We start from the raw sequence: 54,211 nt of genomic DNA on the forward strand, positions 1-54,211 counted from the left end.
ATCTTCTGCGGCGCGGTGTTCTACGTCGGCGCGGTCGCCACGATCCTCTACCTGTTCAAGGACGCCTACGAGAACAAGCTGGCGACCGGCGGCAAGCCCGGCGCGTTCGCCAACTCGGTCCTCGACCGGCTGCCCGCCGCCGCGTCCCTGGACAAGTTCGCCTACCGCGTCAACGCGGCCGTCTTCCCGCTGTGGACCTTCACGATCATCGCCGGCGCGATCTGGGCGGGCGACGCCTGGGGCCGCTACTGGGGCTGGGACCCCAAGGAGACCTGGTCCTTCATCACCTGGGTCGCCTACGCCTGCTACCTGCACGCCCGTGCCACGGCCGGCTGGAAGGGCCGCAAGGCCGCCTACCTGGCCATGATCGCCTTCGGCTGCTGGCTCTTCAACTACTACGGCGTCAACATCTTCGTGACCGGCAAGCACTCGTACGCCGGGGTCTGACGCCGTACCGAAGAGGCGTACCGAGAAGACGTACCGAGAAGGCCGGTTCCTGTGACGTGAGTCACGGGAACCGGCCTTCGTCGTGCGGACAGGAAGAGGGGCGTGGATACGAATCTGCGAAGACGCATCCGCGCGGGGGACCACGACGCCTTCGGTGAGCTCTTCGACGCCTGCGCCCGCTCCGTCTACCACCACGCCTACCGGCTCACGGGGGAGTGGACGGTCGCCGAGGAGGTCGTCTCACTGACCTTCCTGGACGCCTGGCGGCTGCGCGGGAAGCTCGACGAGGACGGCGGCTCCCTGCGCCCCTGGCTGCTGGGCATCGCCACCAACGTCACGCGCAACACCCGCCGCGCGAGCCGGAGACACGCGGCCGCCCTGGCCCGGCTCCCGCGCGACGAGGCCGTACGGGACTTCGCCGACGAGGTCGCGGGGCGCGTGGACGACGCGGCCCGGCTGGACCTCGTACGCACCGCCCTGACGCGACTGCGCCGGGCCGAGCGGGAGGTGCTGGCGCTGTGCGTGTGGTCGGGGCTGGACTACGGGGCCGCCGCGGAGGCGCTGGGGGTGCCGGTCGGGACGGTGCGGTCACGGCTCTCGCGGGCTCGCACCAAGCTCGCGGCCTTCACGAACGGCATGGAACTCCCGCACGCGAGCGGACAGAAGACAGGTGACCGCGGCGGCGCGGTCCGGCCCCTGAGGGAGGGACACCGATGAGCCACCTGCCCGAACAGGACCTTCCACCGGGCCGTCACCGACTCCTCAAGGAGCATCTGCTGACCGAGATCCGGCGTACCGAGCAGGCCCCGCGCCCCCGCCGGGCCTGGCTGCGGCCCGCTCTGGCCGCGGTCGCGGTCGCGACGGTCGCGGCCCTCACGATCGTCGTGCTGCCGCCGGGGGAGGGGGCACGGCACCCCGGTGCGGCGGTCGTGCTCGAGGACGACGGGCTCGGCGACGCGCGCGACGACCAGTACACGTACGTCGACTGGATGGTGTCGTGGGAGTCGACGGAGATCAAGGAGGACGGGACGTCCACGACGACGCTGCGGCCGTTGCACCGGCTGGAGGAGTGGGTGTCCGTGGACGGCACCCGCAAGGGGCTGATCGACGAGGCGGGGGGCGAGGGGAGACGGACCACCCAGCCGGACCGGGTCCCGGGCAAGAAGGACAAGACCCTGCCCGTCAACTACCGGTACCTGTCCACGCTGCCGACCGACACCGACGGGATGTACGCCTGGATGCGCAAGAAGGCGGTGGCGATGAACGGCGGTGGTTTTGAGGACGACCCCGACGAGCTGCTGTGGCTGGTGGCCGGCGATGTGTTCAAGACCGGACTGCTGCCGCCGAAGCAGAGCGCGGCGCTCTACCGGGCCCTGCTCAGGGTCCCCGGGGTGGTCGCCCTCCCGCGCTCTGTCGACGCCGTCGGGCGGGTCGGCAGGGCGCTCGGCCGCCTGGTCCCGAACTCGTCTCTGCGCCAGGAGGTGGTCTTCGACAGGAAGACGTATCAGTTCCTCGGTGAGCGCGACCTCTACACCGAGGACGAGGACACCTTCAAGAAGGGCACGGTCACCAGCCGCACGGCCGCACTGAAGGCCGCCGTCGTGGACAAGCGGGGCGAGCGGCCGTGACCATGCGAAACCGGCTCCCAAGGGTCACGCTGGAGTCATGCACCTGCTGGTACGGCTGCCCGTTCCCATGGAGACGGTCTGGCCCGCGGTGAGCACGCCGGACGGGCTCGCGGCGTGGTGGGTGGAGGCGGATCTGCTGGAACCCCGGCTCGGCGGCGCGGTCGTGCTGCGCGGGCTGGGGGAGGGCCGGGTCACCGCCTGGGACGTGGACCGGGTCGCCGAGTACACCTTCCCGGCGATCGGCCGCGTCCGCTTCCATCTGGAGCGGGACGGGGCCACGGCCTCGGTCCTGCGCTTCACGCACGAGTCCGAGGGCGGGGAGCCGCCGGACTCCGGGGCGGAGCCGGCCTGGCGGGGGCGATTCGAATACCTGAGCGAGTTGCTGGCCCTTTCGGAGCACGGGCACGGCCAGGACGGCCAGGACGGCTAGGACGGCGGGAGACACTCCTTCCCCGGCGGTTTCCCCTCCGGCCAGGCGATACGGACGAAGACCGAACCGCCGTCGGGGTGCAGTTCCACGATCGGCACGGCCTTGTCGTACGGGTTGCCGTGGACGTCCAGACAGATCCAGCCGCTCGCCCCGCTCACCCGCAGCGAGCCCTTGACCTGCGGCCACTGGAGGCCGACATCGGCGAGGGCCGGGACGCTCGCGCCGTCGGGGGTGGCCTCGCGGATGCCGTGGACGGCGAGGGTCATCGCGTCGTAGGCGATGATCAGCTGGCCGTCGGCGAGATCGACCGTCCCGATCGGGCCCACCGGGGCGTTGCCGGTGCGCGCGAGCAGATCGGTCAGCACCTTCAGGTCCGCCGCCGAACCGCCCGTCCCTGACTTGTCCAGCGCCCAGGCGTCACCATGGGCCAGGGCGGTGTAGCGCACCGAGAGACGATGGCGCAGGGCGCCGCGGTCCAGCTTCTTGTCGCCGGTCAGATACGAGCCCTCGTCCCCGGTCAGCACCGTGAAGCTCCGCTCCTGGCAGCCCCGGGTGCCGAGCGCGTTGATGAACTGCCGCAGCTGGGTGTGCCGGCCGGCGAACAGGATCGTGTCGGTGCGCGGCGAGGTGTCGCACATCAGGTGGGTGATCTGCCGGAACGTGTTCGCGGTCGTCCCCTCCCGGGTGCGGTCGGCGGGCGGGGTGAAGGGCTGCGGCTCGTAGGGCGAGCCCTTGATCAGCGCGGCGAACGACGTCTGGAGCGTCCGCGTGTACGGATCGCCCGGCTTGTCGTACACCAGCAGCGCCCGCTCCGCGTCCACCTTCGCGAACGCGGCCAGCGCACGGGCCTCGTCGGTGTTGGTGGGGGAGACCCGGGCCAGCCCGGGGAAGGGGTCCTTGCCGTGCTGCCCGTTGGCGAGGTCGTCGGCCGTGATGGAGGCGCCGACCACCGGGATGCCCCGCCGGGTCAGCTCCGCGACGGCCTTCTTGTTGTTGTCGGTGCTCTGGCCCACCCCGGCGACCGCGCGCAGCCGGTCGGGCCCCTTCGTCATCCGCTCCACCTGGTCGACCATCGTCTCCCAGTGCGCGCTGGTGGCCCCGGGGTTGGCCAGCACCAGCCGGATCGCCGGCGCCTGCCCGTTGGAGCTGTGGTTGGCCCGGTACTGGGCGAGGTAGGCGCCCTGCATCTCGTGCTGGATGTCGCTGAGCGTCGACGAGGTGGAGGCGGTGTACGGCAGCATCAGCGCGACCGTGACATAGGTGCCCTTCTTCAGCCGGTCGTTCTCGGCGTAGATCGCCCGGACGACGTCCCGCAGCCGGCGGTGCCCGAAGTCGTACGCCCCGGTCGCCACCCCCACGCATTCGTCGGCGCCGGGCGGCCGGGCCACCCCGGGCGCGCAGGAGCGGTCCTCGTGGGTCAGCGCCCGTACGCCGAAGACCAGGCCGGTGACCAGGGCGGCCGTGAGCAGCAGGGCCGTGTAGCGGTAGAGCCGGATCTCCCAGACGTCCCGCAGCCACCGCATGAGCGCGCTTCTGTCTCCCTCGGCCATCAGCCCTCCCCGTCGGTCCGCAGCGGCCGGCCCGCGAGGGCGTCCCGGGGCCAGGCCCGGGAGGCCGCGAACAGCAGTGCGCCCCCGGCGGGCCGCAGGTCGGACAGTTGCAGCAGTTCGAACTCCAGCCGCCCGCAGACCCGTGCGTCGGGCAGCACGAGTGGGTCGGTCACCTGCCACACCGCGTGCAGCAGCCGCCGTGTCCGCAGATGGAGGGAGGCGTCGACGCCCTCCGGGGGCTGCCCGTCCGCGTCGGTGCGGCCGAGCGCGATCGCCGTACGCAGGTCGCCGCGGCCGGCCGCGTCCCGGCCCTCGGCGTCGTGGGCGTGGAAGTAGGGCGCGGAGGCGAGGAAGCACAGGGTGTCCAGCCAGGCGCGGGTGTCCAGCACGGGGAACGTGTCGCGCAGATGGGCGACCGCGCCTGCGGTGTCGCCGAGGGCGAGTTCGTGGTGGAGCCGGTAGCGGGCGTGGGCCGGGGGCCCGTCCTCGCGGGTGTAGTGCCGGATCAGCGTCTCGTGGACCTCGCGCCACTTCGCGTGGTCGGCGCGGCGGTGGTGCAGCCGGAGCAGCAGCAGGGTGCGCACGAACGGGTCGCCGACGAACTGGCCCGACTCCGCCGCGAGCCCCTCCTCGGCCAGCCGCACCCGCAGGGACCGTACGCCCGAGGAGCCGAAGTCGTCGGGCAGCCGGGCCCGGGCGAGGGCCACGGCGGAGTCGTGGTCGTGCGCGGCCGCGAGGACCGTCAGCTCGTCGAGACGGTCCGCGGGGACCAGCCGCCGCAGCAGCTCGGCGTAGACCGGCCGGCCGTCGTCGGTCTGCTCCTCGGTGAGCTTCACCTTGGCGGTCAGCAGCCGCCCCAGGGACGCGGCCTCCCGCGGGTGCTGGCGCGCGGCGGTGGCGAGCAGCACGATCCCGAGCGGGTTGCCGCCGGTCAGCCGGTGCGTGGCGTGCGGGAACTGGGGCGGGAACCCGATGTCGTCGCAGATCGCGCCCACCATGTGCAGGGTGTCGTCCGGGGACAGCGGCGGCAGCGGCACCAGCAGGGCCCGCGAGGAGGGCGAGGACCCCGGCTCCCACTCCGTCGCGCGGGCCACCTCGGGCAGCTCGCGCCGTACGGCGTCCCGCAGCGCCGGATGGGCCGTGCCGCGTACGGTCGTCACGCACACCACCGGGTCCACCACCCCGTCCGCCCGGTCGCGCAGGACGGCGTCCAGCAGCCCGGGGCCGGGACCGCCGCGCGCGTTGTCGAGCAGGACGAGCGGGCGGCCGAGCCGCCGCAGATGCGAGCCGAGCCCCGCGTACGCCTCGGTGAGGTCGGCGAGCAGGGCCCGCACCAGCCAGCGCTCGGCGTGCTCGCGGGAGGTGCCGCCGGCCCGGAAGTTCCCGGCGAGCAGCAGCAGTCCGCGTTTCGCGTTGCCGCCCGCGTTGGGATAGGCGCGGTACCAGGTGGCCGGCTTGTGCTCCTTGTGCGAGGTGAAGCCCTCGGAGAGCGCCTCCAGGGTGGCCTCGACGGTCGCCGCGACGAACGGCCCGCCGCCGCCGGCCGCCGCGATCACCTTCGAGGCGACCTTCCCCGCCCAGCGCCCGGCGAGCGTGAAGTGCGACCGGCGCTCGTTCAGCAGCAGGATCCGGGTCAGCTCCCGGCGGATCCGGTCCGAGTCGCTGCGCCCGCTCCAGTCGCTCGCCCGCACCGCGACCAGGCCCGCCGTCAGCCGGGGGAAGGAGAGCTGTCCGGCCGCCTTCACCGGCTCGGTGAGCTGCTCGGCCACCACCAGCAGGGCCTGCCACACCGGCGACCAGGACTCGGGGCTCTCCTCGTGCGGCGGGCGCGCGAACTGTTCGTCCTCGCAGTCGATCAGCGCGAGCGGGGTGCGCTTGCGGGACTCGCCGCCCCGCAGCCGCTCGGTGTAGGCGTCCACCAGCTCGGCCAGCACCGCGCTCTTGCCGAGACCCCGCCCGCCGGCCAGGACCAGCAGCGGTGGCCCGGTGGGGTGTTCGGCCTTCTCGCCCTCATGGGCGTACGGACGGAGTCCGACGAGCCGGGGCACCAGCCCGGGCGGCTCCACGTCGAACAGCGCACCACGCCCGTACAACCGTCCGCGCACCGCACCTCTCCCCCCAAGGGCCCTGGCAGGCTTACGCGTTGTAACAACTTGCCCCCTAGCACGGGGTTGTAGTTAATGGTGCCCAGAGAGTGACGGGAATCACCGACAACTCGCTCAACTCATGGGGGACTTGATGACCACACCGGAACCGTCGGGACATTTCGACGTGCCACCCCCGCCCCCAGCGCCCCCGACACGCTTACCGGGCCTGGAACTGCGGGTCAGCAAGCGGCTGTTGTGGGTCGGCGGGGCCTGCTACCCGCTGGCGAACATCGCCCGGGTCTACACCCTGACGATCCATCCGCGGCGCAAGGAGGCCGTGCTGCGGTTCCTGCGGACCTTCCTGATCACCGGGGCCGTGGCCCTCACCCTCACCGTGCTCAGCGGCATCACCATGGTCGCCGACCAGGAAACCGGCAGCGGACTCATGACGTTCGTCTGGCTGGGCTCCGTCGGCGTGGTGGTGTACGCGCTGGTCGAGATGCTCCAGGTGCTCGGCGCGCAGTCGCACTACGTGATGGCGGTGGAGACCTCCGGCCCCTCCCAGGCCGTGGTCACCAGCCGGGACCCGCACTTCCTGAACCAGGTGGTCGGCCAGATCGCGCACGCGATCGAGCACCCCGACACCGAGTTCCAGGTGCGGGTGGAGAGCGTCACGATCAGCCCTCGGCACTACTACTTCGGCGACAACGTCAACATGTACGGCGGCAGCGGCAACGTGGGGATGGCAGGCGCATGAGCACGCACCACCATTACGGCGACAACGTGAACATGTACGGCGGCACCGGCAACACCGGCATGATCAAGAACCAGGGTGCCGCCGCCCCCGCCTCCCCCGAGCTGGAGGCGGCCGTACGGGAACTGCTGGCGCTGCTGCGGGAGGTGCGTCCGAGGATCCCGGCGGCCAGCGCCCAGGCCCTCGACGAGTCGCTGCCCGCCCTCACCGCCGACTCCGCCGCGCCCGCGCGGGAGCGCCACCGGGCCCTCCTCGCCGTCGCGGGCATCGCGGCCACGATCGGGGCGGTGGGGCAGCCGGTGCTCGAAGCGGTGAACCGGGTCCTGGCGCTGGTCGGCCCCTGAACGCCGGGCAGGGGGGCGCCGGCCGCCCCCCTGCCGTGTCCCCCGGCTCACCGCAGCCGGGACGACGACAGGATCGACAGCAGATGGGCCGGGACCATCAGCCAGGTGATGACGGCGATGGCGGCCAGCGCCCAGCGGGTCGGCCCGATGCCCCCGGTCGCCACGTCGGCGAACGCCACGACCAGAAGGACCAGCGAGGCCTCGATGCCGTTGGTCACCCGGTGGATCTTGAAGGCGGCGGCGAGCCGGCGGACCGAGGCGACGCCCTGCGAGCGGGGCGCGGACGCCTCGTCGTCGGCCACGGAGAGTCCCCGCCGGGCCCGGGCCACGTCCACCAGATCGGTGGAGGCCTTCAGCAGGACGACCCCGAGGGCGGTCGCGAGGCCCAGGGACACCCAGCCGTCGAAACCGTGCCAGTCGCCGGTCCCCGACCCGGCCGCGCGGAAACCGAAGCCGATCATCAGCGCCGCGTCGGCGAGGTACGCGCCGAGCCGGTCGACGTAGATGCCGGTCGCGCTGTTCTGCCCCTTCCAGCGGGCGACCTCGCCGTCCACACAGTCGAAGAGCAGGAACAGCTGCATGAGGAGGGCGGCGAGCACCGCCCCCGCCAGGCCCGGCACCAGCAGCGCGGCCCCCGAGAGGACCCCGCACACCACCATCGTCCAGGTCAGCTGGTCCGGGGTGACCCGGGTGCGCACCAGCTGACGGGTGAAGCGCAGCGATATGCGCCGCATGTAGAGGCGGCCTGCCCAGTGCTCGCCGTTACGGCTCGCCAACTTGGCCTGCGGCTGGCAGACCTCCCGCAGCTCCTCAAGCACCGGAGCAGCAACCATGACCCGTTCCTCCCACGCACCCAACTGGACGATTCCCGGCGCATTTTGACACGGTGAAGCACACCCGCCCACGTCAGGGAGGCCTGCCTTGTCCCTCGACTTCTACGTCACCCAGAGCGCGTTCTCCGACCCCGGCGACCTCGCCGACCGGTACGCGGAACTCCCCCGCGATCCCGCCCGGCTCGCCCGCATCGCCCGCGACCTGATGATCCACCGGCTGGAGGGCGACCTCTTCGGGCACACCCACCCGGTGGACCGTCTGCACCACGACGCCGAGTCCCGCTACATCGACGACGTCCTGCGGATCCTCGTGGAGCGCGACGCCGCCCCGCTGACCGAGCGGCGCGAGCCCGCCGACCGGTTCGTCGGCGTCTGCCGCGACTTCTCCCTGCTGCACTGTTCCTTCCTGCGCCATGCCGGCGTCCCGGCGCGCGTCCGCTCCGGCTTCGCCGACTACTTCGGGTCCGACGGCTTCCACGGCGACCATGTCGTCACCGAGTACTGGGACGAGGAACGGGGGGCCTGGCGGCTCGCCGACGCCCAGCTCGCGGGCGGCCCCTGGACGGTGGACTTCGACCCCATGGACGTGCCCCGCGACCGCTTCCTGGTCGCCGGCCGCGCCTGGCGGGCGATCCGCGCGGGCACGGCCGACCCCCGCTCCTTCGGGCTGCACCCGCCCGAGGAGGGGCCGCTGTGGGGCGAGCGGTTCGTGGCGGGCAACGTACGGCTGGACCTCGCGGCGCTCAACAAGGTGGAGACGCTGCTGTGGGACGTCTGGGGAGCGGACGAGGGCGACTTCGACCAGCCGCTGCCGGAAGCCGTCCACGCGCTCTACGACCGTGCCGCGCGCGTCACCGCCGACGAGGTGCCCTTCGACGCGGCACGCGCGCTGTTCGCCGAGGAGGACGGCCTGCGCACCCCCGCGTCGGTCCTGTGCCTGGCCCCCTACAACGGTCCGAGCCGCGTCACGCTGCGCTGAGCCCCGCCGCCCCCGGGGCCGCCGCCCGGGCCGTCCCCCGGACCACCCGGTGCGCACAGGCCGCCGTCAGCAGTTCCCCCAGCAGGTCCGGGTCGTCGATCTCCAGGCCGAGGAGTGACTCGATGCGCTCCAGGCGCTGGTAGAGGGACTGGCGGCCGATGTGCAGGAGGGCGGCCGTGCGGGTCGGCGAGCAGCCGTTGCGCAGATGCACCTCCAGGGTGCGGACCAGATCGCTCGGGTGCGCCGCCTCCCACTCCAGGAGCGGCCCGAGGGCGTGCCGGACCATCCCCGCGAGCCGCTCCCGGTTGGCGGGGACACCGCCCCGGGTCAGCTCCCGCTCCAGGGCGAAGGCCCGCGAGGACGTCACCAGCGGGCCCCCGGGCGCGGCGGGCTCGGCGGGCGGCACGGTCAGCGCCAGCTCCAGCGTCGTACGGGCCGCGCGCAGCGTCTCGCTCCAGTGCAGCCATCCGCCCCCGGCCGGCACCGCGTGCCCCACGGCGACCGTGAGCCCCGGCTCGGCCACCGCGCGGAACGCCTCCTGCACGGCCCGCACCGGATCCCCGGCCCGCTCGCCGGACAGCGCCAGCAGGGTGAGCACGTCCCCGGGGAACGCCGCCCGCAGCGCCCCCGCGCCCCCCAGCAGCCGTACGGCCCGGTCGACCGCCCCCGCCTCCCGGGCGCCGTGCACGGACACCCCGATCAGCCGCGCCCCCGGCCCCGGACGGAACCCGGCGAGCGCCGCCCGTGCCTCCACCTCCGGCTGGTTCAGCGCGGCCCGGTCGGCGAGGTCGGCCAGCAGGGCGGCCGGGTGGTCGTCACCCCGGGGCCGTACGACCGAGCGCCCCGACAGCCCCCGGGCCACGATCGCCCGGTTGGCGGCCTCGGTGATCCGTACGAACGGCACGACCCGGTGCAGCGCCAGCAGGGGCAGCTCCAGCCGGCGGGCCTCGTCGACCACCTCACCGGGCATGCACGGCAGGGACCGCCCCACCTCCACCGCGAGCCCGACGGCGCCCCGCGCGGCCAGCTCCCGCACATACCGGCGCCGTACCTCGTCCGCCGCGTCCGTCAGCCCGAACCCGTTGGTGAGCAGCAGCTCCCCGCCGTCGAGGAAGTTCGCCCCTTCGTACACCTCGCTCGAATGCACCCAGCGGACGGGCCGGTCGAGGCCCGCCGCGCCCGCGAGCAGTTCGGGCGCGCTGGCCCGCACCGGGTCGAGGGTCAGGACTTCACGGAGGGTGAGTGCGGGCACGGGAACCTCCAGGGTGCTGACAGAACGTCCGGCCACCGGCTGCCCGGAGAGTACTTTCCGCACGTTGCCCCGGTGTTTCGAGCACACCAGAGTGGAGCCATGAACCCTGTGGATCAGGTCCCCCTGGACCAGTCGACGGCCCGGGCCTGGCTGGCCACCGCCGTCGCCGAGGCCCGCACCGGGCTCACCGAGGGCGGCATCCCGATCGGCGCCGCGCTCTACGGCCCCGACGGCACCCTGCTCGGCCGCGGCCGCAACCGGCGCGTCCAGGACGACGACCCCTCGACGCACGCGGAGACGGCCGCCTTCCGCGCGGCGGGCCGGCAGCGGTCGTACCGCGGCACGACGATGGTCACGACCCTCTCGCCCTGCTGGTACTGCTCGGGCCTGGTCCGGCAGTTCGGCATCTCACGGGTCGTGGTCGGCGAGGCGGCGACCTTCCACGGCGGCCACGACTGGCTCGCCGAGCACGATGTGGAGATCGTGCTCCTCGACGACGCCGAGTGCGTCGCGATGATGCGCGACTTCATCGAGAAGAACCCGGCACTCTGGAACGAGGACATCGGTGTCTGATCCGCGTATTCCCACGGTCGACCTCACGCCCTGGCTCGAAGGGGACGCGGAGGCCCGCAGAGCCATCGCGCGCACCGTCGACGAGGCCCTCCGGACGGCCGGCTTCCTGCTGGTCACCGGGCACGGCGTGGACCCCGCCCTCCGCTCCCGCATCCGGCGGTCGGCCCGGGACTTCTTCACGCTCCCCGTGGACGTCAAGCAGGCGTACGCCGTGAAGGTCGGCGGCCGGGGCTGGCTGGGCCCGGGCGCGGAGGCGAACGCCTACTCGGAGGGGACCGAGACCCCGCCGGACCTCAAGGAGTCCCTGACCTTCGCCACGCACGAGCCGTTCGACGACCCGGTGATCAACGCGGAGTGGTACGCGCCGAACGTCTGGCCGGCGGAGGTGCCGGAGCTTCAGCCGCTCTGCGAGGAGTACCTGGCGCAGATGGCCGACCTGGAGAAGCAGCTGCTGTCCCTGCTGGGTGAGGCCCTCGGCCTCGAACCCGACTTCTTCTCCCGTCACATGGACCACCCCACCTACGGCTTCAACATCAACTGGTACCCGGGCACGGAGGTCATGGGCGAACCGGAGCCCGGCCAGTTCCGGATCGGCCCGCACACCGACTTCGGCACGGTGACGATCCTCGACCGGCAGGCCGGCAAGGGCGGACTCCAGGTCTGGACGGAGGAGGGCGGCTGGGAGGACGCGCCCTTCGACCCGGACGCCTTCACCATCAACATCGGCGACCTGATGGCCCGTTGGACGGGCGACCGCTGGCGCTCGGGCCGGCACCGCGTGCTCCCGCCCCCGGCCGACGCACCCGCCGAGGAGCTGATGTCCCTCGTCTACTTCGGCGAGTGCACGCCCGGCACGATCGTGGAGTCCGTACCGGCGCCGGTGGGGCGGGTGGCGTACGAGGCGGTCGACTCGCATGTGTATCTGCGGGGGAAGCTGGACTCGATCACGGTGGAGTGAACACCGCGTAGTCGACGACCGGTGCGGGGTCCACGCCTCTGCTATCGGCTCACGAGATGCACCCTCACCCCGTCCGGCCCGCGCGGGCGTACCGGGCCGCGAGGGTCGTGAACGCCGCGGTCAGTTCCGGCGGGCCGATGATGTCGATGTCGGTGTCGAAGTGGCCGAGGGCGGCCGCGAGGCCGGGCCAGGACCAGGAGCCGAGGGTGAGGCGGCAGCGGTCGGGGCCGAGTTCCTCGATGATGCCGTCCTGGGTGTGCGGCGCGACCTCGGCGGCGGGGAGGTGGAGGATGACCTCGCCCTGGCAGGGCCAGTCCGTGGTGGTGCCGTCGTTGCCGCGGAACCGGCTGGTGACGAAGGCGGCGACATCGCCGCCGGGGAGTTCGCGGGGGGTGAAGCGGGGGCCGGTGGGGGTGCGGGGGCGGATGCGGTCGACGCGGAAGGTGCGCCAGTCCTCGCGGATGAGGTCCCAGGCCACGAGGTACCAGTGGTGGCGCCGGGTGACCAGGTGGTGGGGGTGCACGCGGCGGGGGTCGGCGGGGGTCGGCGGGTAGTCGAAGCGGAGTTCCTCGCGGGCCCGGACGACGCGGCTCAGTTCCAGGAGGACCTCACGGTCGACCCCTGGGACGTCGCGGGGCGCGGGCGGCGGGACCGCCGTGATGTCCAGCAGGTCGATGCGGTGGCGCAGCCGGGGTGGCATCACCTGGCGGAGGGTGGCCAGGGCGCGCGTGGCGTCCTCGGCGACGGAGGTGAGGGTGGTGTCCGCGGCCGTGGTCCGGAGCGCGACGGCCAGGGCGATCGCCTGGCCGTCGTCGAACAGCAGGGGCGGCAACTGGGCGCCGGCCTCCAGACGGTAGCCGCCGGCCGGTCCTTTGACGGTCGTGATCCGGTAGCCCAGCTCGCGCAGCCGGTCGATGTCACGGCGCACGGTCCGCGCGGTGATGTCGAGGCGGTCGGCGAGATCCCCTCCCGACCAGTCGCGGTGCGTCTGGAGCAGCGAGAGCAGGGCGAGCAGCCGGGCGGAGGTCTTCTGCATGCGGTCGATTCTCCCGGCAGTAGCGGACACAGCCTGTCCGCTACCTCCGCCAGGGTGGGCTGCACCACCGAGGCGAGGAGCAGACCATGTCCGTCACGACCACCACCCACCTGAACTTCCGGGGCACCGCGCGCGAGGCGCTGGACTTCTACCGGTCCGTCTTCGGCGGACGTACGGTCGCCGTCACCTACAAGGACGCGGGCGCCGTGCGCGACGAGAGCGAGGCGGACTGGGTGATGTGGGGCGAGGTGGCCGGCGACAACGGCTTCCATGTGATGGCGTACGACGTGCCCTCGCAGCTGCCCTGGAACCAGGGCGAGAACCCGTTCTTCGTGTCCGTGCGTGGCGACGACGCCGAGGAGATCGGCGCCCTGTGGGGCAGGCTCGCCGAGGGCTCGACCGTCGTGCGCGCGCTGGAGCCCGCGCCGTGGGCGCCGCTGTACGGCATGCTCACCGACCGCTTCGGCGTCACCTGGGTCCTGGACGTCACCGCCCCGTACACCGGCTGAGCCCGCCGGACCCGGGAAGGCACGCCATGACCGCCGTCCTCGACCGCCGCGCCCTCAACCGGGCCACGCTCGCCCGCCAGCATCTGCTCGTCCGCGGCGACGGGTCGGTGCCCGAGGCGGTGGCCCGGCTGTGCGGCCTCCAGGCGCAGGAGCCGCAGGAACCGTTCATCGGACTGTGGTCCCGCCTCGCCGGCTTCGAGCCGGCCCGGCTGGACGACGCGCTGACCGGCCGTACGGTGGTGCGCACCCATCTGATGCGCCGTACCGTCCACCTGGTCACCGCCGACGACGCGCTCGCCTGGCGGGCCCGCCACGACGCCATGCTGCGGCAGCGGGTGCTGGGCACCTACCGGCGCGAACTGTCCGGCATCGATCCGGACGAGGTCGCCGAGGCCGGCCGCGCGGTCATGGCCGACGGGCGGCCGCGCACGATGAGCGAGCTGGTGCGGGCGGTCGAGGACCGCTGGCCCGGCCCGCCGCGCCGGGTCCTGGGCGAGCTGCTCGTCGCGGCCCTCGTCCCGATGGTCCAGCTTCCGCCCCGCGGGCTCTGGCAGCGGACGGCCGGTGTACGCAACCTGCCGCTGGCCACCTGGCTGGAACGGGACGTCGACCCCCTGCCCGCCGGGGACGGCGATCCCGTCGGCAGGCAGTTGCTGCTCCGCTATCTCGCCGCCCACGGGCCCGCCGCCGGCGCGGACCTGCGCGCCTGGTGCGGCCTCGCCGGGCTGCCCGCCGCCGTCAGGGCCGTCCGGGAGGAACTCGTCGTCTTCCGCGACGAACGCGGCCGCGAACTGCTCGATCTGCCCGACGCGCCCCGCCCCGACCCCGGCACCCCGGCTCCCGTCCGGTTCCTGCCCGCCTTCGACAACGCCGTCCTCGGCTACCACGACCGCAGCCGCATCATCGACGACGCCCACCTCGGTCTGTCCGTCGCGGGCCACCGCATGGTCCTGGTCGACGGACGCGTCACCGCCACCTGGACCGTGAAGGGTCATCAACTCCGGATCAGTCCGCTCCGCCCCCTGACCGCCCGGGAGGAGGAAGCCGTCCGCGCCGAGGCCGAGGACCTGGCCGTCTTCCTGGACCAGGACATCGAGCACGTCCGGCTCGGCACCGAGGACTGACGGTCACGCGCGCGTGTCCCGGACCCGCAGCAGCAGCTTCCCCGTGCTGGTGCGGGTGCCCATCAGGCGGTGGGCCTCCGCCGCCCGGTCCAGGGGGAACTCGGCGGTGACCGGGACGGTGACGGTGCCGTCGGTGACCTTGGCGAAGGCCCGCTCGGTGAGCGCGCGCAGGGTCGAGGGGGCCGTCTGGGACAGGGTGAGGATGGAGAAGCCGGCGACCGACAGGCCCGTCGGGTACAGCTCCGGCTGGCCCACGCTCCACGGTTCGGCCGAGCTCGCGTTGCCGAAGGAGACCAGTCGGCCGAAGACGGCCAGGGAGGCCAGGGAGGCCTTCAGGGTCTCACCGCCGACCGGGTCCAGGGCGAGGTCGACCCCGCGGTCACCGGTCGCCGCGCGCACCGCCTTCTCGAAGTCGCCGACGAACACGTCGTCGTAGCCGTGGCCGAGCGCGTACGCGGCCTTCTCCGACGACGACACCACGCCGTACACCGCGCCCGCGCCCGCCGCCTTCGCCAACTGGCCGATCACCGTGCCGACTCCGCCCGCCGCGCTCTGCACGAGGACGCTCTCGCCGGGCTGGAGCCGGCCCACCGCGTGGACCAGGGCGTACGCCGTCGGCACCACCGTCGGGATCGCCGCCGCCGTACGGAGGTCGACGCCCGAGGGCAGGGGGAAGACCAGTGCCGCCTCCGCCACGGCGACCTCGGCGTAGGCCCCGCCGCCGGTCAGGGCGGCCACCTCCTGGCCGACGGACAGACCGGTCACGCCCGCGCCGACCGCCCGGACCCGGCCGGAGACCTCCAGGCCGGGGCGGAAGGGCAGGGCCGGGACCCGGTAGCCCTCGGCGCGTGCCTTCAGGTCCGCGAAGTTCAGCCCGGCGTAGGCCACGTCGACGGTCACCTGACCGGGGCCGGGCTCCGGGGCGTCCACCTCCACGGCCCGCAGGACCTCCGGACCGCCGTACTCCTGGATCTCGACCGCGCGCATGGCACACCTCACCCCTGGGCTCGACAACTGTTCGACGGGAAGCGAACACTCGGGAGTGTATGGTTTTCATCGAACAGTCGGCAAGCCGCACCCCCGGGGAGAACCGCGTAGTGAGCGCCAGTCATCGGGTCGCCCCCGAGCACACCCACCCCGACGACGTCCCGGTCCCCACCGCCCTCGCCGCCCTCGCCGACCCCGTACGGATCACCCTGGTCCGGGAGCTGGCGGGCTCGCCCGAGTGGACGCGGTCCTGCGGGAGCTTCGACGTGCCGGTGGGCAAGGCCGCGCTCAGCCACCACTTCTCCGTCCTGCGCGGCGCGGGCCTCGTCGAACAGCGCGACGAGGGGCCCCGCCGGGTCAACCGGCTGCGGCGGGAGGAGTTCGACGCCCGCTTCCCGGGGCTGCTGGACCTCGTCCTCGGCGGGGACTAGGCGGGGGACTCGGGGAAGTATCCGTCCTGGCCCGGGCCCGACCCCACGAATCGGGGGCCGGGCCCGGGGCATCGGCTCAGTAGTCCCAGCCGGAGCAGATGTCGTCGTTGTCCTTGACCCACTCGCAGGTGCGGAGCTTGAAGATCGCGCTGCCGCTCCCGCTGGTGGCGGTCGTGTTGATGCCACTCTTGTTCCACAGGTGACGCTGGGTGGACTGGCTGGCCGCGCGGTAGTAGTCGACGTGGGAGTAGTTGTCCGAGTACTCCCTGATCGAGACGGTGCTGTTGTCGCCCTTGCTCCAGGCGTACGCCTCGGAGTTGGGTGACCACTTCGCCAGGGTCTGCGCACCGGCGGGAGAGGCTCCCAGGAGTGCGGCGGCGGCGATCGCCACGGCGGCGAGCTTGGCGGATGCGGGCATGTGTGTTCCCCTCTCGGCCCCGGGCGGGGCCATCTCGTGACATATGAGGCGGCCGGGGCTGGTGCGCCCTGGCGGCCGCGGGCCCCGGCTACTCGCCGTACGGCCGCCAGCGGGCGGCCTCGGCGGTGGCGGCGCGGGCGCCCCAGCCGTAGCTGACGACGGACAGCAGGGCCAGGCCCGCCGAGGTGCCGGTGAGCATCGCGCTGGACAGCGTGATTCCGCTCAGTGCGTCCTCCTGGGGGGCGGCCAGCCAGACGGCGGCCACACAGCCGATGGCGGTTGCGGCCAGCATGGGCGCCAGCAGGCCCCAGAAGGCGGTGGACCAGAAGACGGTACGGCGGCCCGTCAGCACGGTCAGCGGCGCGAGGACACGGCTGAAGCGGATGAACTCGCCCAGGTTCGCCAGGGCGACCGCGAGGGCCAGCAACAGGATGCCGGGCACGCCCAGGAAGATCACCCAACGTCCGTGCGCCGCCGAGAGGTTGGCGCCGAGCAGCCAGGTCTCGCCGAAGGTCCCGGCCGTGGCGGCGCCCAGCGGCAGGCGGGCGTTCAGGATCTCCTTGATGCGCTGCTCCGGCAGATCCCGGCCGTCGGCCGACACCAGCATCAGGGAGGCCGGTGCCGTGTCCTCGGTGAGCTTGGCGGGCAGCACATCGCCCCGGCGGACGTCGACGTGGGTGAGGACGGGGCCGATGCCGACCCACTGCAACACCGTACGGAGCCTCGTCCCGGCCCGGGCTACCGGCACCCGCCGGGTGGCGCCCGCGGCAGGGCAGGTCAGGTCCAGGGCCTTCAGCGCGGCGCAGTCGCCCTGGAGACGGGTGCCGGGCGGCCGGCTGCCGGTGAGGCTGCCGGTCTGGTAGACGGCGACCGGCTCGGCGGCCGAGGGCAGCGCGTCCAGGGTTTCCTCCGCCTCGGCCCGGGTGAGAGTGCCGGTCTCCAGTTCGAGGCTGAGCACGCTGGTGCCGATGAGCCGCTGGGTCGTGGCGGCGGCCGCCGCGGTCGACCCGTACTGAACGCTCTTGAGCTGTACCTGGCTCACCAGCACCATGGCGATGCCGATACCCGCCACCAGGCGTGCGGTGACGCCGGGGTGCGCGGCGATGTGCCGCCCCGCGACCAGCGCGCCGCCACTGCCCGTGCGGCGCGCCGAGCGGGCCAGGCCGCCTCCCACCGAGGCGGCGAGGACCGCCACCGCGCAGGGGAGGGTGGCCATGACGGTGGCCACACCGGTGGTGTAGAGGGTGGCACGCAGACTGGAGTACTCGGCGATGTCGAGCGTTCCCGGTATCCACACGGTGGCGAGGAGCAGCAGCGGGCAGGCGAACGCCGCCCAGCGGATCAGCGTGCCCTTGTGCGCCGCCAGCCGGGTGGAACGGGCCGAGGCCCGGCTTGCGGTGCGGTGCAGCAGACACACCAGGGTCAGGACGCCCACCGCCGAGGCCGCGCCGGCCAGGGCGAGCGCGAGCGCACGGGCCCGCAGGTCGGCCGCGGAGAGTTCGTAGCCGATCCAGGGCAGCCGGATGTCGCCGCCCGTCGCGACGGCGAACGCCGGAAGCACGCCCAGGACGGCACCGGTCAGCACCGGCAGCGCGGATTCGCCGAGGTTCAGCCAGACGCGGGTGCGCAGCCCGCCGCCGAGCGCGCTCACCAGCGCGGTACGGCGGTCGCGGCCCTGGGAGCCCATGCGGGCGGCCACGAACGCCAGCACCAGAGCGGGGACGAGGACCAGATAGAGCCCGGTCCGCAGGCGCTCGCGCGGCGCCACGAAGATCCAGTCGCCGGAGGCTCCGGGCGCGCTGGTCCCGAACCCGACCGCCTTCCTCGCTTGAGAGCTCGCGGTGAGCCGGTCGCCTTTGGGGTTGACGTAGGCGTAGCGCTCGCCCGGACTGGCCAGCCCCTCGTCGCCGATCGTGCCGACCGCGTCGCCGTATCGGTCCGGGTCCCCCGCCGTCCGCAGCGCTGTGCGCAGCGCGGGGGACAGGACGGCCTGGCCGGGATCGGGCCAGCGGTCGAGGCCGGGCGGCAGTGGGGCGTTCGCGGTCAGCGGGCGGATCCAGACCACGCTGTACTGGAGGCCGTCGAGGTCGTCGAAGCCGTCGACGGCCTCGGCCACGGCCGGCCGGTCCGGATGGGCGGCCTGGTACACGAGGCTGCGCTGGGCCGAACGGTGGTACATGCCGCTGTAGGCGGCGTCGACGGCGACCTCGGCCGTGAGTCCGACGGCCACGGCCAGGGTCGCGAGCAGCAGGGCCGCCGCCCGCACCCGGCCGCCGCCCGCGCGGCGCGCGGACGCCCAGCCCATACGCAGCAGCTGCCGCCGCAGCGACCTGCCCGCGCTCATCGGCTCACCGGTTTGGCCCCGACGAGCCGGGCGTCCTTCAACTCCAGGCAGCGGTCGGCCTGCTGGGCGACCGCGAGGTCGTGGGTGACCACCACCAGCGCGCAGCCACGCTGCCGCGGCACCGAGAACAGCAGCTCGGCCACCCCGTCGCGGGTGCGGTTGTCCAGGGCCCCGGTGGGCTCGTCGGCCAGCAGCAGCGCCGGCTCGTTGACCAGCGCGCGGGCGACCGCGGTGCGCTGACGTTCGCCGCCCGACAGCTGCCCGGTCGGCACCCCCTCGCGGGGCACGCCGAGTTCGTCGAGGACCGACTCCGCCCGCCGGTACGCCTCCCGGGTGCCGGTGCCGCCCAGAAGTGCCGCCAGCGCCACGTTCTCGACGGGCGTCAGTTCCGGGAGCAGCTCGCCGAACTGGAAGACCACACCGATGTTCCGGCTCCGGTGTTTTTCCAGGGCGCGGCGTCGCATGGGCACGATGTCGGCTCCCGCCACCTCCACCGCGCCCGTGGCAGGCCGGAGCAGCCCGAGCGCGCAGCCCAGCAGCGTGCTCTTGCCGCTGCCGCTGGGGCCGAGGATCGCCACGGACTGTCCGGCGTCCACCTCCAGATCGAGCCCGTCGAGGAGGACGCGGTCGCTGACGGCGTACCGCAGACCCCGTATCGAGAGGACCGGACGGCGGCCCTCCTGGGCACTCCGACTCATCATGCTGTTCCTCGTGTGGTGTTCCCGGCCGGTGTGTGCACGACGGCGCGACAGCGGCGGGTGTGCGGAAACGCCGAGTTTCCGCACACCCGCCGTGAAGTGACGCTCTGTCAGGTGTCCCAGCCGGAGCAGATGTCGTCGTCGTCCTCGACCCACTCGCAGACCCGGAGCTTGAAGATGTCGTGAATCCCCCAGTCATGCCCCTGGATTCAGCCATCGACAGGGGCGCGATCGGGCCTTTCGGCCCTGCCTGGCAAGCATGACATTGTCATGTTCATCCGGGCAACAGATCTTGACCAGTTGTGGAATATTGTGTGCGATCTTGGGTTTTTCTGTGAAGGCGGGGGAGGGGGGCTCAGGCCTTCGGGGCGGCGGTGAGCCGCCCCCGCAGCCCCGCGTACACCCCCGCCGCCACCACGAACCCCACCAGCGGCGTGATGTCCCCGAACGATGGCCAGTGCGCGGGGACGTATCCGACGTACTTCTCCTGGTTGGAGAAGAGCGGGACCGACACCGCCACGCCGATCAACAGGGCCGCGATTCCGGGGAGGTTGGTGAAGGAGCGGTCGGACAGGCGGGCCGAGAGTTCCTCGTCGGACGCCGTACGGCCGCGGAGCAGACGGTCCGTCAGGACGACCCCCAGCCACGGCGCCACCCAGTACGCGATGACCAGCAGGAACGCCTCGTACGCCGACCCCGCGTCCGACAGCGACGCCCACGCCGCCGCCGTACCGGCCACACCCGAGACCAGGACGAGCGTGCTGCGGCTCAGCCAGGCCGGGAGGTTCAGACCGAGGGCCGTGAGGGAGATCGCGCCGGAGTAGATGTTCAGGGCGTTCGCCGAGATCGCGCCCAGGATGATCGCCAGCAGGACCAGGTCGCCCAGCCAGCCCGGGAGATGGCCGGTGAAGGCCGCGGTCGGGGTGGCGTCCTGCGGGGCGGCGATGGTCGCCGAGGCCGCGCCGATGACCGAGACCACGGCCACCGAGAGGAACAGGCCGAGCGCCGGGTAGAGGGCGGTGCGGAGGCGGTCGGCCGTGCGGGGGAGGTAGCGGGAGTAGTCGGCGGCGTACGGGTTCCAGCCCGCCGCGTAGCCCCAGGCCGTGGCCGTCGCCAGCAGGAAGCCGCCGATGCCGCCGCCCGAGCCGCCCCCGCCGAGGTCCGCGTGACCGAACGTCCACACCCCGGCCAGCAGGAAGACCAGCGCCAGCAGCGGGAAGGCGTACTTCTCGAAGACGTGCACGAAGTTGTGGCCGAGGAAACCGATCAGGATCTCGGCCGCGACCACGAGCAGGAGGGAGGGCAGCGGGCGCAGGCCGGTGAGGGTGTTGAGGGCGAAGGCCGCGCTCACGCTGTTCACCGCGAACCAGCCGACGCCCGCGACCAGTCCGTTCGCGGCGGCCGGGAGGATGTTGCCCCGGAAGCCGAAGGACAGCCGGCCCATCACCATCTGCGGAACGCCGAAGCGGGGGCCGTCGAGGGACAGGACGCCCTGGGTGAGGGCGCCGAGCGCGGTGCCGAGGAGCAGGGCCGCGGTCGCCTCCCAGAAGCCCAGGCCGAAGAAGAGGACCGCGATCACGCCGATGTAGACCGTCGCGAACTCGATGTTCGGGGAGGCCCAGGTCCACAGCAGCTGGAGCGGGGAGCCGTGGCGCTCGGCGTCGGGGACGGGGTCCGAGCCCGCCGTCTCGACGGCGATGACCTTGTCACCGTAGGCGGGGGCGAGGGTGCCGGCGGAGTCGGCGGGAGCAGTCGTCATGCGAGGTAAGTGTCCGGTTCCCGCCCCTTGCGGCCCAGAGGCGCATTGTCCGCTTCGGGAGCCTCACCGGCGTACAACCTGTAGGGCTCCCGGCCCGGTACGGCCGCTCAGCCCTCCTTGGGCTCCTCGCCCGACTCGCGGCGCTTGAGCTCCTCCTCGCGCCGGCGCAGGTCGTCCTCCCAGTCCTTCAGGAGCTGCTCGTCGTTCCTGGCCTTCTCGTCCTTCAGGGACTTGAGGAACTCGGGGTTGTCGTCCGGCGCCACCCACTTCCCGCCCCCGGCGGCACCGCCGCCGGCCGGCCCGCCGCGCACCTTGCCCGCCACCAGCCAGGCCACCGGACCGACCAGCACCTCGCCGAAGAGCAGGATGATCAGCACCCACACCACCTTCGGCAGACCCCGGACCTCTTCCTCCGGGGTGTTCAGGCAGTCGATGAACGCATAGATCCACAGCGCCAGGACCAGCAGAAACGGCAGATACCTGAGCATGGTGGCGGGTTCTCCCAGAGGACGGCGACAGGGCGTGGGCCGCCCCGGTGACGGGGTCAGGGTAGCGGGTGGCCGATACTGGGACACATGGCTTACGACGATCTTCGTTCCCTGCTCAGGGCACTGGAGCGGGAGGGCGACCTCAAGCGCGTGAAGGCCGAGGTCGATCCGTATCTGGAGGTCGGGGAGATCGTCGACCGCGTCCAGAAGTCCGGCGGTCCCGCGCTTCTCTTCGAGAACGTGAAGGGCTCCTCGATGCCCCTCGCGATGAACGTCTTCGGCACCGACCGGCGGCTGCTGAAGGCGCTCGGGCTGAAGTCGTACGGCGAGATCAGCGAGAAGATCGGCGGACTGCTGCGGCCCGAGCTGCCGCACGGATTCGTCGGGGTGCGCGAGGCGTTCGGCAAGCTCGGCGCGATGACCCACGTACCGCCGAAGAAGGTGAAGTCCCAGGACGCCCCGGTGCAGGAGGTCGTCCTGCACGGCGACGACGTGGACCTGGAGCAGCTCCCGGCGCTCTTCACCTGGCCGCAGGACGGCGGCTCGTTCTTCAACCTCGGCCTCACCCACACCAAGGACCCCGAGTCGGGGATCCGCAACCTCGGGCTGTACCGGCTCCAGCGCCACGACAAGCGCACCATCGGCATGCACTGGCAGATCCACAAGGACAGCCGCAACCACTACCAGGTCGCCGCCCGGCGCGGGGAGCGGCTGCCGGTCGCGATCGCCTTCGGCTGCCCGCCCGCCGTGACGTACGCCTCCACCGCGCCGCTCCCCGGCGACATCGACGAGTACCTGTTCGCCGGGTTCCTCGCGGGCAAGCGGATCGAGATGGTCGACTGCAAGACGGTGCCGTTGCAGGTGCCGGCGCAGGCGGAGGTGGTGCTGGAGGGCTGGCTGGAGCCCGGCGAGATGCTCCCCGAGGGCCCCTTCGGCGACCACACCGGCTTCTACACCCCGCAGGAACCGTTCCCCGCGCTCACGATCGACTGCGTCACGATGCGCCGGCGCCCCCTGCTCCAGTCGATCGTGGTCGGCCGCCCGCCGACGGAGGACGGCCCGCTGGGCAAGGCGACCGAGCGGTTCTTCCTGCCGCTGCTGAAGATCATCGTCCCGGACATCGTGGACTACCACCTCCCCGAGGCGGGCGGCTTCCACAACTGCGCGATCGTGTCGATCGACAAGAAGTACCCCAAGCACGCGCAGAAGGTCATGCACGCGATCTGGGGCGCCCACATGATGTCCCTGACCAAGCTGATCGTGGTCGTCGACTCCGACTGCGACGTCCACGATCTGCACGAGGTCGCCTGGCGGGCCCTCGGCAACACGGACTACGCCCGTGACCTGAGCATCGTCGAAGGCCCTGTCGACCATCTCGACCACGCCTCCTACCAGCAGTTCTGGGGCGGCAAGGCGGGCATCGACGCGACGAAGAAATGGCCCGAGGAGGGCTACACGCGCGACGGGGGCTGGCCGGACATGGTCCTGCCGGACCCGGACACGGCGGAACGGGTGACGCGGCGTTGGAAGGAGTACGGACTGTGAGGGCCGGCGTGACGATGGTGCGGGGCAGCGCGGCGGCGGGGCTTCTCCGCCGCCGCGGAGGTGATCCGGTCGATAACCGCGGGACGGAGTACGGCCGGTGAGCGCCTCCGCCGCCGCCGCGGTGCCCCAGCCCGGCAGGACCCGCGCCTTCCTGCGGCTGGTGATGATCGAGCACTCGGTCTTCGCGCTGCCCTTCGCCTACATCGCCGCGCTGACGGCGATGTTCCAGCTCGACCGGAACATCCACTGGGGCCGGCTGCTCCTGGTGACGGTCTGCATGGTCGGCCTGCGCACCTTCGCCATGGCCGTCAACCGGATCATCGACCGCGAGATCGACGCCCGGAACCCGCGCACGGCCCACCGTGAGCTGGTCACCGGCGCGATGTCGGTGAAGCACGCCTGGACCGGCGCGCTGATCGCGGTGGCCGTGTTTTTGGGCTCGGCGGCGATGCTGAACCCGCTCTGCCTGGCCCTGGCGCCGGTCGCCGTGATCCCGATGGTGGTCTACCCCTACGGGAAACGCTTCACCAACTTCCCGCAGGCCATCCTGGGGCTCGCCCAGGCGATGGGGCCGGTCGGCGGCTGGCTGGCCGTCACCGGCGAGTGGTCCTGGGACGCGGTCGTCCTCGGTCTCGCCGTCGGCATCTGGATCGGCGGCTTCGACCTGATCTACGCCTGCCAGGACGTCGAGGCCGACCGTGAGATCGGCGTCATGTCGGTCCCGGCCCGCTTCGGCATCCCCGCGGCCATCCGGGGCGCCCGCGCCTGCCACGCCGTCACCACGGCCCTGTTCGTCTGGTACGCGCTCGCCACCGGCGCCGGTGCCTTCTTCTGGCTCGGACTGGTGATCGTCGCCGGCGCCTTCCTCTACGAGCACACCATCGTGCGCCCCCATGACCTGTCCCGTCTGAACAGGGCGTTCTTCTCGACGAACGGTTTCATCGGGATCAGCCTGTTCGTCTGTGCGCTCGCCGACCTCCTGGTGCGGGGGCTCACGGTGTAGTCCCGTCCTGAAGACCCTCCTGCCCACCGGTACGCTCAAGGTGTGAACGCAGGAGAAACGCAGCGCGTGCCTTGGATCGTGGGGGTGTCCGGGGCGTCCGGTACGCCGTATGCCGCCGCGGTGCTGCGGGCGCTGCTCGCCGGGGGCGAGAGCGTGGACCTGGTGGTCAGCCGGGCCTCGCGGCTCACCCTGCTCGACGAGACCCAGATCTCCTTCCGGGACGCGCACTGGCAGGACGACCTGCGGGAATGGCTCGGGCGGGGGGCCGACGGCAAGCCGGGCGCCTTCGACGCCGACGTCAGCGCGGTGCGGTACTGGGCGGCCGGGGACCTGGCCGCCGGGCCGTCCTCGGGGTCGTATCCCGCGAAAGGGATGATCATCGTCCCGGCCTCGACCGCCTGTGTCGCCGGGGTCGCGCTCGGGCTGTCCAAGGATCTGCTCCAGCGGACCGCCTCCGTCACGCTCAAGGAACGCCGGACGCTCGTCGTCGCCGTACGGGAGACCCCGCTGAACGGGCAGACCCTGCGCCATCTGGTGACCCTGGACGACCTGGGCGCCTCCGTGGTGCCGGCCTCGCCCGCCTTCTACGCGGGCGCCACCCACATCCAGGACCTGGTCGACTTCGTCGCCGGACGGGTGCTCGACGCGGCGGGGGTCGCGCACGGGCTCTACCGCCGCTGGGAGGGCGAACTGGGCGGCGGGTCCGGACCCCGGGACGCCTGAGCGTCATCCGAGTACGTCGCAGTACGTCGCAGTACGTCGCAGTACCTCTCATCTCTTCAGGAACTTCCTCTTCGGGAACTTTGATCGGAAGGCTTCGATTCGCATGGACGCGGTGGACAGGCAGCTCATCCAGGCCCTGCGGGAGAACGGCCGGGCCTCCTACGCGGAACTGGGGCGCCTCGTCGGTCTGTCGGGACCCAGCGTCACCGACCGCATCAACCGGCTGGAGGCGGCCGGTGTCATCACCGGCTATCGCGCCACGGTGAACGCCGCCCAGCTCGGCCTCGGCGTCACCGCCCTCATCGGCATCTCCCTCTCCGACGCCGCCGACCACGAGGACGTGGCGACCCGGCTGAAGGAGTTCGGCGAGATCGAGGACTGCTGGTTCATCGCCGGCGACGACTCGTTCATGCTCAAGGTGCGGGCGAACGACGTGGACGGGCTGGAGAAGATCATCCGGCGGCTGTCGGGGACCAAGGGGGTCTCCCGGACCCGTACCACCATCGTGCTCTCCACGAAGTGGGAGAACCGGGTCGGGGAGCTTCCCGAAGAGGTCTAGAGGTTTAGGCCCGTTTCAGGGCCGTTTTGGGGGTACCTCCCGCCCGAAGGGTGGGGGAGTACGGTTGTCGTCGAGTTGTCGTGGAAAGGTGTGTGGGCATGGACGTCGGGCTCAAGCGCGAGCTGGAGGAGAAGGTCAGGGCCGGTGAGCGGCTGACCCGTGAGGACGGTATCGCGCTGTACGAGTCGGACGACCTGGCGTGGCTCGGCGGCCTCGCCCACGAGGTGCGCACCCGCAAGAACGGCGACGTGGTGCACTTCAACGTCAACCGGCACCTCAACATGACCAACGTGTGCACCGCCTCCTGCGCCTACTGCTCCTTCCAGCGCAAGCCGGGCGAGAAGGACGCGTACACGATGCGCATCGAGGAGGCGGTGAAGCTCGCCAAGGCGATGGAGAGCGAGAACCTCACCGAGCTCCACATCGTCAACGGCCTGCACCCGAACCTGCCGTGGCGCTACTACCCGCGCTCGCTGCGGGAGCTGAAGGCGGCCCTGCCGAACGTGTCGTTGAAGGCCTTCACGGCCACCGAGATCCACCACTTCGAGACGATCAGCGGTCTGTCCGCCTCGGAGATCCTGGACGAACTGATCGACGCGGGCCTGGAGTCCCTCACCGGCGGCGGCGCGGAGATCTTCGACTGGGAGGTCCGGCAGCACATCGTGGACCACCGCACCCACTGGGAGGACTGGTCGCGGATCCACCGCCTGGCGCACGAGAAGGGCCTCAAGACCCCGTGCACCATGCTGTACGGCCACATCGAGGAGCCCCGCCACCGCGTGGACCACGTGCTGCGCCTGCGTGAGCTCCAGGACGAGACGAACGGCTTCCAGGTCTTCATCCCGCTGCGCTACCAGCACGACTTCGTGGACATGAAGGACGGCAAGGTCCGCAACCGCCTTCAGGCCCGCACCCAGATGGCGACCGGCGCGGAGGCCCTGAAGACCTTCGCGGTCTCCCGCCTCCTCTTCGACAACGTCCCGCACGTCAAGGTCTTCTGGGTCATGCACGGCGTCCAGACCGCGCAGCTCGCGCTCCAGCACGGCGCGGACGACATGGACGGCTCGGTCGTCGAGTACAAGATCACCCACGACGCCGACAACTACGGCACCCCCAACAAGCTGACCCGCGAGGACCTCCTCGACCTGATCCGCGACGCGGGCTTCCGTCCGGTGGAACGGAACACGCGCTACGAGATCATCCGCGAGTACGACGGCCCGGACCCCCTGCGCCGGGAGTCGCCGCAGCCGATGCGGGTCTGAGGCACCGAGACGGCGTTGAGGCGAGGGCAGGGTAATGGATACCCTGCCCTCATGCCCCTTACCTTCACCCTGGACCCGGCCGTCGACCCCGCCTTGCGCGACGGGGTGCTCGACCTGTGGACCGACGTCTCCAACGCGGGCGGGGCCGTCGGGTTCGTGCCGCCGGTGGGGCGTGAGGAGGTACGGCCGGAGCTGGTGAAGCACCTCGTGGCCATGGCCGAGGGGCGGCACCGGCTGCTCATCGGGCGCGACGGGACCGGCGAGGTGGCGGCGACCGCGTTCTTCGCCTTCAACACCCACCGGTTGATGACCCACTGGGTGTGGCTCTACACGGTGATGGTCCACCCCCGCCATCAGGGCCGGGGGCACGGCCGCGACCTGCTGGCGGCCGCCGCCGGCGTCGCGCGCGGCTTCGAGGGCATCGACGCCATCCGGCTCACCTGCCGGGGCGGACTCGGCCTGGAGCGGTTCTACGGCTCCTGCGGCTACAAGGAGGTCGGACGGGTCCCCGGCGCCATCCGCGTCGGCCCCGGCGACGACCGCGACGACATCACCCTGCTGCTGCCGCTCGGCTGACCGCGCCCGCACCCCCGTGCAAGATCGGGACCCCGGCGTGCTTCACTGGACGACGGCCCTTTTTGGAGAAGGAAGAGTGGATTGAGATGCTCCGCTACACGCTGATGCGCCTCGGCGTCTTCGCCGGCTGCCTCCTGGCCGTCTGGGGTCTGGTCTACGCCGGTGTCCTGCCGCGCGGTCTCGGCGACTCCAACGGCATGTGGATCGTCCTGCTCGCGCTGGTCGTCTCCGCCCCCATCAGCTTCGTCGTCCTGCGGGGGGAGCGCGACCGCGCCTCGGTGAGCGTCGTGCAGCGGGTGGACCGGATGAAGGCCAACCTGGAGGCCAACCGCTCCCAGGAGGACGAGGCGGTCGACGCGGCCGAGGCCCGGGCCCAGAGTCAGCCCTCCTGACGGAGTTCACTTCCGCCCGGTCCAACTAGGCTGGCCTCATGGGTGCCGTGAAGACCAAACGGATGCCACGCGCGGTCCGTGAGCAGCAGATGCTGGACGCCGCCGTGGAGATCTTCGGGCAGCGGGGGTACATGGCCGCGTCGATGGACGAGATCGCCGAACTGGCGGGCGTCTCCAAGCCGTTGGTGTACCTGTACCTGAACTCCAAGGAAGACCTCTTCACCGCCTGTATCCGCCGTGAGGCGAGGGCGCTGGTGGACGCGGTGCGCTCGGGCGTCCGTACCGACCTGCCGGCCGACCGCCGGCTCTGGGACGGGCTGCTGGCGTTCTTCGCGCACACCGCCGCCCATCCGCACGCCTGGTCCGTCGTGCACCTCCAGGCCCGCACCCACGGTGAGACCTTCGCCGCCGAGGCCGCCGCGATGCGCGAGGAGATCGTCGCCTTCGTCACCCATCTCATAGCCGTGGGCGCCCGCGAGGCGCACCGCGACCCCGATCTCCCCGAGCGGGAGGTCGCCGGGCTCGCCGAGGCGCTGGTCGGCGCGGCCGAGTCGCTCGCCGTCTGGGCCAACGCCACCGAGGGCGTCACGGCCCGGCAGGCGGCGGCGACCCTGATGAACTTCGCGTGGGCCGGGCTGGGCGACCTGACACAGGGCCGGTCCTGGTCCCCTCCCCCCGCCGCCGACGTATCCCCCGCATGACACTTGTCATGCGGGACGCAGGACTCCCGGCACTGGGCCGCCCCCACCCGCCGCTCCTACCGTTCTTCCCATGACGAAGCCCAGCGCGGACCAGACGCAGAAGACGGACATCAGGATCAGCCTGATCGGGGGTCACCGGCTCGACGGCGCCACCCTCCACGAGCGCACCCTCACCGTCTCCCTCGTCGGCGGAGCCGACGTCGACCTGACGGACGTGGAGATCCCGGACGGCGCCGAGCTGCGCATCACCAAGCTGAGCCTGATCGGCGGTGTCTCCCTCAAGGTCCGCTCCGACGTCCGGGTCGAGGTCCACGGCCTGCGCCTCGGCGGCGTCCGCGACACGGGCCCCACCGAGCCGAACGGCCCCACCGTCCGCGTCGAGGCCTGGGGCCTGCTCGGCGGAGTGACGATCCACCGCCCCTGAAGTTCCCCTGAGGGCCGGGTGAGGAGTTGCTCAGAACGTGAGCCGGTCCACCCGTCCGCTCACATGGAGCCGCGCCGCCGCCTCCCCCGTCCCGCGCAGCTCGAACCGTACGCCGTCCGAGCCGAACGCCACCGCCCCCGGCAGCAGCACCGGCGCCCGGAACTCCGCCCGGGTCCGTACGGCCGGCGGGGTGCCGTGGGCGGCGAGGCAGCGCGCCACGGTCCACATGCCGTGGGCGATGGCGCGGGGGAAGCCGAAGAGACGGGCGGTGAGCGGGTGGAGGTGGATGGGGTTGCGGTCGCCGGAGGCGGCCCCGTAGCGCCGGCCGACGTCGGCGGCCAGCCGCCACTCGTCGAGGAGGGGGAGGGGCGCGGCCTCCTGCTCCTCGGGCGCGGGCCTCGGCTCCCGCCCGGTGCGGTGCCGGGCCAGATAGGTGCTCGTCGACTCCCATACGACGGCGTCCGCCTCCCGCAGCCGCGTCACCACGAACGCCTCAGTGCCGCGTCGGTGCGGCGCCAACCGGTCGACGTGCACGGAGAGTTCGTACGTCCCGGCGGCGGCGAGCGGACGGTAGCGGGTGATGTCGATCGAGGTGTGGACGAGACCGAGCAGCGGGAGCGGGAAGTCCCGGCCGCTCATCAGGCTCATGGCCAGCGGGAAGCCCAGCACATGCGGATAGGTGAGCGGCAGGGCGTCCTCGCCGGTGGGGAAGCCGCACACCCGCTCATAGGAAGCCAGCCGGTCGAGGTCGACCCGCAGTCCGGGCAGGACCAGCCGGGCGCCGGTGAAGTCCACGCCGGGCCGCGGCCGTTTGAACGGTGAGCGCAGGGCCCCGCAGGCCAGCAGCGGGACGAGGGCGGGGGAGGAGGAGAGGGTGGTCGTGACCGCTGTCATCACGCCCCCAGCAGGCTCTGGCCGCACACCCGTACGACCTGTCCGTTGACCGCGCCGGAGGCCGGGTGCGCGAGCCAGGCGGTGGTCTCGGCGACGTCGGCGGGCAAGCCTCCTTGCGCGAGGGAGTTCATCCGGCGGCCCGCCTCCCGGATGAACAGCGGCACCGCGGCCGTCATCTTCGTCTCGATGAAGCCGGGCGCGACCGCGTTCACCGTCACCCCGTGCTCGGCGAGCGCGCGCGGGGCGAGGGCACGGACCAGCCCGGCCACGCCCGCCTTGCTCGCGCCGTAGTTCGTCTGCCCCGCGTTGCCCGCGAGCCCGGCGATGGAGGCGGTCGCCACGATCCGCCCGCCCGTGCGGAGGGTGCCCTTGGCGAGCAGCGCGTCCGTGGTGCGCAGCACGCTCGCGAGGTTGACGTCGAGGACCGAACTCCAGCGCTCGGCCGGCATGTTGACCAGTCGGCGGTCACGGGTGACGCCCGCGTTGTGGATCAGCAGGTCGAGTCCGCCCGGGAGTTCGGCGGCGATCCGTTCGCCCGCGTCCGCGGCCGTGATGTCGAGAGCGAGGGCTCGTCCGCCCAGCCGTTCGGCGACCCGTCGGGCGTCCGCCTCGGCCTGCGGGATGTCGAGGACGACGACCTCGGCGCCGTCCCGGGCGAGGGTCTCGGCGACGGCCTCGCCGATGCCGCGCGCGCCGCCGGTGACGAGGGCGGTGCGGCCGGCGAGGGGGCGGTCCGGGAAGTCGTGGGGGCGGTCCGAGCGGGCGTGGGCGGCCGGCTGTCCCGCGCCGACCCCGATGACCTGGCCGCTGACGTAGGCCGACTTGGGGGAGAGGAGGAAGCGCAGGGTGGACTCGGCGGCGGCCGCGTCGGTGAGCCGTAGGAGGTTCACGGTCCGGCCGCGGCCGATCTCCTTGCCGAGGGAGCGGGTGAATCCCTCCAGGGCCTGCTGCACGGCCGCCCGGTGGTGGTCGTCGTCGGCGTCGAGGGGGGAGCCGAGGACGACGATCCGGCCGCTCGGAGCGACCGAGCGGACCACCGGGTGCAGGGCCGCGTGCACCTCGGCGAGGGTGTCGACGTCCCGGACCCCGGTCGCGTCCAGGACGACGGCGGCGGGGTCGGCGGTGCCGAGGGGGAGACCGGTGCGGGCGAGCACCGGAGTGAGGTCGAGGGCGGACGATCCGGCCGTAAGGTGATGCAAAGTGCCTGTGAGGAACGGATGTTCGGGAGACCAGCGCCTGAGCGCCGCCGGCTGCGGCAGGCCGAGCCGTCGGGTGAGGAAGCGGCCGGGTGCGGTGGCGGTGAAACTCAGATAGCGGTCGGCCATGTTCGTCTCGTCTCCCACGGGCTCGGCTGACTGAAAAAGCTTCTTACTCCGGAGTAAGGTTACCCGGGGTAAGTCTAGGTCAAGGGTGAGGAGCAGGTCGAGATGAGTACCTCGGAGCCGTCGCGGGCGAGTACCCCGGAGCCGTCGAAGGTGACCTATCTGAGAGGCGCGCGGAAACCCGCCTTCGAACCCCCGCGCGCCCGCCGCGTCGCGGTGATCGGCGGCAGCCGGACCCCCTTCGCCCGCTCCGACGGCCCCTACGCCACCGCCTCCAACCAGGACATGCTCACGGCGGCGGTCAACGGCCTGGCCACCCGCTACGGGCTCGACGTGCCCGGGGTCGTCGGCGAGGTCGTCGCCGGCGCCGTCCTCAAGCACAGCCGCGACTTCAACCTCACCCGCGAGACCGTCCTCGGCTCCCGGCTCGACCCGCGCACCCCCGCCTACGACATCCAGCAGGCCTGCGGCACCGGCCTGCAGGCCGTCATCGCCGCCGCCAACAAGATCGCCCTCGGCCAGACCGAGTCGGCCGTCGCGGGCGGCGCCGACACCGCGAGCGACGCCCCGCTCGGCGTCAACGACTCACTGCGCCGCATCCTGCTCCAGGCCCGCCGCGCCAGGACGACGGCCGGCCGCCTCAAGGCCCTCGCCCGGATCCGCCCCTCCCATCTGGTCCCCGACATCCCGCGCAACGCCGAACCCCGCACCGGTCTGTCCATGGGCGAGCACGCGGCGGTCACCGCCCGCGCCTGGGGCGTCGAGCGCGAGGCCCAGGACGAACTGGCGGCGGCCAGCCACCAGCGACTGGCGGCCGCGTACGAACGCGGTTTCTTCTCCGACCTGGTCGTCCCCTTCCACGACCTGACCCGCGACCAGAACCTGCGCCCGGACTCCACCGTCGAGAAACTCGCCACGCTGAAGCCGGTGTTCGGCACCGACGGGCCGAACCCCACGATGACGGCGGGCAATTCGACTCCGCTCACCGACGGCGCGGCGGTCGTCCTGCTCGCCTCCGAGGAGTGGGCCGAGGTCCGGGGCCTGGAACCGCTCGCCTACCTCACCGTGTACGAGACGGCGGCCGTCGACTTCGTCCACGGCGATGTCGGCAAGGGCGAGGACGGGCTGCTGATGGCCCCCGCCTACGCCGTACCGCGCATGCTGGAGCGGGCCGGCCTCGGTATCGAGGACTTCGACCTGGTGGAGGTCCACGAGGCCTTCGCCTCCCAGGTGCTGGCCACGCTCGCCGCCTGGGAGAAGCAGGGCCTGGCCCCGGTGGACCGCGACAAGCTCAACGTCAACGGCTCCTCCCTCGCCACCGGCCACCCGTTCGCCGCCACCGGCGCCCGGATCGTCGCGACCCTGGCCAAGCTGCTCGCGGAACGAGGCGTTCCGGGGCGGGGGCTGATCTCGGTCTGCGCGGCCGGCGGCCAAGGCGTGACGGCGGTACTGGAACGCCCCTGACCCCCGCTGACCAGCGGTCAGGGCTGAACCGCGAGCGAACCTGAGCCCCTGTCACATAATCTCCGAGATTGCACAGCCCTGACCCCGGATCATCCCCGAACACCCACAAGCCCCCCACGCCCACGCCGTACGATCCCCTACCTAACCGTCGGTAACCTCTTTCTTCGGGGCCATCCCGGTGAACGCCTCCATACCCGAGGCACGTACGTCTTTGCAGCAAGCAGTTCTTTCGCGCTGCACGCCAAGGGAGCCGCCCGTGTCCACGCCCTACGCCACCTCGACCGACTTCGCCGACGCTCCTCCCGCCCTCGTGGAACCCGAGACGCGCCGGCTGGACGGTCATGTACGCGAGGCCGCCGTACCGGCGTTCGCTCAGCCGGTCACCCACGGCTCCCTCGCCGACCTGCCCTACGACAACGCCGCCGCCGCCCCGCAGGCGGTGGTCCTCAGCCGCAAGGAGCAGGACGCCACCTGGACCGACATCACGGCGGAGGACTTCGCCGCCCAGGTGCACGCCGTGGCCAAGGGGCTGATCGCGGAAGGGCTGATGCCGGGCGACCGGATCGCCATCATGGCCCGTACGACGTACGAGTGGACGCTCCTCGACTTCGCCGCCTGGGCGGCCGGTCTGGTCACCGTCCCCATCTACCCCACCTCCTCCGTCTTCCAGACCCGCTGGATCCTCCAGGACTCCGGCGCGGTCGCCCTGGTCACCGAGACCCTCGGCCAGGCCGCCGCCCTCGGCCCCGAGCGCGACCGGCTGCCCGACCTCCAGCACATGTGGGTGATGGAGAAGGGCCATGTCGACCGGCTGGGCGAGGCAGGCGTCCATGTCCCCGACGGCGAGGTCGCCGTCCGGCGCGGGGTGCTGGGCCCCGACACCCTCGCCACCCTCATCTACACCTCCGGCACCACCGGCCGCCCCAAGGGCTGCGCGCTCACCCACGGCAACTTCTTCGCCGAGGTCGACAACGCGATCGAACTCCTCTACCCGGTCTTCAAGTCGAAGGGCGACTCACGGGGCGAGGACCTCTCCGTCCTCCTCTTCCTCCCCATGTCCCATGTCTTCGGCCGGATGGTGGCGATCGCCTGCATCCGGGCCCGGGTCCGCCTCGGCCACGCCCCCAGCCTGAAGGCCGACGACCTCCTCCCGGACCTGGCCGCCTTCAGACCCACCTGTCTGCTCTCCATCCCCTACATGCTGGAGAAGGTCTTCAACACGGCCCGGGCGAAGGCCGAGGCGGGCGGCCGCCTCACCACCTTCGACCGGGCCGTCTCCGTCGCCCGCCGCTACGGCGAGGCCGTCGAGGCCCAGAAGACCGGCACCGGCTCCGGCCCCGGCGCCACCCTGCGCGCCGCCCGCACCTTCTACGACCCGCTGGTGTACCGCCGTATCCGCAACGCCATGGGCGGCCGGGTCCGCCACGCCATCTGCGGCGGCTCCCCCCTGGGCCGCCGCCTCTCCTCCTTCTACCTGGGCGCGGGGATCGAGATCTACGAGGGCTACGGCCTCACGGAGACGACCGGCGCCTCCACGGTCACCCCGCCCCTGAAACCCCGCCTGGGCACGGTCGGCTGGCCCCTGCCGGGCACGAAGATCCGGATCGCCGCCGACGGCGAGATCCTCATCGCCGGCGACCACGTCCTGCGCGGCTACTGGGACCCGGCGGCGGGCGGAGTCGTCCCCGCCGCCCCCGACGGCTGGCTGCCGACGGGCGACCTGGGCGAACTGGACGACGAGGGCTATCTGACCATCACCGGCCGCAAGAAGGAGATGATCATCACGGCGGGCGGCAAGAGCGTGGCCCCCGCCCCCCTGGAGAACTGGCTCCGCTCCCACCCCCTGATCTCCCAGGCCCTGGTCCTCGGCGACGCCCGCCCCTACGTCTCCGCCCTCCTCACCATCGACCCCGACGGCCTCACCCACTGGCGCAACATGAACGGCAAGCATCCGGTGCCGGTGGAACTGCTGCTCGGCGACGAGGAGTTGACCGCCGTCCTCCAGAGGGCGATCGACGAGGCCAACAAGCTGGTCTCCCGCCCGGAGTCCATCCGCCGCTTCACCGTCCTCCCGGTGGACTTCACCGAGACAGCCGGCCACCTCACCCCTTCCATGAAACTCCGCCGCGAGACGATCCTGCGCGACTTCTCGGAACAGGTGGAGGGGCTGTACACGCAGTAGGACGGTGGCGGACCCGGCCTAGGGGCGCTCGCCCGGCTTGTCCACGACTCCCCAGGCGTCGCGGACGGTGACCACATCGAGGGACCTGGGGGGCATCGACGGGCCGCTCTCCGTGGTGTTCCAGGCCGACGGGAGGTGTGCCTTCTCGCCCAGATAGGCGTAGGTCTCCGGGTCGAAGTACAGCTCCTGCTTGCCCTGATAGCCCGAGGGCACGGCCTTGACGTAGTTCACCGTCACCCCGATGGCGGGGCGCCCGATCGGGTCCTCGATGCCCTTCTCCACCTGGGCGCCGGGAATCCTCGCGAGGGCGCGGAAGAGCCCGGCCTGCGCGTTCGGCGGGATCAGCACCGACCCGTACAGGATGCTGATCTCCCGCCAGTCCCGTTGCGCCCGCGTCTCGCCCTCGAAGTCACCGAAGGCGCGCTCCTTGCGGATCGCCGCCATCATGCGGTCCGGATCGCTGGGGAGGGTGGCGAGGAAGCGGTAGAACGCGCGCTGCGAGCGGTCGTCGTAGCCGTTCTTCCTCCAGTCCGTCTCCTTCGGGGGACCGTACGAGACCTGGAGCTTGTCCGGGTCGAACGTCGACAGGTCGTCGGTGTGCGGGAGACCGGGCAGCCGGGCCTCGCCGAAGCCGTCCCAGCGGGTCCAGAGTTCCGTGGTCGAGCCGCCGGAACCGAGGGACGTCTCCTTCTTGTACACCCACTGCTTCGGCCCGGGTTCGGCGGCGCCGAGCCTCTGCACGGTCGCGGCGGCCAGTTCCAGGGTGTCGGCGGAGGCCCGCGCGGACAGCACCTGACGGCCCGGCGCGGGAGAGGCCGTGGCGGGGGCCTCGGCGGCGTCGTCGGGGAGGGTGGAGACGAGGGCGCCGGTGACGGCGAGCGCGCCGGCCGCGGCGGCGACCAGGAGGATTCGGCGCCGGGGCGCGGGCCTGGCCGGGGCCTGGGCCGGGCGGGCATCCTGCTGGAACGCCTCGCAGAGCAGTGCGCGCCCGGGTGCGAGACGGTCGCTGTCGGGGAGCGGGGCGTCGGCGCGCAGCGCACGGACGGCCGCGGCGGGCTCGTTCATCTCATTCATGCGAGGTCACCTTCCGGTGCGTGCGGTGCGAAGGGGACTGCCTGGTCGGTCGGTTCGGTGAAGGGGCTGAGCAGGTCCGTCGCCGAGCGCAGCTTTCTGCGGGCCCGGTTGAGCCGGGACCGCACGGTCCCCACCGGGATGTCCAGGGCCTCGGCGATCTCCTGGTACGTGAAGTCGGCCCACGCGAACAGCAGCAGCGTGTGCCGGTCCCCCTCGGAGAGCCTGGCCAACGCCTTCGCGAGCGGCCGGGAGACCGACTGCGCGGTGACCCGGTCGTCGGCGGAGTCGGTCCAGGACTCGGCGACCGGGTCGTGCCCGGTGCGGGCGAGCAGCCGCAGCGCCCTCACCTCCTCCCGCCGGTGCCGGCTGATCAGCTTCGCCGCGATGCCGTGCAGCCAGGGGCGGACACCGGCGCGCCCGCTGTCGTAGCGGGCCCGGATCCGGAAGGCCGTGAGGAAGGTCTCGGCGGTGACGTCGTCGGCGGCGTCCCGGCCGAGGCGCCGGGCGACATACCGGTGGATGGTGGGCGCGTGGCGGTCGAACAGCACCGCGAAACGCTCGGGTTCGTCGAGCGACGCCGCCATCAGCACGGCATCGGAGTCAGTCATGGACGGTCCATGGGTCGGAGGGCCAGAGGAAGTGCACAGAGTTCACTCAGCTCTTGTCCACGGACGCGGACCGGGTTCACGGGCGCCTGGTGCGGCCCGGGACGAGCACCTCCGCGAACCCCTCCACGAACGCGTTGAGGCGGTCGAGGAACGGCCCGCCGCGCGCCACCCGGAACCCGTGCCGCCGCCCGTGGAACGCGGCCCGTACGACATGGAAGTGCGCCCAGCGCCCGACCCGCTCCCGGTCCAGCCCGGCGGCCTCGGAGAAGACGTCCAGGACCCGGAACCCGGCCTTGCGCACCTCACCGGGATCGTCGAGGGAGATCAGCCGCAGCCCGAGCGCCTTGAGCAGCGTCCCCCCGTCGTACGCCGGATCCCCCGCCCACCCCTTCGGATCGACGGCGAGCCACGGCTCCCGCTCGGCCCGCAGGATGTTCCGCGCGTGCAGATCACCGTGCACGACGAGATCCGGCTGCTCCGGCCCGAGCTCCCGTACGGTGGCCAGCGCGGCGTCGACGGCCCGGTCGGAGACGGCGTGACGCAACTCGGCCCGGTCCCGCGCGAGTTCCTCACCCCACTCGACGGCCATGTCCCGCATCCGGGGCAGTCCGTCGGGCGCGTCCACGGCAAGCCGCCGACTGACCCGCCCCGCGACGAGGGCGACCTCGTCCGTGTCCTCCACCTCGGCGAGCGACTCCGCCCGAACCCGCTCCAGCAGCATCGCAAACCGCACGTCGTCCCGCGCGAACAGCCGCACGGCCCCCCGCCCACCCCAGGCGGCGAAGGCGTCGGGTTCGTGGACGTTGCCGGGATGCGGATACGACACCTTGATCACGGCGGGCCCGTGCGCAGCCGCCACGACGGGGACGACGATCCCGACCCCGCCGTGCAGGACGTCCCCATCGACGACGCATTCCCACCGCCCGACCAGTTCCCCGACAAGCGAAGGCAACTGCCCGATCCACCGGGCCCCTTCCTCCCTCTCCCGCTCGACGGTCTGACGGACGAACGTCTCCGGCACTTCGATCATGCGGCCCATTCTCACGACCACCGGACGCCGGGCGCACAGGTTCGTCGCGTATACCTCGGCCGCCGGACGGGCGCCGTGGAGGACGGGATGCGGAGGCATGTGACGTGAGAACGCGGAGGATCCCGCTGCGGGCCGTGCTGACCACGGTGCCGGGGCGAGTGGGCACCGGGTGCATCCTGACCGTCCCGGTCATCCTTTGCTGGTCGGTCGCGGTGTACTGGACCGGCTACGACGCGGATCCCGGCTGGGCGCGGTCGGTGCTGAAGTTCGCGGAGATGGCGGCCCTCACCCCGGGCTTCCTGGCGTTCTGGTTCGCCACTCGGCACCGCGAGGTGCTGGAGGGACACCCCCGCAGCAGACCGGAACCGGGCTGGGCCAGGACGGGCGCGTCCGTCTGCTTCTCGCTCTGCGCGCTGCTGTGGATCTCGTCGTGGGTATGGCTCCTGCTGGTCTGGGAACGGTCGGGCACCGGCCCGTACCGGCTGGCCGTGGCGGCCCTGTGCCTGTGCCTGACGGGAGCGGCCCTTCACCGACACGCCTCGACCAAGGGGGCACGGCCGATGTGAGGCGCCGGCCGCCGAGGGTGGCCGCGGCCTGATCGTCGTCACCGTCCTGGCCACCGTGTGGGCGGAAGTGACCATGCCCGGCCCCGCCGCCCAGGAGGACTGCCGGGCCGTGCCGGGTCCCGCCGATTACCGGTAGGCGGCCGAAGCGAGGAATTATGGGCTCCATGAGCGAGAACGTTTACTTCGACATCACCATCAACGACGAGCCCGCCGGGCGCATCGTCTTCAAGCTGTACGACGACGTCGTGCCCAAGACCGCCCGCAACTTCCGCGAGCTGGCCACCGGCCAGCACGGCTTCGGTTACGCCGGTTCGTCCTTCCACCGCGTCATCCCGGCCTTCATGCTCCAGGGCGGTGACTTCACAGCGGGCAACGGCACCGGCGGCAAGAGCATCTACGGCGAGAAGTTCGAGGACGAGAACTTCCAGCTCAAGCACACCAAGCCGGGTCTGCTGAGCATGGCCAACGCGGGCCGCAACACCAACGGCTCGCAGTTCTTCATCACCACCATCGTCACCTCCTGGCTGGACGGCAAGCACGTCGTCTTCGGCGAGGTCGTCGAGGGCATGGACGTCGTCAAGACGATCGAGGGCCTCGGCAGCGACTCCGGCCGCACCTCCGCCAAGATCACCATCTCGGCCTCCGGCACCGTCTGAGACGTACGCCACACCCGAGACGCCTGAGGCACGTGTGACGCCTGAGGCGCCTGTGACACCTGCTGTGAGCTGCGGCGGGCGGGTTCCCCTCACCGGGACCCGCCCGCCGCAGCCGTTTACGCCCGTTCCCCCCGTCACTGCTTTCTGTAACCGTTCGCGCGCACCCCGTTGACACCCCCCGCAACCGCTTCCTAGGGTCGCGCCAACATTTTTTCGATCAGGTGACGGTATTTCGAACATCTGGAAGGTGAGTCCCCCACGCCGCCGCTCCCTCGCCTGCATCTGATGCGCCGTCATCCTCTCAACGACGAGAAGAACAAGGAACGATCAGCATGCGTAACCGACGATCCGCTCTGGCCGCCCTCGCCGGAGCGGCCTCCGCCTTAACTCTGTCCGCCTGCGGGCAGCTGAGCGGGGACAGTTCCGGGAACGGTTCCACGGGCGGCACCATCGGCATCGCCATGCCGACCCGGACCTCCGAGCGCTGGCTCACCGAGGGCAAGAGCATGGTCAAGGACCTGACGCACCAGGGCTACCAGACCCAGCTGGTCTACGGCGACGACGACCCGGACAAGCAGGTCGCGCAGATCGCCGACCTCGTCAAGAAGGGCGTCGACGCGCTGATCATCGCGGCCATCGACAACAAGTCGCTGAACACCGTGCTCAAGCAGGCCGCTGCCGCGAACATCCCCGTGATCTCCTACGACCGGCTCATCCTGGGCACCGAGAACGTCGACTACTACGTGTCCTTCGACAACGAGCAGGTCGGCCGGCTCGAGGCCCGTTACATCATCGAGCAGCTCGGCCTGGAGGACGGCAAGGGGCCGTTCACCATCGAACTGTTCGCCGGCTCTCCGGACGACAACAACACCAAGTACTTCTTCGAAGGGGCGATGGCGCTGCTCCAGCCGTACCTGGACAGCAAGAAGCTGGTCGTCCGGTCCGGCCAGACCACGCTGGAGAAGGTCACCACCCTGCGCTGGGACGGGGCCACCGCGCAGAAGCGGCTGAGCGGCATCCTCTCCCAGTCCTATGTCGGCGGGCGGCTCGACGCGGTCCTGTCGCCGTACGACGGCATCTCCATCGGTGTCCTGACGGCGCTGAAGTCGTACGGCTACGGCACCGACAGCAAGCCGTACCCCATCGTCACCGGACAGGACGCCGAGCTCGCCTCGGTGAAGTCGATCATCAAGGGCGAGCAGTCGCAGACCGTCTACAAGGACGTGCGGCAGCTCGGCGAGGTCGCCTCCGACATGGTCGACTCGATCCTCAGCGGCAGGACGCCCCGGCTGAACAACAGAAGGGACTACAACAACGGCGTGAAGGCCGTGCCCGCCTATCTGCTCCAGCCCACCAGCGTGGACAAGTCCAACTACGAGTACGTCCTGGTCGCGGGCGGCTTCTACACCGCGGCCGAGCTCAAGTAGCCGTCGGCCGATCCGAAGCGGCCGTCAGCCGGCCTTGCGCAGGATCAGGAAGGCGTGCGGGGTCTTCTCGCCGAGGGCGGACTCCGGCTGCCGTACCGTGCACGACAGCGGGACGAAGCCGGCCGCCGTCAGCAGCTCGGTCATCGCCTCCGGGCGCCTGCGCAGGAAGGTCAGGGCCACCGGGTGGCCCCAGGGCTGATCGAAGTGCCGGGGCTCGTCGCCGACCTGGAAGCCGAGGAAGAGGGGGCTTCCGGGGGCGAGCACACGGTGGAACTCGGCGAAGAGGGCGGGCAGTTCGTCCCACGGGGTGTGGATGGAGGAGTAGAAGGAGACCACCCCGGCCAGCCGGCCGTCGGGCAGGTCCAGCTTCAGCATCGAGCCCTGCTCGAAGCGGATCCCCGGGTTCTCGCGCCGGGCGATCGCCAGCATCGACTCCGACAGGTCGAGGCCGAAGACGTCGAGGCCCTGGCGGGCGAGGAACGCCGTCGTCCGGCCGGGCCCGCAGCCCAGGTCCGCCACCCGTCCGCCGGGGGCGACGAGCTCGGTGTACGCCGTGAGCACGGCCCGCTCCAGCGGCCTCGGCCCCAGATCGTCGCTGTAGCGCTCGGCGTAGTCCTCGGCGATGGCGTCGTAGAAGGTGCGGGTGGCGGTGACGAACTCAGGGGTGGCGGGGGTGGCTGCGGTGGCTGTGGGGTCGATGGCGTCGGTCATGGCCGGGGACCCTAGCCAAGGCCACTGACAACGACGGCTGCCCGAGGATGCTTTCAGGCCACCCCCGCCGCCCGCAGCACCCCCGCCGTCACGGCCGCCCCGAGGACCACCACCGGGAAGGGCGCCCGGCGCCAGGCGAGCGCGGCCCCCACCAGTACCCCGGCGGGGCGGGCCCATCCGGCGAAACCGCCGCCCTCCGTCAGCGCGCCCGTGGCCAGCAGGGCGACCAGGAGCACGACGGCGCCCGCCGACAGCAGCTCCCGCACCCGGGCGGGCGGCTCGACCCGCCCGTGCAGCGCCGGTCCGACCAGCCGGAGGGCGTACGTGCCCACCGCCAGCGCCAGGATCGTCGCGACCGTCGCGTTCACCGGCGTACGCCGTCCGTACGGCCGTACGCCAGGAGGCCGGCGAGCGCGAGCAGCACCGGCACGCCGGCGGGGACGAACGCCGCGGCCGCCAGGGCGAGGAGCGCGCCGAGCGCCGCGGGGCGCCGCAGCCGGGTGTCGGCGCGCAGGGTCGGCAGGACCAGGGCGACGAGTACGGCGGGGAAGGCGGCGTCGAGGCCGTAGCGGGCCGGGTCGCCGAGCGCGGTCCCGGCGAGCGCGCCGGTGAGGACGCCCGCGTTCCACACGGCGAACAGGCCGGTGCCGAAGACCCAGAAGGCGGTGCGGCGGCGGGCGGGGTCCGGCTGGGCGAGGGCGAAGGCGACCGTCTCGTCGGTGACCAGATGGGCGCCGAGCAGCCGGGCGGCCCGGCCGGGGCCGAGGAGGTCGGCGACCGCGAGGCTGAATGCGGCCGTACGGGTGTTGAGGAGCAGTCCGGTGGCCGTGGCGGCGACCGGACCGCCCCCGGCGAGCAGGACGCCGACGGCGCTGAACTGGGCGGAGCCCGCGTACACCGTCAGGGACATCAGCACCGGTACCCAGACGGGCAGTCCGCCGGCCACCGAGAGTGCGCCGAAGGAGAGGCCGATCACCCCGCTCGCCACCCAGACGAGTGAGCTGTCGCGGACGAATGGCCGTATCCGGCCGGGTCCCGAGGGTGTTCGTTGTGGCGAACGCATGTTTTTTACAATGAACAGAAGTGCCCCTGTTCGTCAAGCCGAACGAACGACCCGATGGAGCGAACGGCATGCCCGAGACCCCCGCCCGACTGCCCCTGGACTGGATCGCCGCGTCCCTGAAGCGGGAACGCGCACGCGCCGGTCTGTCCCTCTCCGAGCTGGCCAAACGGGCCGGAATCGCCAAGTCCACGCTCTCCCAGCTGGAGGCGGCGAGCGGCAATCCGAGCATGGAGACGATCTGGGCGCTGGGCGTGGCGCTGGGGGTGCCGTTCAGCGCGCTGGTCGAGCCGCCGGTGCCGGCCGTCCGGGTGATCAGGGCGGGGGAGGGGCCGACGGTCGCCTCGGAGCAGGCGCCGTACGCGGCGACCCTGCTGTCGGCCAGCCCGCCGGGCGCTCGCCGGGACCTCTACCACCTGCGGGCCGAGCCGGGCGCCGCGCGGGTGTCGGAGCCGCACATCCTGGGCACGGTCGAGCATCTGATCGTGAGCACGGGGCGGGTGAAAGCGGGGCCCGCCGGGGAGCTTTTCGTGCTGGAGCCGGGCGATTATCTGACCTACCGCGGCGATGTCCCGCACGCGTACGAGGCGCTGGCGCCGGGGACGACCTTCGTGCTGGTGATGCAGCACGTGTGAGGGGGTCCCCCCGAGGAATTCACCGGAAATTCACCGGGGAAAGGCAGGAGCCCCGTGCCGGACGGCACGGGGCTCCTTGGGTACTGCTTTCAGATTGCGATCACAGGGGGGAGGATCGTCACACGGGGGTGACGTTCTCCGCCTGCGGACCCTTCGGGCCCTGCGTCACGTCGAAGGAGACCTGCTGGTTCTCCTCGAGGGAACGGAAACCCTGCGCGTTGATCGCGGAGTAGTGGACGAAGACGTCGGGGCCGCCGCCTTCCTGGGCGATGAAGCCAAAGCCCTTTTCGGCGTTGAACCACTTCACGGTTCCGGTAGCCATAAGCCCTCCTTGGGCCCAAAGGGTTGCCCTGCTCCAGAACCTGCAAGGTGAAAGCAGTGCCGCACAATGCATACGTCTGAAAATGTCAAGAGCCCGCGGTTACATGCTCCGCAGGCTCTGTACTGCAAGGGAAACCAAACTGCAACTTGCGGCGAGCCTAGCATGCGGGCAGCCGAAAGCAATAGGGGTCAAGATCACGTCACCCGGATGTTTGAACATCCGGTGAAGGGGTTGACCCGGGGGGTCGGAGTTCGAAGGGTACTCCACCGGGGCTAGTCTCGCGATGTGGACAATTCTCGCACCCGGCCGCGCGTAGGCCACATCCAGTTCCTGAACTGCCTGCCCCTGTACTGGGGCCTCGCGAGGACCGGCACGCTCCTCGACTTCGAGCTCACCAAGGACACCCCGGAGAAGCTCAGCGAGCAGCTGGTGCGGGGGGACCTCGACATCGGGCCCATCACGCTCGTCGAGTTCCTCCGGAACGCCGACGACCTGGTCGCCTTCCCCGACATCGCGGTCGGCTGCGACGGCCCGGTGATGTCCTGCGTGATCGTCTCGAAGGTCCCGCTGGACGAGCTGGACGGGGCGCGTGTCGCCCTCGGCTCCACCTCCCGCACCTCCGTGCGCCTGGCCCAGCTGCTGCTGGCGGACCGGTTCGGCGTACGGCCGGACTACTACACCTGCCCGCCCGACCTCAGCCTGATGATGCAGGAGGCGGAGGCGGCCGTACTGATCGGCGACGCGGCGCTGCGGGCCAACCTGCTCGACGGTCCGCGCTACGGCCTCCAGGTGCACGATCTCGGCACGCTCTGGAAGGAGTGGACCGGGCTGCCGTTCGTCTTCGCCGTCTGGGCGGCCCGCCGGGACTACCTCGAACGGCAGCCGGTGATCACCCGCGAGGTCCACCAGGCCTTCCTCGCCTCCCGCAACCTCTCCCTGGAGGAGGTCTCCAAGGTCGCCGAACAGGCGGCCCGCTGGGAGGCCTTCGACGAGCGGGTCCTGGAGCGCTACTTCACCACCCTCGACTTCCGCTTCGGCACCCCCCAGCTGAACGCGGTCGCCGAGTTCGCCCGCCGGGTGGGGCCGACCACCGGCTTCCCGGCCGACGTACGGGTGGAGCTGCTTCCCGCCTGAGCGGGCCGGACGGGATCGGCGGCGGGATCGGCATTGCGCCGGGCGTCGTCAGGGCACGACGATGAAGCGCTCGTACGACCGCATGCGCAGACGGGGGGAAGGGGAACGTCATGCAGCCGCTCGGAGCCGACGAACCCACAGCCGTCGGGCCCTACCGGCTGCTCGGCCGGCTCGGTTCCGGCGGGATGGGCCGGGTCTACCTCGGCCGCAGCGCCGGGGGCCGCACGGTCGCCGTGAAGATCGTGCATCCGCACCTCGCCCTCGACGACGAGTTCCGCACCCGCTTCCGGCGCGAGGTCGAGGCCGCCCGCCGGGTCGGCGGCGCCTGGACCGCGCCGGTGCTGGACGCCGACCCGGAGGCAGCCGTGCCCTGGGTCGCCACGGCCTACGCGGCCGGCCCCTCGCTCGCCGCGGCCGTCGCCGCCCACGGCCCGCTGCCCGAGCACACCGTACGGGCGCTCGGCGCGGGGCTCGCCGAGGCGCTGGCGGCGGTGCACGAGCTGGGGCTGGTGCACCGGGACGTCAAGCCCTCCAACCTGCTGCTCACCGTGGACGGGCCGCTGCTCATCGACTTCGGCATCGCCCGTGCGACCGACGGCACGGCCTCGCTCACCTCGACCGGCGTCTCCGTCGGCTCGCCCGGTTACATGTCCCCCGAGCAGATCCTCGGCCGGGGCGTGTCCGGCGCGGCCGACGTCTTCTCCTTCGGCGCGGTGCTGGCGTACGCCGCGACCGGTGAACCCCCCTTCCCCGGCGACTCCTCGGCCGCCCTGCTCTACCAGGTCGTCCACGAGGAACCCGTGCTCGGCGAGCTGGCGCCCGGGCTGCTGCGGGAGGTCGTCGAGGCCTGCCTCACCAAGGACCCCTCCGCCCGGCCCGCCCCCGGCGAACTGGCCCGGCGGCTCGCTCCCGAGGGCGCGGCGCGGCTGATGGCCGGCGGGTGGCTGCCGGGCGCGCTGGTGGAGCAGGTGGGGCGGAGCGCCGTACAGCTGCTGAACCTGGAGGCGGCCGAGGCGACGGACGCGCAGGAGGTGGCTTCGGGGCCGGTGGGGTTCAGCCGGGTGGCCGTGGCGGCCCAGCGGCCGGTGACCGCGGGGGAGTTCGGGCCACCGCCGGTGATGGACGCGGTCCCGGCGACACCGGTGGACGCGCCGGTGGCGAGGGAGACCGAGGACGGCGGGCGTCCGGCGAAGGTGTCCGTCACCGTGTCGGCCGCGGCGGCGCCGGGGGAGGGCGGGCGCGGACGGCGCCTGAGCTGCACCGTCGCCCTGGCGGTCGCGGGCGCGCTGGCGGCGGTGACGGTCGGCTCGGTGGTCGTGTTCGACCTGCTGCCGGGCGGCGACGGTGACGGTACGAACGCCGACGCCGGCAGCGGCGCGTACTCCTCGGCGCCCACGGACGCGTCGAGCGCGGAGCCCACGGCGGCGTCGAGTCCGGCGCCCACGGCCGCGTCGAGCCCGGCGGGGAGCGAGGCGCCCGGCGCCCTGCCGGCCCGGTACGCCGGCACCTGGGAGGGCGAGGGCACCGGCCTCGGCGGCACCCTCCCCATGGGCACCTTCCGGGTGACCCTGCGCCCGGCCGCGGTGGGCGCGAAGGTGGGCGAGCTGCGGCAGACCGACGTCCTCGGCGGCGTCTGCGTGGACGAGCTGACGCTGAAGCAGGTGACGGCGAAGGAGGTCGTCGCCGACTCGGTGGGCGCGAAGTCCAACCACTCCGGCTGCAACCCCGAGCCCCACACGATCCGCTTCACCCCGACCGGCGACGACCTCACCTACACCTCGGACAGCAGCGCGGAGGGCAATCCGACGGCCCGGCTGTCCAAGGTGGGGTAGGAGGCTGTCCATGACCACGCCTCCCGACACCCTCACCCTGGTCGCCGTCGCCGTCCTGTGGGGCGCGCTGGCGGGAGCGTTCCTGCCGCGGCCGGCGTACCGCCTCTCGGTGCCGGTCGAGCAGGCCGGCCAGGGGTGGCGGGACACCTGCCCGGCGGGACACCCGCTGCGCGGCTGGCTCGGTCGGGCGCGGTGCGGCGGCTGCGCCGCCCCCGCCGGCCCGTCCCGGGCCGACTCCCCGCGCCGTACGGCATCGGCATCGGCATCGACGGTGGCGTCCGGCCCCGGCGCGTCGCCGGACCCGGGCCGGCCCGCACCCACGCCCCCCACTCCGGCGTACGCCCCCGGCGCGCTCCTCCTGCCCACGGTCACCGCCGTCCTCTGCGCGGCTCTCGCCGCGGCCACCGGGACCCGCCCCGAACTCGCCGTCTGGCTGTTGCTGGCCCCGGCCGGGGTGCTCCTGGCGGTCGTCGACGTACGGGTCCAGCGCCTCCCCGACCCCCTCACCCTCCCCCTCGCGGGCACCGCCCTGGCCCTCCTCGGGGTGACCGCCCATCTCCCCGAACACGCCGGACGCTGGACGACGGCCCTCCTCGGCTCCCTCGCCCTCGCCGCAGGCCATCTCCTGCTGCATCTGCTCAACCCGGCCGGCCTGGCCTTCGGCGATGTGAAACTGGCCCTCGCGACCGGTGCCGTCCTCGGCTGGTACGGCTGGCCGACCCTCATGCTCGGCACCCTCGCCGCCTTCGTCCTCGGCGCCCTCTACGGCCTCACGCTCACCGTCGCCGGCCGCGCCACCCGCCGGACCACCGTCCCCTTCGGCCCCTTCATGCTCATGGGAGCCTTCACGGGGGTGCTGATCGGCGCGTACGCGGCCTGAGGAGAGCTGCGGGAAAACGCTGGCGTAGGCTGGTTCGGTCCGTCCTCACCCCTTGACGAAAGGGCCGCTTCCGGTGACCGAGAAGGCCGACCTCCAGTCCGTGCTCGACCGTGCCGCCGAGGGCGGGCGGATCACCCCGGAGGAGGCGCTCGTCCTCTACCGCGACGCGCCCCTGCACGCCCTGGGCGCCGCCGCCGACGCCGTACGCCGCCGCAAGTACGCCGGTACCGAGCACATCGCGACGTACATCATCGAGCGCAACATCAACTACACCAACGTGTGCGTCACGGCGTGCAAGTTCTGCGCCTTCTACGCGGCCCCCAAGGACACCGCCAAGGGCTGGACCCGCGACCTCGACGACATCCTGCGCCGCTGCGCCGAGACCGTCGAACTCGGCGGCACCCAGATCATGTTCCAGGGCGGCCACCACCCCGACTACGGCGTCGAGTACTACGAGAAGCACTTCTCCGCCATCAAGGAGGCCTACCCCCAGCTGGTGATCCACTCGCTGGGCGCCTCCGAGGTCGAGCACATGGCCCGGATCTCCCAGGTGAGCGTCGAGGAGGCCATCACCCGCATCCACGCGGCCGGTCTCGACTCCTTCGCCGGCGCGGGCGCGGAACTGCTCCCCGCACGCCCCCGCAAGGCCATCGCGCCCCTGAAGGAGTCCGGCGAGCGCTGGCTGGAGATCATGGAGACCGCGCACAGGCTGGGCGTCGAGTCGACGTCCACCATGCTCATGGGCACCGGCGAGACCAACGCCGAGCGCATCGAGCACCTGCGGATGATCCGTGACGTACAGGACCGCACGGGCGGCTTCCGCGCCTTCATCCCCTACACCTACCAGCCCGAGAACAACCACCTGAAGGGCCGCACCCAGGCGACGCTCTTCGAGTACCTGCGGATGATCGCCATCGCGCGCCTGTTCATGGACAACATCCAGCACATCCAGGGCTCCTGGCTCACCACCGGCAAGGAGGTCGGCCAGCTCTCCCTGCACTACGGCGCCGACGACCTCGGCTCGATCATGCTGGAGGAGAACGTCGTCTCCTCGGCGGGCGCCAGGCACCGCTCCAACCGGCTGGAGATCATCGACCTGATCCGCAAGGCGGGCCGGGTCCCCGCCCAGCGCGCGACCACCTACGAGCACCTCGTCGTCCACGACGACCCGGCGAACGACCCGGTGGACGAGCGCGTGATGTCCCACATCTCCTCGACGGCCATCGAAGGCGGCACGGCCCACCCCGAGTTGAAGCTGCTCGCTTCCAACTAGGTCCGTCTTGCTCACGATTCACGCCGCGCCCCTGCTCCTGCCGGTCGGCGCGGCACCCGTCCCGGACGGCGCCGTCGCCGTCGACGGCGGCCGGATCGCGGCCCTCGGACCGTACGACGAGGTCGCCGCCGCGGCCCCCGGCGCCCGCGTCCGCCGCTGGCCCGGCGTCCTCACCCCCGGACTGCGCCAGTGGCACAGCCTGTGGCTGCTGCGCCGCTGCTACCACCCCGACCCGCGCGAGTACGACGCACTCGGCGAACTCCCGCTGTGGGGCGAGCGGCTGGCCGCCCTGGAGCTGACCGAGACCCGCTGGTCGGGCAGCGTCCGCCGCGGCCTCCAGCGGATGCTGGGCCACGGCACCACGGCCCTGGCCGCCCCGGGCGCCCGCTTCACCGACCCCCTGGTGGCCCAGGCGGTGACCCGCTCCGGCCTGCGGGTCGTCCCGGTCACCGGCGCCCCCGGCCTGCTCCTGGGCGACCACCCCGACCTCGACCCCTTCGCCGAGGGCTACGACCTGGCGGGCACGGTCCACGGCCCCCTGGAGGTGGGCGCCCGGGCCGACCTGGCGGTCTTCGACGCGCAGGACGAGGCCGCCCTGACGGCGAAGGGCGCATCGAGCTGCGTGGCGACGGTGATCGAGGGCAGGCTGCTGTACCGGTCCAGGTAGCCGGCTTGTGCCTTTGGGGGGCGCCCCCACCCCCTACCCCGAGAACGCCTCCGCGAACGCCCCCGAACTCTGGTCCACCCCACTGCAATTGGTCAGCGCGTCATCCGTGTCCGTCCCGTCCTCGCACTGCTGGTCCCGGAACGTCGCCCACATCGACACCCACGCGATCCCCTTCTCCTCCGCGAACTCCCGCACCTGGGCCGCGTCGGACAGCGTGAACGTCTCGTTGTCCACGTCGTTCGTGCCGATCATCGACGTGAGCGCCATCCCCTTCCACGCGGTCTCGTCCGACGTCCCGAAGACGTCCCGCAACTGCTCCTGCGCCGCCTTCGCCGAGGTGATCGCGTACGCGCCCATGTCCCCGGTGTACGACTCGCCGTAGTTCATCGTCATCAGATTGACCGTGGAGACCTGTACGTCGTACTTGTTCGCGGACTCCAGCAGCGCGATCCCGTCGTCGTCCAGACCGGACGGCATCACCGGGAGCGTGAAGGAGACCTCCAGGTCGGACCGGTCCGCCTGGAGCAGCGCGATCGCCTTCGAACGCAGCGCGACCGAGGCGGAGTCGGTCAGCTCGTCGCCCTCGATGTCGAAGTCCGCCTGGGCGGAGCCGGCCGCGTCGAGGGCCTCGCCGTACGCCTCGGCCAGCGCCGACGCGCTGTCACAGGTCGACGCCAGCTCCTTGCCCGAGGCCCCGCCGAAGGAGACGCGGACCGTGGCGCCGGAATCGGTCAGCGCCGAGATACGAGAGGTGACCGCCGAGTCGTCGATGGCCTCCGTGCCGTTCCACTTCGCCGTACAGCTGCTGCCGTCGGAGATGACGAAGGCCAGGTTGTACGTCCCCGGCGAGCCCGCGGAGTCGTTGTCGGAGGCCTCCGACGCACTGACGTACGGCGCGTAGGACGTACCGGACGAAGCCTCCTCCGTGGCGCTCGCGGACGGGGAAGACGAGCTTCGATCGGGCGGCTCGGGTGCCGCGTCCGACGTGCCGTCGGACCCTGCGGAGCACCCCGCCGTGGCCAGGGCAAACAGGCAACTGAGCCCCGCCATCGGCTTCAGGAAACTCCTCATGTGACATGCACCCGCTCTCGTGATTTGCGTCTCAGGGGAAAATAGGAGTACGTATTCCAAAGGAAAATGTCTCACATGAGGCCGCACAAATTTAAGACAGTGAACGTACAGGGGCCTCACGGACACGGCACGGCAAAAACGGACAATCACCCCCGGAGGAGGGGCATTCAACCCTCCCTCATGGTCGGCCCTCCGCGCAGGATTTCTGTGAGACTCTCAGGAAAGAGACAGGTTAAGGGGTTTCTCATGGGTCTCTCACATGGATTTCCGGGTTCCCGGCACATAAAGACTCCCTAATATCCGGGGAATGCATTCCGAGTCTTCCGAGCCTGCCGTCGATAGTCATGACGCCGTTCGCGGTCGCCGTCGCAAACGCGGTGGCAACGCCGCCGACGGTCCCGTGTTCGTGGACAACTCCGGACGCAGGTCCAAGCTGCTGCGACGCATCGGCATCCTCCTGGGTGTCGGCTGCCTCGCCTACGCGACCGTCCTCGGCGCGGCCTTCATGGGCTGGGGCACCTCCCTGACCCCGTCCTCGCTGCTGCCGTTCGGCGGCAACGGCCAGAACCGGCAGGGCCCCTCCGGCGGCATCCGCCCCAACGGGGGCGTGGGCTACGAGGTGGGCGGTCCGGGCGGCACCGGCCGCTCCTCGCTGCCCACCGGCACCGCCTCCCCGTCCGCCTCCGCCTCCGCCAACTGACGGGACCGCCACCACTGCCATGACCACGACGACGACACCCTCCCGCGGGCGCCGCCGCGCCCCCACCCGTATGAAGCGGGCGGCGGGCAAGGCCTCGGCGCTGCAGAAACCGCGCGTCATCCTCGCCCTGCTGCTCCTGCTCGCGCTGACCAGCGTGATGCTGCTCGACGGATATCTGCGCGCCGAGGTCGGCGGCGACCAGCGGGTGCGCACCGGCGCCAGCGCCAGCAAGGTCCCGGACAAGGTCCTCGACGGCGGCCCGATCCTCACCTTCCGGGGCGGCCAGGCGACGACGGTGTCCGTCCCGGACAAGACGATCGCGCTCACCTTCGACGACGGCCCCAACCCGACCTGGACACCGAAGGTCCTGGAGATCCTCGAGGAGTACGACGTCCCCGGCACGTTCTTCGTCGTGGGCTCGATGGTCTCCCGCTACCCGGGCATCGTGAAGACGATGGTCGACCAGGGCAACGAGGTCGGCATCCACACCTTCACCCACGTCGACCTCTCCTACCAGAGCGACGCCCGCGTCGACCGCGAGATGCAGCAGACCCAGCTCGCGCTCGCGGGCGCGGCCGGCATCACCACCACGCTCTTCCGCGCCCCGTACTCCTCCGAGACGGACGCCATCGACAACTACAGCTGGCCCGTCTACAAGGAGCTCGGCGCGGACGGCTACACCAGCGTCTTCGTCGACACCGACAGCGACGACTGGAAGAAGCCCGGCGTTTCGAAGATCATCAAGTGGGCCACGCCCGACGACGACGAGGGCGCCTCGGTCCTCTTCCACGACGCGGGCGGCGAGCGGTCGCAGACCATCACGGCGCTGCCGAAGTACATCAAGAAGATGAAGGCGAAGGGCTACACCTTCACCACCATCAGCGGGGTGCTGGAGGACCAGAACGGCGCCGGCGCGACCGCGAGCGGCCAGAACACCGGCGGACAGCAGGCTTCCGGCTCCGGCGCGGGGGCCGCTGCGGGGCAGCAGAACGGTCAGCAGCCCGGTGGCGCGCCGAACGGCGAGGGCAACGGGTACGGGAACGCCGGCACGGGCAACGGGAACACCGGCACCGGCTCGGTGGCCGCCCGCAACCCCCTCCAGGCCGCCCACCGCGAGGCCACCGGTGTCACCCTCTACGAGGGCAAGGCCCTCATCGGAGCGGTCGCCCTCGCCGAGTGGACGGTCCCGGCGCTGTCGGTCGGGCTGATGGTGGTCGGCGTGGCCGTCATGGGCCGGTTCGGGATGATGCTCATCCTGGCCCGCCGCCACTACCGGCTGCGCAACAAGCGCCGCTTCAGCTGGGGGCCGACGATCACCCGGCCGGTCAGCGTGATCGTCCCGGCGTACAACGAGAAGGAGTGCATCGCCAACACCCTCCAGTCGCTGGCGCAGAGCACCCATCCGATCGAGATCATCGTGGTCGACGACGGCTCCACGGACGGCACGAGCGAGATCGCGCGGGACGCGGCCGCCTCGCTCGGCATGCGGAACGTCCGGGTCATCCGGCAGGAGAACGCGGGCAAGCCCGCCGCCCTCAACAACGGTGTCCGCAACGCCAGTTACGACATCGTCATCATGATGGACGGCGACACCGTCTTCGAGCCGGACGCCGTGCACCAGCTGGTGCAGCCGTTCGCGGACCCGAAGGTCGGCGCGGTCGCGGGCAACGCCAAGGTCGGCAACCGCAACACCGTCATCGGCGCCTGGCAGCACATCGAGTACGTGATGGGCTTCAACCTCGACCGCCGGATGTACGACCTGCTGCGCTGCATGCCGACCATCCCCGGCGCGATCGGCGCGTTCCGGCGCGATGCCGTGCTGGAGGTCGGCGGCATGAGCGAGGACACCCTCGCCGAGGACACCGACATCACCATCGCCATGCACCGCGCCGGCTGGCAGGTCGTCTACCAGGAGCACGCCAAGGCCTGGACCGAGGCGCCCGGCTCGCTCAAACAGCTCTGGTCGCAGCGCTACCGCTGGTCCTACGGCACCATGCAGGCGCTGTGGAAGCACCGCAAGTCGCTGACCGACAAGGGCCCCTCGGGCCGCTTCGGCCGCGTCGGCATGCCGCTGGTGGTCCTCTTCCAGATCGTCACGCCGGTGTTCGCCCCGCTGATCGACGTGTTCACCGTCTACTCGATGATCTTCGTCGACTTCCAGGCGGCCCTGCTGGCCTGGTTCGCGGTCCTCGGCATCCAGCTGGGCTGCGCGGCGTACGCCTTCCGCCTCGACCGGGAGAAGTACCGCTACCTGCTGATGATGCCGCTCCAGCAGCTGGCCTACCGCCAGATGATGTACCTCGTCCTCATCCACTCCTGCATCACCGCCCTCACCGGCGGCCGACTGCGCTGGCAGAAACTGAAGCGGACCGGCGAGGTCGGCACCCCGGCGGGGGTGAGCGGATGAGCTGGGAACAGCAGCAGGCGTACGGGTACGACCAGCAGCAGTACGGCTACGACCAGCAGCAGTACGGGTACGGCTACGGGCAGCAGCAGCCGCAGTACCCGTACGCCTATGAGGAGTACGGGCAGCAGCAGCCGCAGCCGCAGCAGCCGCCGTACCCCGAGTACGTGCCTGCGCCCGAGGCCACGGCCCCCCTACCGGTGGTGGAGCCGGATCCGGAGCCTGAACCGGTGGCACCGGGTGCCGATGCGACGGACGCCCAGGAGACCAAGTCCGCGGCCCCCACCCGGGACCGCTACTTCGACACCCTCAGGGCCCTGGCCCTGATCAGGGTCGTCACCTATCACACCTTCGGCTGGGCCTGGGCCGGCATGGTCTTCCCCTCGATGGGGATCATGTTCGGCCTGGCCGGCACCCTCATGGCCAAGTCCCTGGAGCGCCCGGCGGCGAAGGTGATCAAGAGCCGGCTCCGCCGGCTGCTGCCCCCCTTCTGGTTCTGGGGCGTCTTCGTCGTCCTGGCGATGCTGATCCACGACTGGATGCCGAACTGGGAGATCGTCTACTGGATCGTCCCGCTGGGCGACCCGCCGGGCAACGCCTGGGGCGAGCAGGCCTGGGAGATCCTCTGGTACCTGCGCACCTACCTCTGGTTCGTGCTGCTCTCCCCGCTGCTGCTGCGGGCCTTCCGGCTGGCGCCGCTCCCGGTCCTCGCGCTGTCCCTCGCGCCGATCCTCGTCCTGAACTTCGTGTGGTCCGGCCCCGACAACCGGCTGGGCAGCGCCCTGTGGGACCTGTCGACGTACCTCTTCTGCTGGATGCTCGGCTTCGCGCACCGCGACGGTGTGCTCCAGAAGCTGAAGCCGGCCCTCGTCGTCGTGCTCTCGCTCGCCGCGGTCGGCTTCGGCGGCTGGTACGCCTTCGCGCACCAGGCGGACTTCGGCACCTACGACCTGGACGAGAACCCCCTCGCGCAGGCCTTCTGGTCGGCGGGCTGCGTCCTGCTGCTGATGTGGGCGAAGTCGTACTTCGGCATCGACTTCGCGTGGCTGACCCGCTTCCGCCGCACGAACCGGATCGTCACCGTCTTCAACGCACGCGCGGTCACGATCTACCTCTGGCACGAGATCGCCCTGATCCTCGCCGTCCCGCTGATCGACCAGTTCTGGAACGTCCCGGCGTTCGAGAAGTACCTGCCGCTGGAGAGCCAGTGGTTCATGTTCGGCATCGGCTGGGTGCTGATCGCCCTCTTCGTCCTGCTGGCCGGGTGGGTGGAGGACGTGGCGGCGAAGAAGAAGCCGAGGCTGCTGCCCTGAGGGTGTCCTGCGGCCCGCCGGAGCCGTGCTGCAAGAATGGCGAGGTGACCCGCGCTTCCCTGAACAAGCAGCCCCACGAAGTCGCCTCGATGTTCGACCGCGTGGCGGAACGGTACGACCTGACCAACGACGTGCTGTCGCTCGGCCAGGACCGCAGATGGCGCAAGGAGGT

Annotated in this window: 57 protein-coding genes (2 of these 57 running past the window's edge); 36 read left to right on the plus strand and 21 right to left on the minus strand. The window is 71.8% G+C overall.

The genetic code is table 11. The features are described from left to right. The 4 genes from ccsB to ACYQ8Q_RS26820 form a co-directional block, all read left to right on the plus strand. A protein-coding gene (gene ccsB / locus ACYQ8Q_RS26805; RefSeq protein WP_460068397.1) for a c-type cytochrome biogenesis protein CcsB crosses the window boundary here: on the plus strand, positions 1-447 show its end. It extends 654 nt beyond the left edge of the window; 447 of the gene's 1,101 nt are visible here — the last part of the coding sequence; its start codon lies off the left edge, out of view; it ends in the stop codon at positions 445-447. Between the two features lie 102 nt (positions 448-549). Next, positions 550-1,164: an RNA polymerase sigma factor gene (locus tag ACYQ8Q_RS26810; protein ID WP_460068398.1), complete on the plus strand. Its 615-nt coding sequence runs from the start codon at positions 550-552 to the stop codon at positions 1,162-1,164. Then, on the plus strand, positions 1,161-2,075 hold the full coding sequence (locus ACYQ8Q_RS26815; RefSeq protein WP_460068399.1) for a CU044_5270 family protein: 915 nt from the start codon (positions 1,161-1,163) through the stop codon (positions 2,073-2,075). The genes ACYQ8Q_RS26810 and ACYQ8Q_RS26815 overlap by 4 nt, the downstream gene beginning before the upstream one ends. A 37-nt stretch (positions 2,076-2,112) precedes the next feature. Further along, on the plus strand, positions 2,113-2,505 hold the full coding sequence (locus tag ACYQ8Q_RS26820; RefSeq protein WP_460068400.1) for an SRPBCC domain-containing protein: 393 nt from the start codon (positions 2,113-2,115) through the stop codon (positions 2,503-2,505). On the opposite strand, the gene ACYQ8Q_RS26825 is transcribed toward ACYQ8Q_RS26820, so the two are convergent. Both ACYQ8Q_RS26825 and ACYQ8Q_RS26830 read right to left on the minus strand, forming a co-directional pair. Continuing rightward, the gene (locus tag ACYQ8Q_RS26825; protein WP_460068401.1) at positions 2,502-4,055 is read right to left on the minus strand and encodes a hypothetical protein; all 1,554 of its coding nucleotides are present in this window, start codon (positions 4,053-4,055) and stop codon (positions 2,502-2,504) included. The two genes, ACYQ8Q_RS26820 and ACYQ8Q_RS26825, sit on opposite strands and share 4 nt — an antisense overlap. Continuing rightward, positions 4,055-6,160: a hypothetical protein gene (locus tag ACYQ8Q_RS26830; protein ID WP_460068402.1), complete on the minus strand. Its 2,106-nt coding sequence runs from the start codon at positions 6,158-6,160 to the stop codon at positions 4,055-4,057. The genes ACYQ8Q_RS26825 and ACYQ8Q_RS26830 overlap by 1 nt, the downstream gene beginning before the upstream one ends. 133 nt (positions 6,161-6,293) lie before the next feature. Between ACYQ8Q_RS26830 and ACYQ8Q_RS26835 the strand changes: the two genes are divergently transcribed. Together ACYQ8Q_RS26835 and ACYQ8Q_RS26840 are read left to right on the plus strand one after the other, a co-directional pair. Then, positions 6,294-6,899 carry a DUF6232 family protein gene (locus ACYQ8Q_RS26835; RefSeq protein ID WP_460068404.1) on the plus strand — a complete coding sequence of 202 codons (606 nt, stop codon included), beginning with the start codon at positions 6,294-6,296 and terminating at the stop codon, positions 6,897-6,899. Further along, positions 6,896-7,240, plus strand: coding sequence for a hypothetical protein (locus ACYQ8Q_RS26840; protein ID WP_460068406.1), 345 nt, complete (start codon positions 6,896-6,898; stop codon positions 7,238-7,240). Before ACYQ8Q_RS26835 ends, ACYQ8Q_RS26840 begins: the two co-directional genes overlap by 4 nt. 47 nt (positions 7,241-7,287) lie before the next feature. Here the strand turns inward: ACYQ8Q_RS26840 and ACYQ8Q_RS26845 are convergent, their stop codons facing one another. Continuing rightward, positions 7,288-8,073 (minus strand): CDP-alcohol phosphatidyltransferase family protein, encoded by a 786-nt coding sequence (locus ACYQ8Q_RS26845; RefSeq protein WP_460068407.1) that lies wholly within the window; start codon positions 8,071-8,073, stop codon positions 7,288-7,290. 88 nt (positions 8,074-8,161) lie between these two features. Here ACYQ8Q_RS26845 and ACYQ8Q_RS26850 point away from each other — a divergent pair, with 88 nt between their 5' ends. After that, the gene (locus ACYQ8Q_RS26850) at positions 8,162-9,052 is read left to right on the plus strand and encodes a transglutaminase-like domain-containing protein (RefSeq protein ID WP_460068408.1); all 891 of its coding nucleotides are present in this window, start codon (positions 8,162-8,164) and stop codon (positions 9,050-9,052) included. Here ACYQ8Q_RS26850 and ACYQ8Q_RS26855 read toward each other — a convergent pair. Beyond that, complete coding sequence (locus ACYQ8Q_RS26855) at positions 9,039-10,304, minus strand: PucR family transcriptional regulator (protein WP_460068409.1); 1,266 nt, start codon at positions 10,302-10,304, stop codon at positions 9,039-9,041. The two genes, ACYQ8Q_RS26850 and ACYQ8Q_RS26855, sit on opposite strands and share 14 nt — an antisense overlap. A 99-nt stretch (positions 10,305-10,403) precedes the next feature. Between ACYQ8Q_RS26855 and ACYQ8Q_RS26860 the strand changes: the two genes are divergently transcribed. Together ACYQ8Q_RS26860 and ACYQ8Q_RS26865 are read left to right on the plus strand one after the other, a co-directional pair. After that, positions 10,404-10,877 (plus strand): nucleoside deaminase, encoded by a 474-nt coding sequence (locus tag ACYQ8Q_RS26860; protein WP_460068410.1) that lies wholly within the window; start codon positions 10,404-10,406, stop codon positions 10,875-10,877. Continuing rightward, complete coding sequence (locus ACYQ8Q_RS26865; RefSeq protein ID WP_460068411.1) at positions 10,870-11,835, plus strand: isopenicillin N synthase family dioxygenase; 966 nt, start codon at positions 10,870-10,872, stop codon at positions 11,833-11,835. Before ACYQ8Q_RS26860 ends, ACYQ8Q_RS26865 begins: the two co-directional genes overlap by 8 nt. 64 nt (positions 11,836-11,899) lie before the next feature. Here ACYQ8Q_RS26865 and ACYQ8Q_RS26870 read toward each other — a convergent pair whose 3' ends face one another. Next, positions 11,900-12,871, minus strand: coding sequence for a helix-turn-helix transcriptional regulator (locus ACYQ8Q_RS26870; protein WP_460068412.1), 972 nt, complete (start codon positions 12,869-12,871; stop codon positions 11,900-11,902). 86 nt (positions 12,872-12,957) lie between these two features. Here ACYQ8Q_RS26870 and ACYQ8Q_RS26875 point away from each other — a divergent pair, with 86 nt between their 5' ends. Continuing rightward, complete coding sequence (locus ACYQ8Q_RS26875) at positions 12,958-13,380, plus strand: VOC family protein (RefSeq protein WP_460068413.1); 423 nt, start codon at positions 12,958-12,960, stop codon at positions 13,378-13,380. A gap of 26 nt (positions 13,381-13,406) precedes the next feature. Beyond that, positions 13,407-14,504, plus strand: coding sequence for a winged helix DNA-binding domain-containing protein (locus ACYQ8Q_RS26880; RefSeq protein ID WP_460068414.1), 1,098 nt, complete (start codon positions 13,407-13,409; stop codon positions 14,502-14,504). Between the two features lie 3 nt (positions 14,505-14,507). Here the strand turns inward: ACYQ8Q_RS26880 and ACYQ8Q_RS26885 are convergent, their stop codons facing one another. Then, complete coding sequence (locus ACYQ8Q_RS26885; protein WP_460068415.1) at positions 14,508-15,491, minus strand: quinone oxidoreductase family protein; 984 nt, start codon at positions 15,489-15,491, stop codon at positions 14,508-14,510. Positions 15,492-15,550: 59 nt separating this feature from the next. Between ACYQ8Q_RS26885 and ACYQ8Q_RS26890 the strand changes: the two genes are divergently transcribed. Further along, positions 15,551-15,922 (plus strand): ArsR/SmtB family transcription factor, encoded by a 372-nt coding sequence (locus ACYQ8Q_RS26890; protein WP_460068416.1) that lies wholly within the window; start codon positions 15,551-15,553, stop codon positions 15,920-15,922. Positions 15,923-15,998: 76 nt separating this feature from the next. On the opposite strand, the gene ACYQ8Q_RS26895 is transcribed toward ACYQ8Q_RS26890, so the two are convergent. The 5 genes from ACYQ8Q_RS26895 to ACYQ8Q_RS26915 all read right to left on the minus strand — a co-directional run bounded on the left by ACYQ8Q_RS26895 (position 15,999) and on the right by ACYQ8Q_RS26915 (position 21,629). Beyond that, a complete protein-coding gene (locus ACYQ8Q_RS26895; RefSeq protein ID WP_460068417.1) occupies positions 15,999-16,340 on the minus strand; it encodes a hypothetical protein in 342 nt (113 codons plus the stop codon). Positions 16,341-16,428: 88 nt separating this feature from the next. Further along, positions 16,429-18,684 (minus strand): hypothetical protein, encoded by a 2,256-nt coding sequence (locus ACYQ8Q_RS26900; RefSeq protein ID WP_460068418.1) that lies wholly within the window; start codon positions 18,682-18,684, stop codon positions 16,429-16,431. Further along, positions 18,681-19,385, minus strand: a complete 705-nt coding sequence (locus ACYQ8Q_RS26905) for an ABC transporter ATP-binding protein (RefSeq protein WP_460068419.1) — start codon at positions 19,383-19,385, stop codon at positions 18,681-18,683. The genes ACYQ8Q_RS26900 and ACYQ8Q_RS26905 overlap by 4 nt, the downstream gene beginning before the upstream one ends. A 352-nt stretch (positions 19,386-19,737) precedes the next feature. After that, positions 19,738-21,141 carry a purine-cytosine permease family protein gene (locus ACYQ8Q_RS26910; protein ID WP_460068420.1) on the minus strand — a complete coding sequence of 468 codons (1,404 nt, stop codon included), beginning with the start codon at positions 21,139-21,141 and terminating at the stop codon, positions 19,738-19,740. 107 nt (positions 21,142-21,248) lie between these two features. Continuing rightward, a complete protein-coding gene (locus ACYQ8Q_RS26915) occupies positions 21,249-21,629 on the minus strand; it encodes a PLD nuclease N-terminal domain-containing protein (protein WP_460068421.1) in 381 nt (126 codons plus the stop codon). An 87-nt stretch (positions 21,630-21,716) separates the two neighbouring features. Between ACYQ8Q_RS26915 and ACYQ8Q_RS26920 the strand changes: the two genes are divergently transcribed. The 9 genes from ACYQ8Q_RS26920 (at position 21,717) to ACYQ8Q_RS26960 (ending at position 28,814) form a co-directional block, all read left to right on the plus strand. After that, the gene (locus ACYQ8Q_RS26920) at positions 21,717-23,174 is read left to right on the plus strand and encodes a menaquinone biosynthesis decarboxylase (protein ID WP_460068422.1); all 1,458 of its coding nucleotides are present in this window, start codon (positions 21,717-21,719) and stop codon (positions 23,172-23,174) included. Positions 23,175-23,271: 97 nt separating this feature from the next. Continuing rightward, the gene (mqnP, locus tag ACYQ8Q_RS26925) at positions 23,272-24,177 is read left to right on the plus strand and encodes a menaquinone biosynthesis prenyltransferase MqnP (protein ID WP_460068423.1); all 906 of its coding nucleotides are present in this window, start codon (positions 23,272-23,274) and stop codon (positions 24,175-24,177) included. A 66-nt stretch (positions 24,178-24,243) separates the two neighbouring features. After that, complete coding sequence (locus ACYQ8Q_RS26930) at positions 24,244-24,900, plus strand: UbiX family flavin prenyltransferase (protein WP_460068424.1); 657 nt, start codon at positions 24,244-24,246, stop codon at positions 24,898-24,900. Between the two features lie 103 nt (positions 24,901-25,003). Then, positions 25,004-25,459 (plus strand): Lrp/AsnC family transcriptional regulator, encoded by a 456-nt coding sequence (locus ACYQ8Q_RS26935; RefSeq protein WP_460068425.1) that lies wholly within the window; start codon positions 25,004-25,006, stop codon positions 25,457-25,459. A gap of 98 nt (positions 25,460-25,557) precedes the next feature. Then, on the plus strand, positions 25,558-26,721 hold the full coding sequence (mqnE, locus tag ACYQ8Q_RS26940) for an aminofutalosine synthase MqnE (protein WP_460068426.1): 1,164 nt from the start codon (positions 25,558-25,560) through the stop codon (positions 26,719-26,721). A gap of 51 nt (positions 26,722-26,772) precedes the next feature. After that, entirely contained in the window at positions 26,773-27,297 is a 525-nt protein-coding gene (locus ACYQ8Q_RS26945) for an N-acetyltransferase family protein (protein WP_460068427.1), read from the plus strand. 86 nt (positions 27,298-27,383) lie between these two features. After that, positions 27,384-27,689, plus strand: a complete 306-nt coding sequence (locus ACYQ8Q_RS26950) for a DUF4229 domain-containing protein (RefSeq protein WP_460068428.1) — start codon at positions 27,384-27,386, stop codon at positions 27,687-27,689. Positions 27,690-27,727: 38 nt separating this feature from the next. After that, positions 27,728-28,390: a TetR/AcrR family transcriptional regulator gene (locus ACYQ8Q_RS26955; RefSeq protein ID WP_460068429.1), complete on the plus strand. Its 663-nt coding sequence runs from the start codon at positions 27,728-27,730 to the stop codon at positions 28,388-28,390. Positions 28,391-28,460: 70 nt separating this feature from the next. After that, positions 28,461-28,814, plus strand: a complete 354-nt coding sequence (locus tag ACYQ8Q_RS26960; protein ID WP_460068430.1) for a hypothetical protein — start codon at positions 28,461-28,463, stop codon at positions 28,812-28,814. A gap of 30 nt (positions 28,815-28,844) precedes the next feature. Here ACYQ8Q_RS26960 and ACYQ8Q_RS26965 read toward each other — a convergent pair whose 3' ends face one another. Next, positions 28,845-29,708, minus strand: a complete 864-nt coding sequence (locus ACYQ8Q_RS26965; protein WP_460068431.1) for a MaoC family dehydratase — start codon at positions 29,706-29,708, stop codon at positions 28,845-28,847. Then, complete coding sequence (locus ACYQ8Q_RS26970; protein WP_460073499.1) at positions 29,708-31,033, minus strand: 3-oxoacyl-ACP reductase; 1,326 nt, start codon at positions 31,031-31,033, stop codon at positions 29,708-29,710. Before ACYQ8Q_RS26970 ends, ACYQ8Q_RS26965 begins: the two co-directional genes overlap by 1 nt. Before the next feature lie 102 nt (positions 31,034-31,135). On the opposite strand from ACYQ8Q_RS26970, the gene ACYQ8Q_RS26975 reads away from it, so the two are divergent. Next, positions 31,136-32,494, plus strand: a complete 1,359-nt coding sequence (locus tag ACYQ8Q_RS26975; RefSeq protein ID WP_460068432.1) for an acetyl-CoA C-acetyltransferase — start codon at positions 31,136-31,138, stop codon at positions 32,492-32,494. A 256-nt stretch (positions 32,495-32,750) separates the two neighbouring features. After that, entirely contained in the window at positions 32,751-34,676 is a 1,926-nt protein-coding gene (locus tag ACYQ8Q_RS26980) for an AMP-dependent synthetase/ligase (RefSeq protein WP_460068433.1), read from the plus strand. Positions 34,677-34,694: 18 nt separating this feature from the next. On the opposite strand, the gene ACYQ8Q_RS26985 is transcribed toward ACYQ8Q_RS26980, so the two are convergent. The 3 genes from ACYQ8Q_RS26985 to ACYQ8Q_RS26995 all read right to left on the minus strand — a co-directional run bounded on the left by ACYQ8Q_RS26985 (position 34,695) and on the right by ACYQ8Q_RS26995 (position 37,388). Next, entirely contained in the window at positions 34,695-35,750 is a 1,056-nt protein-coding gene (locus ACYQ8Q_RS26985; protein ID WP_460068434.1) for a CU044_5270 family protein, read from the minus strand. After that, positions 35,747-36,358, minus strand: a complete 612-nt coding sequence (locus ACYQ8Q_RS26990; RefSeq protein ID WP_460068435.1) for an RNA polymerase sigma factor — start codon at positions 36,356-36,358, stop codon at positions 35,747-35,749. Before ACYQ8Q_RS26990 ends, ACYQ8Q_RS26985 begins: the two co-directional genes overlap by 4 nt. Positions 36,359-36,434: 76 nt before the next feature. Next, positions 36,435-37,388 carry an aminoglycoside phosphotransferase family protein gene (locus ACYQ8Q_RS26995; RefSeq protein WP_460068436.1) on the minus strand — a complete coding sequence of 318 codons (954 nt, stop codon included), beginning with the start codon at positions 37,386-37,388 and terminating at the stop codon, positions 36,435-36,437. 104 nt (positions 37,389-37,492) lie between these two features. Between ACYQ8Q_RS26995 and ACYQ8Q_RS27000 the strand changes: the two genes are divergently transcribed. From ACYQ8Q_RS27000 to chvE, 3 genes are all read left to right on the plus strand, one after another. Next, positions 37,493-37,954 carry a hypothetical protein gene (locus tag ACYQ8Q_RS27000; RefSeq protein ID WP_460068437.1) on the plus strand — a complete coding sequence of 154 codons (462 nt, stop codon included), beginning with the start codon at positions 37,493-37,495 and terminating at the stop codon, positions 37,952-37,954. A gap of 164 nt (positions 37,955-38,118) precedes the next feature. Continuing rightward, positions 38,119-38,610, plus strand: a complete 492-nt coding sequence (locus tag ACYQ8Q_RS27005; RefSeq protein WP_460068438.1) for a peptidylprolyl isomerase — start codon at positions 38,119-38,121, stop codon at positions 38,608-38,610. A gap of 332 nt (positions 38,611-38,942) precedes the next feature. Further along, positions 38,943-40,037, plus strand: a complete 1,095-nt coding sequence (chvE, locus tag ACYQ8Q_RS27010) for a multiple monosaccharide ABC transporter substrate-binding protein (RefSeq protein ID WP_460068439.1) — start codon at positions 38,943-38,945, stop codon at positions 40,035-40,037. Positions 40,038-40,061: 24 nt separating this feature from the next. Here chvE and ACYQ8Q_RS27015 read toward each other — a convergent pair whose 3' ends face one another. Genes ACYQ8Q_RS27015 through ACYQ8Q_RS27025 form a run of 3 tightly spaced genes read right to left on the minus strand, consistent with a single transcriptional unit; the run spans position 40,062 to position 41,811 of the window. Beyond that, positions 40,062-40,748, minus strand: coding sequence for a class I SAM-dependent methyltransferase (locus ACYQ8Q_RS27015; protein ID WP_460068440.1), 687 nt, complete (start codon positions 40,746-40,748; stop codon positions 40,062-40,064). Positions 40,749-40,801: 53 nt separating this feature from the next. Next, positions 40,802-41,116: an AzlD domain-containing protein gene (locus tag ACYQ8Q_RS27020; protein WP_460068441.1), complete on the minus strand. Its 315-nt coding sequence runs from the start codon at positions 41,114-41,116 to the stop codon at positions 40,802-40,804. Beyond that, positions 41,113-41,811: an AzlC family ABC transporter permease gene (locus tag ACYQ8Q_RS27025; RefSeq protein ID WP_460068443.1), complete on the minus strand. Its 699-nt coding sequence runs from the start codon at positions 41,809-41,811 to the stop codon at positions 41,113-41,115. The genes ACYQ8Q_RS27020 and ACYQ8Q_RS27025 overlap by 4 nt, the downstream gene beginning before the upstream one ends. 68 nt (positions 41,812-41,879) lie before the next feature. Between ACYQ8Q_RS27025 and ACYQ8Q_RS27030 the strand changes: the two genes are divergently transcribed. Beyond that, positions 41,880-42,443: a helix-turn-helix domain-containing protein gene (locus tag ACYQ8Q_RS27030; protein WP_460068444.1), complete on the plus strand. Its 564-nt coding sequence runs from the start codon at positions 41,880-41,882 to the stop codon at positions 42,441-42,443. 118 nt (positions 42,444-42,561) lie between these two features. On the opposite strand, the gene ACYQ8Q_RS27035 is transcribed toward ACYQ8Q_RS27030, so the two are convergent. Then, the gene (locus tag ACYQ8Q_RS27035) at positions 42,562-42,765 is read right to left on the minus strand and encodes a cold-shock protein (protein ID WP_003974443.1); all 204 of its coding nucleotides are present in this window, start codon (positions 42,763-42,765) and stop codon (positions 42,562-42,564) included. Positions 42,766-43,050: 285 nt separating this feature from the next. On the opposite strand from ACYQ8Q_RS27035, the gene ACYQ8Q_RS27040 reads away from it, so the two are divergent. From ACYQ8Q_RS27040 to ACYQ8Q_RS27060, 5 genes are all read left to right on the plus strand, one after another. Next, on the plus strand, positions 43,051-43,899 hold the full coding sequence (locus tag ACYQ8Q_RS27040) for a menaquinone biosynthetic enzyme MqnA/MqnD family protein (protein ID WP_460068447.1): 849 nt from the start codon (positions 43,051-43,053) through the stop codon (positions 43,897-43,899). Between the two features lie 110 nt (positions 43,900-44,009). Then, positions 44,010-45,731 (plus strand): serine/threonine-protein kinase, encoded by a 1,722-nt coding sequence (locus tag ACYQ8Q_RS27045; RefSeq protein WP_460068449.1) that lies wholly within the window; start codon positions 44,010-44,012, stop codon positions 45,729-45,731. A 10-nt stretch (positions 45,732-45,741) separates the two neighbouring features. Beyond that, entirely contained in the window at positions 45,742-46,611 is an 870-nt protein-coding gene (locus ACYQ8Q_RS27050; RefSeq protein WP_460068451.1) for a prepilin peptidase, read from the plus strand. 73 nt (positions 46,612-46,684) lie between these two features. Beyond that, the gene (mqnC, locus tag ACYQ8Q_RS27055; RefSeq protein ID WP_460068453.1) at positions 46,685-47,884 is read left to right on the plus strand and encodes a cyclic dehypoxanthinyl futalosine synthase; all 1,200 of its coding nucleotides are present in this window, start codon (positions 46,685-46,687) and stop codon (positions 47,882-47,884) included. Positions 47,885-47,891: 7 nt separating this feature from the next. Further along, positions 47,892-48,551 (plus strand): amidohydrolase family protein, encoded by a 660-nt coding sequence (locus ACYQ8Q_RS27060; RefSeq protein WP_460068455.1) that lies wholly within the window; start codon positions 47,892-47,894, stop codon positions 48,549-48,551. 33 nt (positions 48,552-48,584) lie between these two features. Here the strand turns inward: ACYQ8Q_RS27060 and ACYQ8Q_RS27065 are convergent, their stop codons facing one another. Beyond that, on the minus strand, positions 48,585-49,622 hold the full coding sequence (locus ACYQ8Q_RS27065) for a chitinase (RefSeq protein ID WP_460068457.1): 1,038 nt from the start codon (positions 49,620-49,622) through the stop codon (positions 48,585-48,587). A gap of 406 nt (positions 49,623-50,028) precedes the next feature. Between ACYQ8Q_RS27065 and ACYQ8Q_RS27070 the strand changes: the two genes are divergently transcribed. The 4 genes in view from ACYQ8Q_RS27070 to ACYQ8Q_RS27085 are tightly spaced (at most 44 nt apart) and all read left to right on the plus strand, a layout consistent with a single transcriptional unit that may run on beyond the window. After that, positions 50,029-50,322 carry a hypothetical protein gene (locus ACYQ8Q_RS27070; protein ID WP_460068459.1) on the plus strand — a complete coding sequence of 98 codons (294 nt, stop codon included), beginning with the start codon at positions 50,029-50,031 and terminating at the stop codon, positions 50,320-50,322. A 19-nt stretch (positions 50,323-50,341) separates the two neighbouring features. Then, positions 50,342-52,729: a bifunctional polysaccharide deacetylase/glycosyltransferase family 2 protein gene (locus ACYQ8Q_RS27075; RefSeq protein ID WP_460068461.1), complete on the plus strand. Its 2,388-nt coding sequence runs from the start codon at positions 50,342-50,344 to the stop codon at positions 52,727-52,729. Further along, complete coding sequence (locus ACYQ8Q_RS27080) at positions 52,726-54,039, plus strand: acyltransferase family protein (RefSeq protein WP_460068463.1); 1,314 nt, start codon at positions 52,726-52,728, stop codon at positions 54,037-54,039. Before ACYQ8Q_RS27075 ends, ACYQ8Q_RS27080 begins: the two co-directional genes overlap by 4 nt. A gap of 44 nt (positions 54,040-54,083) precedes the next feature. Beyond that, positions 54,084-54,211 carry the 5' portion of a demethylmenaquinone methyltransferase gene (locus tag ACYQ8Q_RS27085; RefSeq protein ID WP_460068465.1) on the plus strand. 568 nt of this gene lie beyond the right edge of the window, so 128 of the gene's 696 nt are visible here — the first part of the coding sequence; it begins with the start codon at positions 54,084-54,086; its stop codon lies off the right edge, out of view.

The sequence above is a fragment of the Streptomyces sp. YKOK-I1 genome, from assembly GCF_054660435.1.

Bases quoted from the DNA above. Each gene is read 5' to 3' on its own strand.
- chvE (WP_460068439.1), top strand. From the start codon at position 38,943: ATGCGTAACCGACGATCCGCTCTGGCCGCCCTCGCCGGAGCGGCCTCC.
- ACYQ8Q_RS26995 (WP_460068436.1), bottom strand. From the start codon at position 37,388: ATGATCGAAGTGCCGGAGACGTTCGTCCGTCAGACCGTCGAGCGGGAG.
- ACYQ8Q_RS26985 (WP_460068434.1), bottom strand. From the start codon at position 35,750: ATGAATGAGATGAACGAGCCCGCCGCGGCCGTCCGTGCGCTGCGCGCC.
- ACYQ8Q_RS26895 (WP_460068417.1), bottom strand. From the start codon at position 16,340: ATGCCCGCATCCGCCAAGCTCGCCGCCGTGGCGATCGCCGCCGCCGCA.
- ACYQ8Q_RS26950 (WP_460068428.1), top strand. From the start codon at position 27,384: ATGCTCCGCTACACGCTGATGCGCCTCGGCGTCTTCGCCGGCTGCCTC.
- ACYQ8Q_RS27035 (WP_003974443.1), bottom strand. From the start codon at position 42,765: ATGGCTACCGGAACCGTGAAGTGGTTCAACGCCGAAAAGGGCTTTGGC.
- ACYQ8Q_RS27025 (WP_460068443.1), bottom strand. From the start codon at position 41,811: ATGCGTTCGCCACAACGAACACCCTCGGGACCCGGCCGGATACGGCCA.
- ACYQ8Q_RS26920 (WP_460068422.1), top strand. From the start codon at position 21,717: ATGGCTTACGACGATCTTCGTTCCCTGCTCAGGGCACTGGAGCGGGAG.
- ACYQ8Q_RS26905 (WP_460068419.1), bottom strand. From the start codon at position 19,385: ATGATGAGTCGGAGTGCCCAGGAGGGCCGCCGTCCGGTCCTCTCGATA.
- ACYQ8Q_RS27015 (WP_460068440.1), bottom strand. From the start codon at position 40,748: ATGACCGACGCCATCGACCCCACAGCCACCGCAGCCACCCCCGCCACC.
- ACYQ8Q_RS26820 (WP_460068400.1), top strand. From the start codon at position 2,113: ATGCACCTGCTGGTACGGCTGCCCGTTCCCATGGAGACGGTCTGGCCC.
- ACYQ8Q_RS26840 (WP_460068406.1), top strand. From the start codon at position 6,896: ATGAGCACGCACCACCATTACGGCGACAACGTGAACATGTACGGCGGC.
- ACYQ8Q_RS27065 (WP_460068457.1), bottom strand. From the start codon at position 49,622: ATGAGGAGTTTCCTGAAGCCGATGGCGGGGCTCAGTTGCCTGTTTGCC.
- ACYQ8Q_RS26955 (WP_460068429.1), top strand. From the start codon at position 27,728: ATGGGTGCCGTGAAGACCAAACGGATGCCACGCGCGGTCCGTGAGCAG.
- ACYQ8Q_RS26990 (WP_460068435.1), bottom strand. From the start codon at position 36,358: ATGACTGACTCCGATGCCGTGCTGATGGCGGCGTCGCTCGACGAACCC.
- ACYQ8Q_RS26975 (WP_460068432.1), top strand. From the start codon at position 31,136: ATGAGTACCTCGGAGCCGTCGCGGGCGAGTACCCCGGAGCCGTCGAAG.
- ACYQ8Q_RS26935 (WP_460068425.1), top strand. From the start codon at position 25,004: ATGGACGCGGTGGACAGGCAGCTCATCCAGGCCCTGCGGGAGAACGGC.
- ACYQ8Q_RS27050 (WP_460068451.1), top strand. From the start codon at position 45,742: ATGACCACGCCTCCCGACACCCTCACCCTGGTCGCCGTCGCCGTCCTG.
- ACYQ8Q_RS27045 (WP_460068449.1), top strand. From the start codon at position 44,010: ATGCAGCCGCTCGGAGCCGACGAACCCACAGCCGTCGGGCCCTACCGG.
- ACYQ8Q_RS26825 (WP_460068401.1), bottom strand. From the start codon at position 4,055: ATGGCCGAGGGAGACAGAAGCGCGCTCATGCGGTGGCTGCGGGACGTC.
- ACYQ8Q_RS26845 (WP_460068407.1), bottom strand. From the start codon at position 8,073: ATGGTTGCTGCTCCGGTGCTTGAGGAGCTGCGGGAGGTCTGCCAGCCG.
- ACYQ8Q_RS26890 (WP_460068416.1), top strand. From the start codon at position 15,551: ATGGTTTTCATCGAACAGTCGGCAAGCCGCACCCCCGGGGAGAACCGC.
- ACYQ8Q_RS26915 (WP_460068421.1), bottom strand. From the start codon at position 21,629: ATGCTCAGGTATCTGCCGTTTCTGCTGGTCCTGGCGCTGTGGATCTAT.
- ACYQ8Q_RS26970 (WP_460073499.1), bottom strand. From the start codon at position 31,033: ATGGCCGACCGCTATCTGAGTTTCACCGCCACCGCACCCGGCCGCTTC.
- ACYQ8Q_RS26945 (WP_460068427.1), top strand. From the start codon at position 26,773: ATGCCCCTTACCTTCACCCTGGACCCGGCCGTCGACCCCGCCTTGCGC.
- ACYQ8Q_RS26835 (WP_460068404.1), top strand. From the start codon at position 6,294: ATGACCACACCGGAACCGTCGGGACATTTCGACGTGCCACCCCCGCCC.
- ACYQ8Q_RS26860 (WP_460068410.1), top strand. From the start codon at position 10,404: ATGAACCCTGTGGATCAGGTCCCCCTGGACCAGTCGACGGCCCGGGCC.
- ACYQ8Q_RS27005 (WP_460068438.1), top strand. From the start codon at position 38,119: ATGAGCGAGAACGTTTACTTCGACATCACCATCAACGACGAGCCCGCC.
- ACYQ8Q_RS26870 (WP_460068412.1), bottom strand. From the start codon at position 12,871: ATGCAGAAGACCTCCGCCCGGCTGCTCGCCCTGCTCTCGCTGCTCCAG.
- ACYQ8Q_RS27075 (WP_460068461.1), top strand. From the start codon at position 50,342: ATGACCACGACGACGACACCCTCCCGCGGGCGCCGCCGCGCCCCCACC.
- ACYQ8Q_RS26885 (WP_460068415.1), bottom strand. From the start codon at position 15,491: ATGCGCGCGGTCGAGATCCAGGAGTACGGCGGTCCGGAGGTCCTGCGG.
- ACYQ8Q_RS26910 (WP_460068420.1), bottom strand. From the start codon at position 21,141: ATGACGACTGCTCCCGCCGACTCCGCCGGCACCCTCGCCCCCGCCTAC.
- ACYQ8Q_RS26900 (WP_460068418.1), bottom strand. From the start codon at position 18,684: ATGAGCGCGGGCAGGTCGCTGCGGCGGCAGCTGCTGCGTATGGGCTGG.
- ACYQ8Q_RS26875 (WP_460068413.1), top strand. From the start codon at position 12,958: ATGTCCGTCACGACCACCACCCACCTGAACTTCCGGGGCACCGCGCGC.
- mqnE (WP_460068426.1), top strand. From the start codon at position 25,558: ATGGACGTCGGGCTCAAGCGCGAGCTGGAGGAGAAGGTCAGGGCCGGT.
- ACYQ8Q_RS26965 (WP_460068431.1), bottom strand. From the start codon at position 29,708: ATGACAGCGGTCACGACCACCCTCTCCTCCTCCCCCGCCCTCGTCCCG.
- ACYQ8Q_RS27030 (WP_460068444.1), top strand. From the start codon at position 41,880: ATGCCCGAGACCCCCGCCCGACTGCCCCTGGACTGGATCGCCGCGTCC.
- ACYQ8Q_RS26815 (WP_460068399.1), top strand. From the start codon at position 1,161: ATGAGCCACCTGCCCGAACAGGACCTTCCACCGGGCCGTCACCGACTC.
- ACYQ8Q_RS26880 (WP_460068414.1), top strand. From the start codon at position 13,407: ATGACCGCCGTCCTCGACCGCCGCGCCCTCAACCGGGCCACGCTCGCC.
- ACYQ8Q_RS26960 (WP_460068430.1), top strand. From the start codon at position 28,461: ATGACGAAGCCCAGCGCGGACCAGACGCAGAAGACGGACATCAGGATC.
- ACYQ8Q_RS27080 (WP_460068463.1), top strand. From the start codon at position 52,726: ATGAGCTGGGAACAGCAGCAGGCGTACGGGTACGACCAGCAGCAGTAC.